This window comes from Stenotrophomonas sp. YJH_SMC_33, assembly GCF_059372295.1.
Map to the genome: position 1 here is coordinate 1 of NZ_JCAFVJ010000003.1, position 55,861 is coordinate 55,861.

Here is a 55,861-nt window from a genome sequence, read left to right on the forward strand (position 1 = left end):
ACATCCACGGCTTCTACAATCCAGCCCGGCTACACTCGGCGCTGGGCTACCACTCGCCTAACAACTACGCCCGGCAGCTCCGGGCTGCCGCCTGAAACGGCTTCATGGCGTCCGTTTTCAGGGGGCCAGATCAGACACCCCGCACTCCGACACCGCCCCACCTCTGACAGATTTCCGCGGCTGTTGGTAGGTGTCGACCTTGGTCGACACATCTGTCAGATATCGAATGAGTCATCCACGGATGGCGTGGATCCACCGTGTCGACCAAGGTCGACACCCACCAGAGCAATGCGTCGTTCCGACAGCTCGCGGAAAACTGTCGAAGGCGGGGTGGGTCCGGTTGAGGGGGCGTGAGCCGCATGGATGCGGCGACCGAGCTTACATGGACGTACTTGCAGCGTCCCCCTCAACCGGACCCACCCCGCCTACCCACGGATAGCCAGCTTCTGCCGTTGACGTTGACGTTGATTCGGCAGGTGCAGGGCTGCAAGCCCTGCCGAACACCGCGCCTCAGCCGTCGCCCTGGATGCCGCCAGGCGCCTGTGCCGGGTCGCGCCAGCGGCGCACGGTGCGCTGGAAGAACAGGTTGTTCGGCAACTGCAGCACCGTGCCCTCGTGGCCGTCGCCGGTTTCCTGCAGCGTGGTGTAGATCAGGTTCACATCGATCACCCGGCCCTTCAGGCCCGGCTTCTCGCCGTTCTCCAGCACCTCGATGTAGTCATGCAGGCGGAACGGGCGCGTGGTGAAGATCAGCAGCGTGCAGAAGATGTTGGAGAGCACGCTCCACGCCGCGAAAAAGGCCACCGCACCCACGGCGGCAAAGCCGGTGAACGCCGTCCACAGTACCGAAGGCGACGCGCCCAGCAGGCTGAGGATGTACAGCAGGGCGCTGAAATAGACCACGAAACTGGTGATCCGCCGGGCGCCCATCGCCATCTCCGGTGGCAGTGTGTAGTGCTCGGCGAAACGCCGGATGAGGCGCCGTGCCAGCACCCGCAGCAGCCACGCGGCCAGCAGGGTCAGCAGGATCTTCACGGCGATACCCACGTCATGCAGCCAGGGGTGGGTCCAGGCGGGGAGATGATCCTTCAGCGACAACATCATGGCGCGACAACAGGTGGCAATAACGGCCCTTGATGTTACCCGGCGCCTGCCGTGGATTCGACTGCCGGTGCCCAGGCCAGGCACACCAGTTCCTGGCGATGCTGCTGCAGGCAGGCGCGGCCACTGTCCGTGCGCAGCTGCAGGGACAGGCCCAATGCCTGCAGCACGACGCAGGCGGCGATCACCAGCACGGCGGCGCAGGCGGGGCTGGACATGACTGGACTCCCGGAGGTGTTTTCTCGAAGACCTTTCATGGATGCAGCCATCGTCGAAAAGGTTGCATGTCCCTGATCGCCGATCACCTCTAAACCTTTTTCCGGGCCGCCGCATCCAAGCGATATGCTCGACACCACCATGCCAGCGCTGCCTGCCGCCAACGACCCCGTCGACGAACCCGCCCTGGTGCGGGCGGCCGCTGCGGGAGACACTGCTGCCTACGAACTGCTGTACCGGCGTCACGCGCCGCGTGTATTCGCTGTGCTGTGGCGGTTGTGTGGCGGCCAGCAGGCACGTGCCGAGGATGCGCTGCAGGAGGCCTTCCTGCAGGCCTGGAAAGCGCTGCCGGGGTTCCGCTTCGAGAGCAGCCTGTCGACCTGGCTGCATCGGCTGGGCGTCAACGCCGCGCTCATGGAGCTGCGTGGCCGGGCGGGCGGGCAGGATCACGACAGTCTGGACGACGTCGACGGGGGCCTGCAGGAACTGGCGGTGCGTGACCGCTGCGCCGGCACCGAGCGCGACCTGGAGCGCGCGCTGTCGACACTGCCACCACGGGCGCGTGCGGTACTGGTGCTGCACGACATCGAAGGCTGGAAACACCAGGAAATCGCCGAGCAGCTGCAGATGGCCGTCGGCAGTTCCAAGGCACAGCTGCATCGTGCGCGCGGCCTGTTGCGCGCACGGCTGGGAGACATGACATGAGTACGCACGAACACGATTTCGATCACGACCTGCTGGCCCGGCTGCGTGCGCTGCCGAATGAGCGCGAAGTGCCCACTGATGGTTGGGCACGCCTGTCTGCCCGGCTGCCGCCGCGTGAACCACAGGCAGCACCTGCGCCAACGGGCAGCGTGGTGGCCCTGGCAACGCGTTCGCGGCGCCGCTGGTGGTTGCCGGCCGGCGCTGCCCTGGCTGCCAGCCTGGCGATCTACGCGGTGGCCCCTTGGTGGCATGCGCAGCCGGATACACCGGTGCCGTCCACGCTGCAGTTGCAGGCGGCTGCGATGACCGAGCAGTACCAGCAGGCCGTGGCCTCGCTGCCCGATGGGCGCGCGCCGGAATGGCAGCCGGCCCTGCACGAACTGGATGAAAGCGCGGCGCAGATCCGTGCCGCACTGGCGCAGGACCCGCGCGCGCCGCACCTGCTTGGCCAGCTCAAGCGCACCTATGCGCTGCGGCTGGAACTGACCCGGCAGGCGGCCTATGCCGCCGAGTCCGGCCTGACGACCTGAGGAGACCCCCATGACCCGAACCCTGATTTCCTGCTGTGTCGCACTGCTGCTGTCCCCTGCCGTGGCGCTGGCCGACACCCGCATCGACGAGCGCCACACCTTGGCTGCGGGCGGTCGCATCGAACTGAGCAACGTGGCCGGCAAGGTGACCGTGCGTGGCTGGGGCCGCAATGATGTGCAACTCACCGGCACGCTCAGCGATGGCCTGCAGCTGCGCCAGGAAAAGAGCGCCAACCGGGTGCGCTGGGAGATTGAATACCCGCGCCGCAGCAACAATGGTGGCGCGACGCTGGTGCTGAACGTGCCGCGCTCGGTGGAACTGCTGTTGAGCACGGTCAGCGCCAGCCAGGACATCAGTGGCATCGACGTGCGACGGCTGCAGGCCGACACCGTCAGCGGCAGCCTCAGCGCGGCTGGCCGCAGCGGCGACAGCAAACTCAACACGGTCAGTGGCAGTGTCAGCGCACGCCTGCAGACGCCGAAGCTGGACGTAAATACGGTCAGTGGCCGGATCGAGGCCGGCGGCGGCGTGTCCGGTGATATCGGTGCGCAGACGGTATCCGGCCGGGTTGCGGTGGAGGCCGGACGCGTGCAGCGGTTGGCGGTGGAGACCGTCTCGGGCAGCATCGATCTGGCAGCAGCCGGGTTGGCGCCCGGTGGCCGCATCAATGTCGAATCGGTCAGTGCCCCGGTCACGCTGAGCCTGCCGCGCACGGTGTCGGCACAGCTGTCGGTGAACAGCTTCAGCGGCTCGATCAACAGCGATGCCGGGCAGGTGGAGCGGCCGCGCTATGGGCCGGGCAGCCATCTCGACACGCGTCTGGGCGGCGGTGATGGAGACATCCGCATCCAGTCGCACTCGGGCAGTGTGAGGGTACGCCTGGATCGCTGAGCGCGGTCCGGCAGGCCGCGGCGGCAGCGCCGCCGCGGTCGGTGCTGGGTCAGCTGGCTTTCTTCAGCGCCCAGGTGGTGCCGAGGACTTCGATCTTGCCACCGGCCTTGCGGAACGCTGCCAGGTCCGAAGCGATCGAATCGCTGCTGACCACGGTGCTGGCGGCCGCGCCCTTGCGTTCGCTGCGGATGCTGTTGCTGGCCTTCGCGGGGGTCTTTGCCTTGCGGGGCATGGTTGCTCCTGTCAGGTGGAAGGGGAGGAAAGCGACCAGGCATCAGCCTGGCGCAGGTAGTCCTGCCGCTCGCGGCGGCAGTCATCGCCGCCCATCGAAAACTGGCGGCAGATCGCCGGGCGCTGCGAATAGATCGTGCAGCGCAGGTGATAGGGATCGATCGCCGCGCACCAGCCTTCCTCGTTGCGCGCCATCACGGCACGGCCGTGGGAGTCGCGTGACAGGAACTGGCCAGGCACGTGGTCGCCGGGCTGCAGCAGCACGGGCAGCCGACAACAGACCGCGTCACAACGGCGGCAGTCGATGGGTGCAGGTGCTGCGTCAGGTTGTAAGGCCACAGGGGCCTGGCGGGTGCCCAAAGCGGGTCTCGATGGCGGCTCAGGTGCTGCGCGGACCATGAACGAGCCAGGAAGGCATGGCCGCTAGGCCCGCAGGCGGGCCAGGCTGCACCGTGGACACACACCGGCGTGGCCAGTGGAAGGTGCAGCGGGGTTCTAGCCGACCAAGAGTAACTTAGACCGCGTAACGTTTTGTTAATCCGGGCTGGCTGCCGCCAGTGCCAGGCCCTGGACCACGCCCAGCGAGGGCTCGCCGTGGACCATGCGGGCGCCCGGGAAGGCCTCGGCCACGGCCTGGCGCAGGTAGCCGGCGCGGGACATGCCGCCGGTCAGGAACACCGCATCCGGGTCGCCGCCAATGTCGCTGCGGACCTGGGCCAGCAGTTCCCGGATCTGTTCAAGGTAGCCGTGAGCGGCAGCGGCCAGGCCGGCGGCGCTGCTGTCGGCATGCAGGTCGCGGGCAATGTAGTCCAGCGTGCTGCGGTGCTCGCTGGCGGCACTGAGGGCGATCTTCGCGCGTTCCACATCGCGGTACAGGCGGGCGGTATTGCCGGTGTCCTGCAGGGCCTGCAGGCGCGCGCGCCACGGATCGTCGACGTGATCGTATTTGTGCTGGCGGAAGTCACGCTGGCGGGTCATGTCCTGCACCGTGGCCGCTTCCACGTAGTGGTGGGCGGGCACGCGGGTGATGCCGCGGCCGAACAGCGGCATGTAGCTGGACAGGCTCAGCGCCAGGTCGATGTCGGTACCGCCGCGGGCAATACCCCACGCGCGGTGGATGCGTGGCGCAGCATCGCCGCCGACTTCGGCATGCGCGATGTCGGTGGTACCGCCACCGATGTCGACGATCACCGCCTGGTGCCGCTCGCGGCTTTCGGCGTGGTAATGCATGGCCGCCGCGGCCGGTTCCTCGAGGAAATCGATCTGGTCGAAGCCGGCCTGGGTGGCGGCCTCGCGCAGGATGTCCAGCGCCTGGTCGTTGCCGGCCGCGCCGATCGAGCTGCGGAACTGCACCGGGCGGCCGAGCAGGGCGGCACGCAGCGGCTGGCCGAGCTGGGCGCTGGCAGTCAGGCGGATGTGCTCGAGGATGTGCGCGGCGATGCCGGTGATGGTCTGCTTGGCGCGCGGGTGCAGGTTGTAGCCGAGCATCGACTTCGGGCTCTGCACCAGGTTGCCTTCGTGTTCCTCGAAATAGGCTTCCAGCGCGTCATCGCCATAGACCGCGTTCTGCAGCAGGTCGCTGGCGCTGCGTTCCTTGCCGGCGCGCGCTTCCATCCACTCCCGTCGCAGTGCGCGCAGGGCTTCGCGGCGCAGTGCCTGTGGCGTGCGTTCCTGGCCGGCGGCGCGGGCCGCGCGCGCAGCGCTGTCGATCATCTGCTGCAGCTGGTGTTCCTGCCCATCATCGAGCTGGAAGTCATCCGGGTCGGGCACCACGCCGGGGAAGTACACGCTGGTGCGGAACTGTTCGGCGTCGCCGAAGCGGATCGGCAGCAGCTTTCCCTCATGCACGATGGCGGCGGCGGAGTTGCTGGTACCGAAGTCGATGCCGAGGCGCATGGGAAGTTCCGGGGTCGATCAGGGGCCGCGCACTCTGCTGTAGTTCGCCGCCGACTGCAAGTTCCGGGGGCGTGCCGTTGTGTGTCGGGCCAGGTGCGCAGCCCGGGGCCTGCCTGGAAAAGGGGCAGGGAAGCCAGGCGGTTACAATGGCGGCTGTTGATTCACTTTGAGGTACTTGCTGATGTCTTCTGCCCCCGCCTGCCCGCAGTGCACCCTGGAAAACACCTACGCCGATGGTGCGCTCTGGATCTGCGCCGACTGCGGCTTCGAATGGACCCCCGAAGAAAGCGCGGGCTCCACCCTGGTCGTGCGTGACAGCAACGGCAATACCCTGCAGGCCGGCGACACCGTCACCGTAATCAAGGACCTGAAAGTGAAGGGCTCCTCGATCCCGCTCAAGCAGGGCACCGTGATCCGCAACATCCGCCTGGTCGAAGATGATGCCGAGCACATCGAAGGCAACTCGGACAAGATCAAGGGCCTGGTCCTGAAGACCTGCTTCCTCAAGAAGGCCTGATCGCCTTCAGCGCCTGGCCTGCTGCTGCGCGCGCCAGCGGGCCAGGCTGTCCAGCTTGGCCTGGTAGCGCGCCTGCTCCGGCGCGCCCCCCAGTTCCCGTGCACGCAGCAGTTCACGATCGGCGCGCTTGAGCTGGCCAGCCAGGAAATAGGCGCGTGCCAGCCCGAAGTGGAACTGATGCGCGGTGTCGTACAGGCGCACGGCCTGCCGGTAATGGCGGATCGCCTCGTCCAGTTGGCCGGCGCGTTCGGCCTTGGCGCCGAACATGTACTGCGCGAACGGGTCTTCGCGCTGCACCGACTTCAGCCGGCGCTCAAGTGACTGCGCCTGTGCGGTCAAGCCCAGGCTGCGGAACAGCGCAGAGGCATTGGTCAGTGCGGCATCCTGGCGGCCGTCCAGCTGCAGCGATCGGTCCAGCGCCTGCCGCGCCGCCTCGGTGTTGCCTTCGCGGTGGGCGAGTACGCCGAGGTTGTTCCACACCGGAGCGAACCCGCTGTCCTGGCCCAGGGAAGCGTCGAAGAACGCACGCGCGCCGCCGAAGTCACCGTCGGCGAGGCGCTCCGCACCCCGGTTGTTGTAGAAATGCGCCAATGCCCGCGCACGGCTGACCGGAACCGGCCCACGGCGGTCATAGAGCACGTTGCGATCCAGATCGACGGTACCGAAACGCCCGCCGACGTCGACACCGGCGTTGACGTGGCCGACGCTGTAGACCACGCCCGCGTCCTGGTCCTGGTACCAGGACACTACCTGCCCCACTTCCTGCACGCGCGCCTGGATGCCCGCCTCCCGCGCAAGCGTCACGAACAGCAGGGTGAAGGCCAGGCAGTTGGCGCGGCGGTGCTGCCAGATATCGCTGACGGTGTAGGTCGCATTGGCGTCGTACTGCAGGTCCAGCCCGTGCTGGCCGAAGATCATCTCCACGAGCGCCTGCAACCGCTGGTCGCGGGAGTAGCTGCGCTGGATCACCTGCTTCTGGAGCATCGCACGCAGGTCTGCGGGAATGGCGAACACTTCTTCCGGGGTCGGCACGCGTACCGCTGACACGGTGATGGTCGGGGTCGTCACCACATCGGCGGGCGGTGCCTGGCCTGCGCCGAAGGCAGGAGCACAGAAGGCCAGCAGCGAAAGGGTGAGGCAATGGGCGGCAGAACGGTACATGACGGTTCCCGGCAGCGGCGGGCGCTCCCGCCTGTGGCGAGTGTATTCCCATGGATGTCAGGCTGCAGCGACCGTTGGTCGGCGCCGCGGTCATCCACAACCGATGTGGACCAGCGCTCGACAAAGCTGTGGACAACTGGCTCCGGGCCCCGCCCGGCAAGCGTTGTGAGTGCGTGGTGAAAAAACCGCCAGCTTGCCCGGCGCCGGCACAGGCGGGATGATCCGGGCATGGACTTCTCACCGCTGACGCTTGCCCCGGCGCAGTGGCAGGCGCTGCAGGACAGCTATGCAACGCCGCCACGGGCCTACCACCACTTCGGCCATGTACGCGCCGTGCTGCAGCACTGCCAGGAGGTGGCCGACGGCCCTGGCTGGACCCAGCCGGCCGAGATCTATCTGGCCGTGCTCTACCACGATGCGATCTACCACGCGGGGCGCAAGGACAACGAGGCCCGTTCGGCGCAGCTGGCCCTGCAGGCGATCGCACAGGCACCGGAGCTGGCCGCAGTGGATGCCGCACGCGTCGGGCAGTTGATCCTGCTGACCGCCCGCCATGGTGAGCTGGGTCCGCAGGATGTGGATGCCGAGGCGGCGCTGTTCCTGGACTGCGACATGGCGATCCTGGCCGCGCCGGAGCCGGTGTTTGCCGCCTATGACCGTGGCGTGGCCGACGAATACAAGGGCGTGGTGCCGGGCTTCCTGTACCGCGCCGGCCGCCGTCGGTTCCTGCAGGGCCTGCTGCGGGCGCCGCGGATTTTCCTCAGTGACTTCTTCCACCAACGGCTGGATGCGGCCGCTCGGGAGAACCTGCGCCGACAGCTGGCCCGCTGAGCCAGCCCGGTACACTGGGGCCTGCTTCCACTGATCGTCGCTTCCGACCGTGTCCGTCCCTGATCCCGATCCACGCCCGCTACCACCGGAAGAACCCGGTCCCAACGAATGCTGCGGCAGCGGCTGCCCGCTGTGCGTGCTGGACCTGTACTCCGAGGAGCTGCAGCGTTACCGCAAGGCGTTGGCCGAATGGAAGACGCGGCATCCTGAGGACGCAGCATGAGCCGTGCGCGTCCGGTGGCGGTGCTGGCACTGGTGGCGCTGCTGCTGTTCGTGGCAACCGCGCTGTGGACCCAGGTTGCGCGCAGTGATCTGGACTGGGTGCGGGCGACGTTGAGCCTGTATCTGCACGGGCCGTGGGGGCTGGCGTTGCGCGCTGCCTACTGCGTGCTGGCGCTGGCCATTGCGGCACTCGGCGTTGCGCTGTATCGCGGCAGCATCGGCCCACGGCGCAGTGCGGCCGCACCGCTGTTGTTCACGGTTTCCGCCCTGGGCCTGGCGACGGTGGCGATCGGCGACAGTTGGCTGCCTGAAGCGACCCCGTTGCTGGCGCCGTTCATCCACGGGCTGGCAGCCAACACGGCGTTCCTGTGTGCCTGCGTCGGCATGCTGCTGCAGGCGTGGTACCTGCGCCGGGAACCGGGTTGGCAGCCCGCCGCTGACCTGCTCTGGGGCTGGGCATGGCTGGCCTTCGTGCTGCTGTGGCTGCACGTGCTGTGGCGCGCTGGGCCACCGCGCGGGCTCGGACAGAAAGTGGTGATCGCAGTGATCGTCGGCTGGCTTCTGTACCTGGCGACGGCCCTGTACCGTCGCAGCCGCCAGGCCGCGGCCGACTGAATCCCCAACGGCCTGCGCCGGTACGTGCCGTGCACGCGGCGGCGGCGTATCGTGTGCGCATTCCATCGGGGATGCGACATGAAGCGTGCAGGGCTGGGCAGGGCAATGGGTGTGGTATTGGCGCTGGCCACGCTGCCGGCAACGGCGGCGGTGACCCCGCAGCAGTTCAGCCATGGGCGGTTCGAGCAGATTCCGGTGCACATGCCGGCCGGCACGCCGAAACGGGTGGTGATCTGGTTCCACGAACCCACTGCCGGCGGTGACACCAGCCGCCTGCCGATCGAGGCCCTGCGTGCCGACGGCGCGCTGGTGGCGGCAGTGGACATTGCGCATCTGCGCGGTGTGCTCAAGCGCGAGGGTGACCCGACCTGTTCGTTCGGTTCCGGTGACGTCGAGAATTTCTCGCGCTGGCTGCAGGCCTCGCTGCATCTGCCCGGCTACCACCTGCCGCTGGTCGGCGGTGATGGTGAAGGTGCCGAAATGGCCTACGCGCTGGCAGCGCAGGCCGACACCCAGGTTTTCGCCGGTGTGCTGACCACCGGCTTCTGCCCGGACCACAGCCACCAGCGCATGGTCTGCGGCGATGGCGTGAAGCGCGACAGGCTGCAGCCGGCCGAACTGAATTTTCCGTGGTTGAGTGCGGCAGGTGACAACGGCTGCAGGGCGGGCCAGGCCAGCCGGTTCGTACAGCAGGTGGCCATGGCGCGTGAGTTCAAGCGCACTGCGCGCGGTGATGCATCACCGGGCCTGGTGGCGGCGGCGCGGGTGATTGGCGCGCAGGCCGGCGTCAGCCTGGCACCGCCGCCTGCTGCACTGAAGGGCCTGCCGGTGGTGGAAATGCCAGCGGCCACCAGCGGCGATACGCTGGCGGTGTTCGTCTCCGGTGACGGTGGCTGGGCGGGCCTGGACAAGAACGTGGCGTCGTCACTCAACGCGCATGGCGTGGCGGTGGTGGGCATCGACTCGCTGCGCTACTTCTGGAGCCAGCGCACACCGAAGGGCTTTGCCGGCGACCTGCAGAAGATCATCGACCACTACCGCCAGCAGTGGCACCGAGACAAGGTGATGCTGATTGGTTTCTCGCAGGGTGCCGATGTGTTGCCTGCCACCATCAACCAGCTCGATGCCGGTACCCGTGAGGGGCTGGAGCGCATCGTGCTGCTATCGGTGGGCAGGAAGGCCGACTTCGAATTCCATGTCAGCAACTGGCTGGGCGGTGGCGGCGATGGCTTGCCGATCGCCCCGGAAGTGGCCAGGCTGCCGGCAGAAAAAACGCTGTGCGTGTTCGGCGACAAGGATGAGGACGCATTGTGCCCGGACCTGCCGGCCAATGACGGGGTGAGGAAGGTGAAGCTGCCGGGTGATCACCATTTCGGGGGGGACTACGATCGCTTGGCCGAAGTGATCCTCAAGGGCGGTATGTAGCGCTTGGCAGGCGCCGACCTTGGTCGGCGCTGGGGTTGCATGTCGACCAAGGTCGACACCTACCGAGCAGCGGGTAGCGTCGAGCCATGCCCGACGCATCGCGGCTTCAGTTCCGCCGCGGATCCAGCGAGATCAGGCGCGTGGCATCCAGCAGCGCGGCCGGCAGATGCATGCCGCCGGGCGCCGCGAGATAGCGTGGCCGCCACTGCGGATCGAACTTCGACTTGAAGCGGCGCAGGCCACTGAAGCCATAGAAGCGTTCGCCATGCCGCGCCAGCAGGCCGGCCAGGCGGTTCCAGCGACCGGCCAGCCGATGCTGGGCCAGCCCGGACAACGGCGCCATGCCCAGCGAGAACCGCGCATAGCCCTGCGCGCGGCCCCACAGGAACAATTCGATGAAGAGAAAGTCCATCGTCCCCTTCGGCGCTTCGTTGACGTGGCGCATCAGGTCCACCGACAGCTCGGCACCGGCCGGTGCCTGCCACAGGTTGGCGAATGCCACGATCTGGCCCTCGGCTTCGACCAGTGCTACCGGGAAGCGCACCAGGTAATCCGGGTCGTAGCTGCCCAGCGAAAAGCCCTTCTCATCGCCGGCCTTGTCCTCCAGCCATGCGTTGGAGATCGCATGCAGACGTGGCAGCAGGCCGGGAACCTCCTCCTCCGGTGCCACGCGGAACGACAGGCCGCCGCGCCTGCCGCGGTTCCAGGCTTGGCGCAGATCGGCGCGTTCGCGGCCTTCCAGCCCGAAATCGTGCAGCGGCACGATCGCTTCCTCGCCCAGCTTGACCAGGCCCAGGCCGAGGTCGAGATAGGTCTGCCAGTAGGTCTCGCCCACCTGGTAGAACACCGGGCGCAGGCCGAGCCGGTCGGCTTCTTCGCGGAAGCGCCAGATGAGTGCACGGGCCACGTCCGGCGGGCCGACCGGATCACCCATCGCGATCAGCGAACCGCCATAGCGCTGCATCATCACGAAGCCCTGTTTCGCATCATCGCGCAGCACCGCCTTGTCGGCGGTCAGTACCAGGCAGGCCTGGGTATCGGTGGCCCCGGCCAGCACCGGTGCCAGCGACTGCAACGTGGCCTCGTCAGCGGCCGGCAGCGGGCTGCGCGTACTGTGCAGCAGGCGGGCCAGGCCGAACATCACCAGCGCGATCGCCACCACCAGCAACGCACGCAGCGCGCGCGGTGCGTTGCCGGACAACGCGAACTGCCACCACAGCTCGTTCTGGTATTCGACATGGCTGTAGGTGAAGAACAGCAGCCAGGTGACGGCGACCAGCACCAGACCCAGATTGCGCAGCCACGGCCACGACCAGGCTTCATCCAGCAGCGCGCCCTGGCGGTAGAACTCGCGGCGTGCAGCCCACAAGGCCATCGCCACCAGCACCGCCGAGACGGCGATCAATGGTTGCCCGCCGCGCAGCCACAGCGGCAACGGGGTGACAACGCACACCGCCATCGCCAGCATCCACGCGGCGTGGCTGCGCCGGGCCAGGCCCTGGCCGATCAGCAGCAGCGCGACGCCACTGAGGCTGCCGATCAGGTGTGAGGTTTCCAAAATCGGCAGCGAGGCGTTCACCAGGTGACGGCGTGGCGTCGGCAGCGTGCCGTCGATGACCAGCGCGGCGCCGATGCTGAACACCGCCAGCGCGATGATCTGCGGCAGCCACGGGCGCAGCGCGTTCCAGCCGGCACGGGTTGCCCCTGCGCTGGCCTGCAGCGGCTGACGCAGGGCCGGCGCAAGGGCGAGCAGGGTGGCCAGCACCAGCGGCAGCACGTAGTAGGTGACGCGGTAGATCAGTGCTGCCGCCAGCACCGCTGCCGGTGCCACCTGCGGCAACAGCTTCAGCAGGCTCCACTCGAACACACCCAGGCCTGCGGGCACGGTGGAGACCAGGCCGGCCAGCACTGCCACCAGGTAGAGGCCGACGAAGCCCGGCAGGCCGGTTGGCGTGGAGTCCGGCAGCAGCACGTAGAACGCGGCACTGGCCAGCACCAGCTCGACGACGCTGAGTACGGTGACACCGATCATGGTGCGGCGATCGGGCAGCCACAAGGCGTGACCGAGCACACTGAACTGCCGTCCGTCGCGGCCGACCAGCAGCACGGTGCCGAGATAGGCGAGCAGGGCAACGATGCCGACGATGCGCACGGCATCGGGATTCAATGGCAATGCCAACGCTGCCGCGGCGGGTTCCATGCATAGGGCCACGCTGATCAACAGCCATGCACCGAATACGAAACCGAGCGTGCTCATCAGCACCACCTGGCCGATCTGCGCCAGATCCAGGCCGGCGCCGCGGTAGCCGCGCAGGCGCACCGCGCCACCGGTCAACGCGGCAAAGCCCACGGTCTGGCCCAACGTGTGCGCAAGGAACGCGGTGATGCCGACGCGCGCGGGGTGCACGCGGATGCCGCTGCGACGCAGGCCGATGGCATCGAAGCCGATCAGGCAGGCGTAACTGGCCAGGCCGAGTACCACGGTGAGCGCGATCTGCGTGCCGCTGAGCTGCCGGAACGCCTGGCGGATCGCACGATAGCCGTGCTCGTCGAACTCATTGGCCAGGCCGTGCAGGGCCAGGGCGAGGATCAGCAGCGGGATGACGATGGTGGCAACCCGCTTCCAGGTTGGCGTGGAAGGGGCAGTGGTGGAATCGACGGGGGCGGTCATCGGCGCAAGGGTGCGGCAGGAGGGGCGAGGGCGGTGTCAACGCGGGCGTGGCGCATCGTGCGCCTGTCATCGTCATTTGACCAGTGGGACCGTCGGAGCCCGGTAATGACGTATCGCGGAGGGCACCCGTGCACCCACCGTCGACCGGTTTGGAGGACAATGCAGGCCTGATCAACCGCAGGAGCCACGCCCATGATGGAGCGTTACGACGTCGGACCGCGCATGTCCGAAATGACCGTATACAACAAGGTCGCCTACCTCTCCGGCCAGATTCCGGAGGACACCAGCCAGGACATCACCGGCCAGACCCGGCAGGTGCTGGCGGAGATCGACAAGCTGCTGGCGCTGGTCGCCAGTGACCGCCAGCACGTGCTGCGTGCGGAGATCTTCCTGGCCGACATGGCCGACTTCGACGGCATGAACAAGGCATGGGACGAATGGGTGGTTGAAGGCGCGACCCCGGCACGTGCCACGGTCGAGGCCAAGCTGGCCCACGCCGACTGGAAGGTCGAGATCGTGGTGACGGCGGCAGTACCGTAACGGCAGGCAAGGTCACCTCCCACCAGGGAGGGGGTAGAGTCGACTGTTGGCCGACTATCGCACGCAGCGCGCGGTTTTGCGCCGCCGGAACGAAGAGCAGTCGACTAGCAGTCGACTCTACCCCGCCGCTCCACTGCCGGTTGGTCCGGTGGCTACGCTGGCACCAGCTCGATGCAGTCCACCGGGCATGGCGGGATGCACAGCTCGCAGCCGGTGCACAGGTCGGCGATGACCGTGTGCATGTACTTGGCGCCACCGACGATGGCATCCACCGGGCAGGCCTGGATGCATTTGGTACAGCCGATGCAGTCGGCTTCGACGATCACTGCCACCTGCGGTGCCTTGTGCTCGCCGCGCGAACGATCGAACGGAATCGCCGGTACGCCCAGCACCTGCGCCAGCGCACGCGCACCGGCATCTCCGCCCGGCGGGCAGCGGTCCACGCCCGCGTCGCCGCGCGCCATGGCCTGAGCATACGGGCGGCAGCCGTCGTAGCCGCATTGCCCGCATTGGGTCTGCGGCAGCAGGCGGTCGAGGCGTTCGGTCAGGGGCGGAATCAGGCTCATGCGTGGCGAAGGCTGCGCGTCAAGTTCACTTCAAGGGTCTCCCACGGAACCAGCGCTCGTGGGCCAGCGCCAGCATCGGCCTGTCTTCGGCACTGTCACCGTAGGCATGGATGCGCACGTAGCGCGACAGATCGAACCGGCGTCGAATGTGCTCGGCCTTGCGCGGGCCGCAGTCGCCGCCGACGTAACGGCCGGTCAGGCGTCCGTCCCGGCTCTCCAACCGGTTGCAGATCAGCTGCAGGCCCAGCTGCTCGCACCATGGCTGCAGGTACAGGTCCAGCGAACCGGACACGATCACCACGGTGTGCTGCTGTTCCTTGTGCCAGCGGATCTGCTCCAGCATTTCCGGGCGTACCACGTCGGGCAGGAACTCACGCGAGAAGCCGGCCGCCAGCGTGGCGATGTCATCGCTGTGGCGGTCACTGAAGGTCAAACGGGTGACGCGTGCGCGGATGCGTTCGGCCGAGATCAGTTTCAGCCTGTACGCAGCCAGCCACGGGCCGACCTTCCACCACGCCTGCGCCAGCTGTTCGGCGGTGGCCACGCGGCGCAGGAAGCGGCCATAGGTATCGCAGGTGGTCACGGTGTGGTCGAAGTCGAACAGCGCCAGTTCCATTCCGTTGCCTCCCATCGCGTGCCCCGTGGCCGGTGCTGCCGGCGGGCGCGGCGGTGGCCGCGCCCGCTGCAGGCATCAGCGCACCGGCATGCCCGGCTGCGCGCCGCTGTCGGCGTCCAGCAGCGCCAGCGCGCCACCGTCGAAACCGGCCGACAGGATCATGCCTTCGCTCAGGCCGAAGCGCATCTTGCGCGGGGCCAGGTTGGCGATGAACACCACGTTGCGGCCCACCAGCTGCTCCGGCTCGCCGTAGCTGCCACGAATGCCGGAGAAGATCTGGCGCTTGCCCAGCTCGCCGGCGTCCAGTTCGAAGCGCAGCAGCTTGTCCGAGCCTTCCACGAACTCGCACACCAGCACCTTGCCGATACGCAGGTCGAGCTTGGCGAAATCGTCGATGCCGATGTAGGCCGGCGCGTCGGCGCTCTTTGCTTCGTCCTTGGCCGGGGCCGGGGCCGGGGCGGCCGGCTTGGCAGAGGGGGCAGCGGCAGCGGCCGGCTGCAGGGTGTCCTTGGAGGCGTCGATCATGGCGTCAATCTTCTTCGGGTCGATACGGGTGAACAGCGGGGTGTAGTCGGCGATGCGGTGATCCAGCAGCGGCTGCGCCAGCTCGGTCCAGTCGTTCACCGGCGCGGCCAGGAAGGCCTCGGCCTGCGCGGCGGTGGCCGGCAGCACCGGCTTCAGTGCGGTGACGAGCACGCGGAACAGGTTCAGGCCCTGGCTGCACACGGCCTGCAGCTGCGCGTCGGCGCCTTCCTGCTTGGCGATGACCCATGGCTTGACGTCGTCGATGTAGCGGTTGGCTTCGTCGGCCAGGGCCATGGTCAGGCGGATCGCCGCAGCCGGGTCGTTGCGCTCGTAGGCTTCACGGATCGGTGCCAGGCCGTCGACGAAGCGCTGGTACTGCGCGGCATCAGGCAGCTGCGCGGCCAGCTGGCCGTCGAAGCGCTTGCTGATGAAGCCGGCGCAGCGGCTGGCCAGGTTGACGAACTTGCCCACCAGGTCGGCGTTGACGCGGGCGATGAAGTCACCCAGGTTCAGGTCGAGATCGTCGACGCCACCGCTGGACTTGGCGGCGTAGTAGTAGCGCAGTGCCTCCGGTTCCAGGCCCGCGTCGAGGAAGGTACGGGCCATCACGAAGGTGCCGCGCGACTTGCTCATCTTGGCGCCGTCCACGGTCAGGTAGCCGTTCACGTGCAGGCGCGTCGGCGCACGATGGCCGGTGCCATGCAGCACGGCCGGCCAGAACAGGCCGTGGAAATTGACGATGTCCTTGCCGATGAAATGGTGCAGCTCGGTGGCGGTGCCGGCGCGCAGGTGCGCGTCGAAGTCCTCGCCGATCCTGCCGCACAGGGTCTGGAAGCTGGACAGGTAGCCGATCGGCGCGTCCAGCCAGACGTAGAAGTACTTGCCCGGCTGGCCGGGAATCTGGAAGCCGAAGTACGGCGCATCGCGCGAGATGTCCCACGCGCGCAGGCCACCCTCGGCATTGAGCCACTCGCCCAGCTTGGCCTTCACCCCCGGCAGGGCGACGTCGCCGGCCAGCCATTCGCGCAGGAACGCATCGAAGTGGCTTACCTCGAAGAAGAAGTGTTCCGAATCGCGCATTTCCGGCGTGGCACCGGAGATGACCGAACGCGGCTCCTTCAGGTCGGTCGGCGCATAGGTGGCGCCGCACACTTCGCAGTTGTCGCCGTACTGGTCGGGGCTGCCGCAGTTCGGGCAGATGCCCTTGACGTAGCGATCGGGCAGGAACATGCCCTTGGCCGGGTCGTAGAACTGCGCCACCGAACGGCGGCTGATGTGGCCGGCTGCCTCCAGCTTCAGGTAGAACTGCTCGGTCAGCGCCTTGTTGGCCGCCGAGTTGGTGGAGTCGTAGTGGTCGAAGGCCACGCCGAAGGCGGCGAAGTCACGTTCGTGACTGGCCTGGATGTTGGCAATGAAGGTTTCCGGGGTGACCCCGGCCTTTTCCGCGGCCAGCATGATCGGCGTGCCGTGGGTGTCGTCGGCGCACACGAACCAGGCCCTGCCGCCGCTCATTCGCCGCGCACGCACCCAGATGTCGGCCTGGATGTAGCCGACCAGGTGGCCCAGGTGCAGCGGGCCGTTGGCGTAGGGCAGGGCGGTGGTGACGAGCGCGGTACGGGTCATGGTCGCGGGGTGAAGCCGAGGGGAACCGCAGAGTATCGCATGCCCGCAACGAGGTGACCCGGCCGGGGCCGGGTCACGGGGTTCAAGCGGGGGCCAAGGCGCTTATTCGCGCTGCCAGGTCTGCGCGCGGCAGATGAAGGCGATGCAGCCGGACACGTCCAGCCGGGTGCCGCCGGGCTGCAGTTCCATCTTCGACTTGTAGGTCTTGCCATTGGCCGGATCGAGGATGGTGCCGCCGGACCACTTGTTGGCGCCGTCGGCCTTCAGGTTCCAGAGGATGGTCATGCCCTTCACCGGCTTGTTCCTGTTGGCGCCTTCACAGCCGTCACAGACCGGGTTCGGGCCCTTGTCCGAGTGCAGGATGTCGACCACCTTGCCGGTCAGCGTGCCGTTGGCGGCCTGGGTGATCTCGACGATCGACTTCACCTTGCCGGTCTTGTCGTCGATGGTCTTCCAGCGGCCTGCGGCGCCATCGGCGGCCTGCGCCGAGAGCGCGGCCAGGCACAGCGGCAGTGCCAGCAGCAGGGTCTTGAAGGTCTTGCGCATGGTCCCCTCCCAGGGTTCATTCCGGCACGGTGCCGGCATGGGTCGACTGTATACCCATTCGGCGGGGTATGGGGAAGGGGGGCTTTGCAGGGCTGCGCCCTGCACCCGCAGAGGCAACGGCAACAGCCGAAGCAAGCGCAACAGCGAGCTATCCGTGGGATGGCGGGGCGGTGTGGGTGGGCAGGACACGCCGTAAACCCATCCATGGGGGCTCGATGGCGCCATCCATGGCGCCAACGGTCCTGCCCATCCACACCGCCCCACCTCTGACAGATTCCTGCGATCTGCCGGAATGGAACGGCCTGCTCTTGGTGGGTGTCGACCTTGGTCGACACGTAGATCCATGCCATGCATGGATGAATCACGATTGAAAACGCTCAATCGACTTCGTACAGCTCCAGCGGCAGGCCATCCGGATCGGCGAAGAAGGTGAAGCGGCGGCCGGTGTACTCGTCCACGCGGACCGGTTCGCAGGCGACGCCATGCGCGGCCAGGCGCTGGATGAAGGGTTCCAGTACAGCCACCCGGAACGCGAGGTGGCGCAGGCCCTGGGCTTCGGGGCGGCTGGGGCGCGGTGGTGGTGAGGGGAAGGAGAACAGCTCCAGCTGGCCGCCGTCGGGCAGGGCCAGGTCCAGTTTCCAGGAATCGCGCGCAGCGCGGTGGTTCTCGGCCAGCACGCGCAGGCCGAGGATGCGCACGTAGAAGTCCTTCGAGCGTGCGTAGTCGCTGCAGATCAGTGCGGCGTGGTGGATGCCCAGCAGGGCGTCGGAACCGGTGTTCATTGCAGAGTGTCCAGCCAGCGCTGGGCGATCTTCTGCGCCAGCGGGTACGGTTCGGGATCGTTGCGGTTGGTCAGCACGATCACGGTCAGGTGCTTTTCCGGGTGGCGCACGATCACGTTGCGGAAGCCGATGCTCTCGCCGCTGTGCCATTGCACCGGGCCGTTCAGGCGCCAGCCAAAACCGTAATGCGGCACGTCCGGTTCCGATGTGGCCGTGGCCGGGCTGAACATCGCGCGGCGCGAAGCCTTCGACAGCAGCCGGTCGTCATACAGCGCGGCGTCCCAGCGGGCGAGATCGTCCAGCGAGGAATAGATGCCGCCATCGCCGAGCACGGCGCTGGTGGTGCTCTGGTCGGTGCGCTGCCAGCGGCCGTCGATCCGGCTGTAGCCATAGGCGCGCGCGGCGACCGTGTCCACGCCGTCCTGGTGGGCCACGGTATGCGCCATGCCAAGCGGGCGGAAGATGCGTTGCTGCAGGAAGGTGGCGAAATCCTGGCCGGACGCGCGGCCGACGATCAGGGCCAGCAGCGCGTAGCCGCTGTTGCTGTAGCGGTACTGCGTGCCGGGTGCGAAATTCAGGCGGTCCTCGCGCGACAGCAGGGTCAGCACGTCGGCGTCATGCACCTGCCGCGTGTCAGCCGGGTCCATCAGGTCTTCGTAATCGAGCAGGCCGCTGGTGTGCGAGAGCAGTTGGCGGATCGTGATGGCCGCTGCAGCCGGCGGCAGTTCGGGCAGCCACTGTCGTGCAGGCTGATTCAACCCCAGCCGTCCATCCTCCACCAGCAGCAGCACCGCCGCAGCGGTGAACTGCTTGCTGACCGAGGCCAGCCGGAAGTTGCTGGCGGCAGTGACCGCAGTACCGTCCTCCACCACTGCCAGGCCGTAGCCACGGCGGAACACCGGCTGCCCGTCATGCAGCACCAGCACGGCGGCGCCGGGCACCCGGCCATCGTAGGCCTGCATCAGGCCGTCGATGCCCGCATCCGGTGGGGTCAGCACCGGCGCGGCGGAGCCCGCCACTGGCAGCAGGCCCAGCACGACGGCGAACAGGGCGACGGCAGGGCGCATGGCGGCTCCGGAGGGGTCAGGGTGAAGGGGCTGGTGTGGCGCTGGCGGGCTGCGCCATCCAGCGTTCCATCTTGCGGCCCAGCACGTCCAGCGGCATGGAGCCGTCCTTCAGCAGTTCGGCGTGGAAACGGCGCAGGTCAAAGGCGGCGCCCTGGCGTTCCTTGGCCTTGTCGCGCAGAGCGACGATGGTGGTCAGGCCCGCCACGTTGGACAGCGCCTGGCCGGGCTGGGCCATGATCCGCTCGACTTCGGCGTTGGCGTCGTCGCTGCTCATGTCCACGGTCTTCTGCAGGTAGGTGACGGCCTGCTGCTTGCTCCAGCCCTGTGCGTTCACGCCGGTGTCGGCCACCACGCGGGCGGCGCGCAGCAGGCGCGAATACAGGTAGCCGATGCGGTCGTAGGGATCGGTGTAGATGCCCAGGTTCTCACCCAGCGTTTCGGCATACAGGCCCCAGCCTTCGACGAAGGCGAGATCGCCACCGAGGCGGCGGAAGCGTGGCAGCTTGGCCAGTTCCTGCTGCAGGCCCAGCTGCACGTGGTGGCCGGGAATCGCTTCATGCAGGTACTGCACCGGCACGTTCCAGCGCTTGCGGGTGGGCAGGTCGCGGGTGTTCACGTACAACACGGCCGGTTGTCCGGCCGCGGACGGCTGATAGGCCGCTGCCGCGGCGGTGAGCGCACGCTCCGGTTCCACCGCACGGACGTCCAGTGCGGACTTTGGCAGCGTATCGAGCACCTGCGGCAGGCGTGCGTTGACCTGCTGCTGCACCTGGCGGTAACGGTTGATCAATGCGTTGGCGTCACCGTACTGGAACTGGCGGTCGTTGCGCATGCTGCGCAGCAGCTTGGTCGGCGTGCCGCGCAGCTTGGCATCCTTCATCACGGTGGCAATCTGCGCCTGCAGCTCCTGCACGCGTTGCTCGCCCAGCGCGTGCAGTTGCGCGGCGTTCTGGTCGCTGGCGGTGGTCTGCACGATCAGGCTGGCGTACCAGGCCTGGCCATCGGGCAGCGCGCCCAGGCCGCTGCTGGTGCGCGTGGCCGGCAGGTATTCGGTGGCGATGAAGCCGCGCAGGGCGCGGTAGGCCGGCATGATGCGCAGCTCGATCATGCGCTTGTACTCGGCGCTGATGCGCGCCTTGTCCTCCGCCCCGATGGTGTTGGGCATGGTGCGGATCGGCGACCAGAAGATGCTCTCTTCGGCAGTCGGCTTGATCACCGCATCCAGCTGCGGCAGCACCTTCTCCATCAGGTCGCGGGGCTGCACCACGCCGGCCCTCATGCCCTGGCGCATGTTGTCGATGGCCTGGTCGAACAGCTCGGGAATGCCCAGCGAGCGGCGCGACCAGGTGTCGTAGTCCTGCACGGTGTTGAACGGCTGCGCGCCGGCACCTGAGCCGAGGATCGCCATGATGCTGCCGATGTTGTAGTACTGGCTGATCGGCATCATCCAGCTCGGGTAACGCTCGGCAGCCAGCGAGGCGCGCGCGTCGCGCACGAAGATCTCGTAGCTGAGCAGGTCCTGGCCCTGCAGGCCGTCGCTGCCGAGTTTTTCGACCTTGCCCAGCCACTGCGTGGTGAAGTCGTGCGACTGCTGGCGCCAGGCGGCGGACAGGATGTTGGGCAGCTGGTCGTTGTAGCGGGCCTCGCCCTGGAAGGTTGCCTGCAGCGGATTCAACCGCATCGAGGCATCCCAGTATTCGTCGTACAGGCGCTCCAGCTGCACCTGCTTGGGCACGGCCCGGGCCGCTGCGACCGGACGCGGCGCGGCGCGGCGCGCCGAACTGCCACGGGCCGGCGCGGTGGCGCGGGCGGGCCGGGCCTTGGGCTTGGCGGCCTGGCGGGTCTGCGCGGCGGCAGGGCGGCTGGCCTTCTTCTTCGCTGCTTCGGCCGACGGCACGGCGCTGAACAGGAACAACGCGGCGATGGCGACGGCCAGGGCGCGGGTGGGATGCGGCATCAGGAGCTTCCGTGGAACACAGACCGTGGAGCTTGCACGATCCGGCCGCGTACGGCCAGCGTGAAGGCGCAGTCAGCTTTTTGCCGCTGGGGCTTCAGTCAGCCGCAGCCGCGGCGCGCAGGGCGGCGGCCCTGTCGGCGCCCAGGTAGCGGGTGATCGCGCGCCGCATCAGGTACAGCAACGGGATCAATGCGATCGCAAAGCCCATCTTGTAGATGTAGTTGACGCTGCTGACGGCCAGGAACAGCGACGTCGGCCAGTGCTGCGGGCCGAGCACGAAGGCGATCCAGATCACCACGAAGCTGTCCACCACCTGGGAGATCGCGGTGGATCCGGTCGCACGCAGCCACACGTGGCGCTCGCCGGTGGCCTGGCGGATGCGATGGAACACGGCCACGTCGATCAGCTGGCCGAGCAGGAAGGCCACCAGCGAACCGGCGATGGTCCACATGCCCTGGCCGAACACCGCGGCGAATGCCGCCTGGTAGTCCGGCACGCCGTGGCCGTCCATCGAGGTGACCCACCAGCTGGCCGGAGCCAGCGAGATCGCTGCGAAGGCGAACAGGAAGCCATAGGCGATCAGCACCACGGCCAACCACGAGATGAAGCGCACGCCGCGCTTGCCGAAAAACTCGTTGATCGTGTCCGTCATGATGAACACCACCGGCCACAGCAGGGTACCCGCGGTGAAGCTGAGCGAGCCGGTCTGGCCAAACAGGTTCCAGTTCAGCGGATCGATGCCCAGAGTGTCTTCCAGCGCGAAGATCTTCACCCCGATCAGCTCGGCCAGCACCGCGTTGCCGCAGAAGAACGCGGCCAGCACGATGAACAGCAGGACCGCGCGGTCCTGCAGCGGGCGCTCGATCGGCGCCGGTGTCATTCGGTGCGTTCGCCAGTGCGTTCGCCGGCGCGGGTGAACGGCACGCTGGATGGTGCCACGGCACCGCCGGAGATGATGAAGCTCATGGCCTGATCGACGGTCCAGTCGGTCGGGGTCAGCAGTTCCACCGGCACGATTTCCAGATAGCCCGAGGTCGGGTTCGGCGTGGTCGGTACATACACCGCGGCCAGCTCACGGTCGGTGCCGTGTTCCTTGATCACGCGGGTTACCAGGCCGACCGATTTCATGTCGCGATGCGGGAAGTCGATCAGCACCACGCGCTGGGTGCTGCCCGGTTCGGTCTGCAGCATGTCCAGCAGCTTCTTGGCGCTGTCGTAGATGATGCTGGCCAACGGAATACGCTTGATGACCGCGCCGACCCAGCGCAGCAGGCGCTGGCCGAGCACGCGGCGGCTGGCCACGCCCACCGCCAGGATCACCAGCAGGGTGGCCAGCAGGGCGATGGTGTCCTGGATCCACTCGGCGCGGACCCAGCCCAGATAGTGCGGGAAGCTGGTTGCGATCTGTTCGGACAGCGGCACCACCAGCGGGCTGGAAATACCCGACAGCAGCACGAACACGAACTTGACCACGACCCAGGTCAGCCAGATCGGCAGCAGGGTCAGCAGGCCGGTCAGGAACAGGCGCTGCAGGGAGGGGCGGGGGACCAGGGCGGGGGCTTCGAGCGACATGCGCGCATTGTAGCGGTCACGGCCGGTCGATTACGCTGGGGAATCGACTGCGGCAACGGCACATGGAAGGGAAGCTGTGTTGAAGATTCTGCGCGGACTGGGCTGGACCCTGGCAGGCCTGCTGGTGCTGGCCATCGTGGTGTGGTGCGCCTCGCGCATGTGGCCGGTGCCCGAATCGCGCCTGCAGGCGCAGCAGCGACTGGAAGCACGCCTGCCGGTGAGCGGCCGCAATGGATATGCACTGTTGTGGACGCTGCCGTTCGACGATCTGGATGCCCAGCAGCGCGAGCAGGCGCTGGCCGAGGATGTACGGCGCTGGGAAGCCGATGCACATGGCGGAAGCAGCGGCCGGACACACCTGGTAGCCAACCATGCCGAGCTGCACTCGCGGCCCGGGGCCAGTTGCGGGCCGGCCGCCAGCGGCTGTCTCGCCCAGGTCCGCGCGGACCCGCAACGCTTCGTGGAGGCCCACGCCGGGCACCAGCAGTTGCATGCGCGGCTGGATCAGCTGGCCGACGCCGACTACTTCGCGTCGCCGTTCCCGCCGAAGGGCGAGGGCATTCTGGTCCCGTTGCCGGCCTATGGCGTAGTGATGGACGCCACCAGTGCACGCGCGCTGGCCTATGTGCAGGGTGACATTGACGGTGCCCTGCGTGGTGCCTGCCGTGGCCTGCAGCTGGGCCGGCGGCTGGTGCCCGGCAGCAGTTATCTGGTCGAGAGCATCATCGGTGCCAGCCTGGTGCAGGCCAATGCCCAGCTGCTGGCCGACATGCTGGTTGAACTGCCTGCCGACCACCCCCTGCCGGCCGAGTGCGAACAGGCCATGCAGCCGTTGCGGGCCGAGGAACAGAGCCTGTGCCGTGCTATGCAGGGCGAGTACGCGATGAGCCGGGCGGCGATCGAGTCCTCGGCCCGGGAATTTGGTGGCGTCCTGGTGCTTGACCGGCGCAGCACGTTGGCGCGCGTGGCCGGCAATCTTGGCTGGGCCTGTGGCGCAGCCGCCACGGCCGCGCTGGAGGCCGATCGGCCGCTGCCGTTACAAGCGCCGCCGCAGCGGGATTTCGGTTGCCTGTCCAATGTGATGGGGTGCGTGCTGACCGAGATTGCCGCGCCCGTCTATCCTGCGTATTCGTCACGGCCACAGGATGCCGCGGCGATGGTGCGGCTGCTGGGGGCGCAGCGTTGGCTGCGGCAGCAGACGGACGATCCGGTGCACGCCCTGCAGCGGCTGCCGGCGCAGTTCCGCTCGCCGGTGCGGTCGCCGCAGCTGTCCGCCGATGGCCACCATCTGCAGGTGCCGCGGCGCTCTCCAGCGCGCAGCGCTGATGAGAACCCGTGGCTGACGGTACCGCTGCAGGCGGAGCCAGCTTCGGCTGCGTTGGCGCGCGATTGAGGCGCGCTCAGCGTGCGTGTGGCTTCAACCGCAGGTAGACCTGCTTGCGCACCTGGGCGACCACTTCGCCGCTCTCATCGACCACGTCGTTGCTGAACCAGCGCAGCACCTTCTCACCACTGGCTGCTTCCGTGCGCAGTTCATCCAGCAGCGCGTCGTCGATGCGGAATGACGTGCGTACGGTGCCGCGGCCGGGCTTGAGGAAGTCGATGGCGCCTGCTCGGTCCCACACGTAGTAGTCGCGCCCGAGGATGTGCAGCAGGCCCAGCATCCAGAATGGATCGGTCATCGCGAACAGGCTGCCGCCAAAGTGCGTGCCGACGTAGTTGCGGTTCCATGGCCGCAGGCGCAGCTCGACATCTATCTGCCGGTAGTCCGGCGTGATGCGGGTGACATGGATGCCGGTGAACAGGAACGGTGGCCAGAGATTGATACCGAAGCGGAACAGGTGGGCGTTCATGCGGGTGCGGGGACGCAGGGCGAGGCGCCCAGTCTAGCCATTCGCATGCGTATGTTGCACCCCGGCGGCGGCGAGGGTCACGCCTTGTCGTCGATCACATACCCGTCGCGGCCGTTGGCCTTGGCCTGGTACAACGCGGCGTCGGCGCCTTCGACGAAATGATGCGGTTGCAGCGTGCCGTCAGGCACGCGGGTGAACACGCCGATGGTGAGGGTGACGGCACCGTCGCTGCCATCACCGGGGGCCGGCAGTGCACGCACGCAGGCGATCAGGTCCTCGATGACCTGGCGTGCGCCTTCGGCCGGGGTATCCGGCAGCACCAGTGCGAACTCATCGCCACCGTAGCGCGCGGCCATGTCGCGTGGGCGCCGAGCATGCGCACCGATCAGCCGTGCAACATCGCGCAGCACGCGGTCGCCGACCTGATGCCCGTGGCGGTCGTTGTGGCGCTTGAAATGGTCGACGTCGATCAGTGCCAGGCTCAAGGACCTGCCACTGCGGCGCGCGGCATCGCATTCCTGCTGCAGTGACTGCTCGAAACGCAGGCGATTGCCGAGGCCGGTCAGCGCATCACGGTTGGCCTGGCGGTGCCAGGCCGAGATCCGCCAGATCGCCCAGGACAGCAACACCAGCAGGATGCCCAGCATTGCGCTTGCCGGTGCCCACCACAGGTCACCGGCACGCAACAGCAACCAGCTCAGCAGCGGTGGAAGCGGCAGCGAGCACAGTGCGGCAAGCCATGGCAGGCGCAGGCCGAGCAGGAGCACGCACAACGCGGCCAGCACGCCGCTGATGGCGTGCTGCCAGAGGCGTGGCAGCAGATCGATCTGCTTGTGCTGCAGCAGCATCGACGCGATGTTGGCCTGGTATTCGCTGCCGCTCATCCAGTACTCGCGGGTGGTCGGGGTCAACAGCCGCGGTGCGATGCCGCTGGCCGTCATGCCCACCACGATGCGGCGGCCATGCAGCATCGCCGTGTCCACGTGACCATCAAGTACGTCGGCATAGGACACCTGCGGCAGGCGCTCGGGCGGCCCCGCATAGCGCACGCGCACGTAGTCGTCGCGTCGCCACTGATAGGGCGAACCGATCTGCGGATCGGGATCAGGCAGGCCGTGCACCGTGCCCGGCGGCAGGTCGGCCAGCGCCAGGCCCAACGCCGGCCAATGGGCCTTGCCGATGCCCGCATGCAGATACACACCGCGCGCGACGCCATCGCCGTCCACTTCCACATCGGTATGGCCGATTGCCGCAGCACTGCTCGCGATCTGCGGAATCGGCAGCATTTCCTCGGCCATGCGGTCGCCGGCGGCCGGCGCCGCCAGCACTGGCAGCACCACCCGGCCACTGCGGCGGATCGCTGTGGCCAGTTCATCGTCCTGCTGGCTGTCGCGTCGATCCGGCTCAGACAGCATCAGGTCCAGTGCGATGCGCTCGGCACCGGCGTCGGTCAGCCGGTCCAGCAGGCGCGCATGGACCGAACGGGGCCAGGGCCATTGGCCGATGCGCTGCAGGCTGCCCTCGTCGATGGCCACGATCAGCACGCTGGGGTCGGGGCGGTAGTCCCAATTCCCAACCATGGCGTCATAGGCGGCTTCGTCCTGGCGCCACAGCCACTGGCCGTGGCTGGCGATCACCGTCAGCACGCCGGCCAGCAGTGCCAGCAGAATCCGCTTCGACCACGGCAGCGGCGAGCGCCTCATAACAACAGCAACAGCAGCAGGGCGCCGCCACCAGCGCCGTAGCACAGACGGCAAGGCAGCTTGATCTGCTGGGCCGGCGAGTACTCGCCCGCATGCCCGTCGTCGTCGATGTACTGCACGCGCACATGCAGGGTGCCGCTCCACGGCTGCTTGAAGCTGACCTGCGGCTCGCTTACGGTCTGGTCGACCAGGGGTGCCCGGAAGTCGCCTCGACGGTCCACCTGCACCCGGTACCGCTGGCCTTCGCTGCCGGCCTGCCAGCGGAGGGTCAGTTCGCCACGCGTGGCCTCGGGCGGCTGCAGGGCCGGGTCGACCGGTTCATTGCTCAGTTGCAAGGGCAGGGCCTGGCCATAGCGGCCCTGGTGGCCGTTGCCATCGCGCGAGGCCACCCGCCAGAAGTACTGGCCGGGCGGCAGCGGCTGCGCCAGGCGCAGGTCGGTGACCGGGGTGCTTTGTTCCTGCAGCGGTTGCTCGAAGTTCGGCTCGGCGGCAATCTGCAGCACGCTGCTGCGCGCACCGGGCGCTTGGCTCCAACGGAAGCGCGGTCGGTCGCTGTTGATGGTCTGCCCGTGCAGCGGGGCCACCGTCAGTGGCGGCGGGGGCTGGTCGCCGAGTTCGAAATCGGCGCTGGCGTCGAGGCCTTCCACACCCTGCGCATCCACGGCGCGCAACAGGATGCGCAACTGGCCGGGGGGCAGGTCGCCGATCGCCAGCCGGGTATCGGTGGTGGTGGCGGCAAACAGCAGGATTTCCGGCGTTGCCGACAGCACCACTTCAACGCGGTAGCGGGCGGCGCCGTCGACGGGGTCCCAGGCGAGGAGGGCCGGCAAGGGCGCCAGGCGCATGCCGTCGCTGCGCAGCTGCGGTGCTGGAAGAAGCGCGGAGACAGCATCCGGCGCCGTATCGGCGCTGCTGCTGAGGCTGGCCTGTCCAGGCTGGACCAGGCGCTTGCCGTGGATGTTGCCGACCTGCACCTTGCCCTGCAGCACTTCGGTGGCAGCCACGTGGCCGGCGTCACCGGCGCTGACCCGGAATACGGTACCGCGTACGCTGCTGGTCGCCGTAGGTGCATCGATGATGTAGCGCGAGGCGGGGCCACGGGCAGGCGTCACCCGGTTGCTGGCGCGGCCCTGCTGGAGGCGCACGCGGGTATCGACCATGCCGGTGTGGCCGTAACGGCTGAGCTGGTCCAGGCGCAGCCGGGAATGCTCGCGCAGCTGCAGGCGGGAAGCGTCGGCGAATTCAAGCGTGACGCTGGAGTCGCCCTCGGTCTGCACCGTGTCACCGATGCGAAGCTGTTCCCCGGCCAGTAGCGCGCGCGTGGCGCTGCCATCGGCGCCGGACAGTTCGACCTTGCCCCTTACCGACAGCACGCGGGCGGGGGCTGGTTCGATGCGCAGCCAGCTGATCGGGAAGCGCAGCAGCTGCCCCGGCGGCAGCTGGTAGGGGTTGTCGATGCGGTTGTGCTGTTGCAGCTGCTGCCAGCGTACCGAGGGCTTGAGATACAGGCCACCCAGGTCCCACAGGGTATCGCCGGGACGGACCCGATAGTTCCAGTCCTGGGCCGCGGCAATGGCCGGCAGGAAGAGAAGAGCGCAGAGCAGCGCGCCCTGGAAGCGCATGGCGAACGACAGCGAGCGGACGAAGGTCACAGTTTGCAATCCCGGCAATGCGGGGGCGCAGCTGCAAGACCCCATGGCCCCGACCTCATCCCCCCGAACGGATCGTGGCGGCCGCACGGCCGCCATCCAGTGCATTATTGCCCGCGTTCAGTGCAGGGATTCTGAACGAGGACGGCTCCCGTTCAGAACAGCAGCGAGGCCATCCGGCGACGGTACTGGCCGACCAGGTCCTCGTCGGAGATCACATTGAAGGCGTCGATCAGGGCCTTGCGCGGCAGCCCTTCCTCGAACGTGCGGTCGATCCGCAGCATTTCCAGGAACTGGGCCAACGCAGCTTCGTCATGGCCCCCGAGCAACAGTTGCACGCCGCGCAGATGGCGGGCCTTGAGGTCCTTGCCATCGGCGGCGATGCGGGCGTCCAGCACTTCAGCGGCCGGGGCATCCTTCAGCGCGGCGGCGAAGGCCAGGCGGGCGCGGGCACGCACGGCGCGGTCGTCGGTGGCCAGATTGGCGGGCAGGCCGTCGATCAGGGTGCCGGCTTCGTCCACGCCACCGATCTGCAGCAGGGCCAGGGCCAGGTCGAGCTTCAGTTCGTCCTTGTCCGGCTCGGCGGCGATCTGGGCACGCAGCACATCGACCTGCGCCTGCGGGTCCAGCGGGGCGTCATCTTCGGGCGCGGCGTCGCCGACATCGGCCGGCACGATGCCGTGCTGGGCCAGGAACTCACGCAGCTGGCCTTCCGGAATCGCGCCCGGGAAGCCGTCCACCAGCTGGCCGCCCTTGACCAGGAACACGGTCGGCACCGAGCGGATCTGGAAGGCCGCTGCGATCTGCTGTTCCTTGTCGACATCGACCTTGGCCAGTTCGAAGGCGCCGTTGTACTCGGCGGCCAGTTTTTCCAGCATTGGGCCCAGGGTCTTGCACGGCCCGCACCAGGTGGCCCAGAAGTCGACCAGCACCGGCGTCTGCAGCGACTTCTGCAGGACTTCGGCCTCGAAGGTCGCAGTGGTGGCGTCGAATACGTAGGTCGTCTCGGTCATGGGGGAGGCATCGTTTGGCGTCTGGAGTCCGATTCTATGGTGACGATCGATGCCGGTCTCAACCCGGGTTGTGGTAAATGCCTGACAATGCAGTCTTCCTCTCGCCGTACTTTCCGGAGTCTGCATGTCGTCCCTGTCACCGTTGCTGCGCCTGCCTGGCCTGGTCGCCGCGCTGCTGTTTGTACTGGCGGTGATCGGTTTCGGCGCCGGCCTGGACGGCTACGCACAAGCCCGTCATCCGGTGGCACTGCTGGGCGCGCAGGGGGTGCCGCATGCGCTGGCCTTCAATCTGCTGGGCTTCGTGCTGCCGGGCCTGCTGGCGGCGATCGTGGCCGAGTGCCTGCGCCGCGGGCTGCCGGCAACCGCCGGCTGGGCGCCACGGGTGGGCAGCCAGATGCTGCTGCTGGCCGGGTTGGCCTTCGCCGCGATGGGGTTGCTGCCGCTGGATGTGGATGACCTGCACGGGCCGGCCAGCCAACTGCATGCCAGCGCCTGGATGATCTGGGTGCTGGGTTTTGTCGCCGGAACCCTGCTGCTGGCCGTATCCGGTCTGCGCCAGGTGCATGGCCGCGCGCTGGGCGTACTGGCGCTGGGCTGCGGCATGCTGGCCGCGCTGGCCGCGTTTGCCCTGCAGGGCGTACTGCCGGCGCCGCTGGCACAACGGCTGGCGTTTGCGTGCTGGGCAGTCTGGCTGGGGGCGGCCCTGCCGCTGTCGCGCCCACGCTGAGACGCCTCCCGGGGCGTCGCGGCGCCTGCCTCCGGCGGGCAGGATTGGAGACGTTTGCCGCACTGCGGTACGCTGTACCGCTTTGCCGCCGCATCCGCGTGTTCCATGACCAGCGCTGAAACCAACGCCTACGACCCGCAGCAGGTTGAATCCGCCGCCCAGCAATACTGGGACGCTACCCGTGCCTTCGAGGTCGACGAGACTTCGGACAAGCCGAAGTACTACTGCCTGTCGATGCTTCCGTACCCGTCCGGTGCGCTGCACATGGGCCACGTGCGCAATTACACGATTGGCGACGTGATCAGCCGCTACAAGCGCATGACCGGCCACAACGTGCTGCAGCCGATGGGCTGGGACGCGTTCGGCCTGCCGGCGGAAAACGCCGCGATCAAGAACAAGACCGCGCCGGCGGCGTGGACCTACAAGAACATCGACCACATGCGCAGCCAGCTGAAGTCGCTGGGCTACGCCATCGACTGGTCGCGCGAGTTCGCCACCTGCCGCCCGGACTATTACGTCCACGAGCAGCGCATGTTCACCCGCCTGATGCGCAAGGGCCTGGCCTATCGCCGCAATGCGGTGGTGAACTGGGACCCGGTCGACCAGACCGTGCTGGCCAACGAGCAGGTCATCGACGGCCGCGGCTGGCGCTCGGGTGCCCTGGTCGAGAAGCGCGAGATCCCGCAGTGGTTCCTGCGCATCACCGACTATGCCCAGGAGCTGCTGGATGGCCTGGACGAGCTGGACGGCTGGCCGGAATCGGTCAAGACCATGCAGCGTAACTGGATCGGCCGTTCCGAAGGCCTGGAGATCCAGTTCGACGTGCGCGATGTCGACGGCAGCGCGCTGGACCCGCTGCGTGTGTTCACCACCCGCCCGGACACGGTGATGGGCGTGACCTTCGTGTCGATTGCCGCCGAACACCCGCTGGCGCTGCACGCGGCGAAGAACAATCCGGAACTGGCCGCGCTGCTGGTCGACCTGAAGCAGGGGGGGGTGTCCGAAGCCGAGCTGGAAACCCAGGAAAAGCGCGGCATGGATACCGGCCTGCGCGCGCTGCACCCGGTGACCGGCGAGCCGGTCCCGGTGTGGGTCGCCAACTTCGTGCTGATGGGCTACGGCACCGGCGCGGTGATGGCGGTGCCGGGCCATGACCAGCGCGACAATGAAGTGGCCAACAAGTACGGGCTGCCGATCAAGCAGGTCATCGCGCTGAAGGATCCGCGCACCGACGAAGAGCGCACCTGGGACGGCAGCCGTTGGCAGGACTGGTACAGCGACAAGAGCCGTGCCTTCGAGCTGGTCAACTCGGCCGAATTCGACGGCCTGGACTTCCAGGGCGCGTTCGAAGCGCTGGCCGAACGCTTCGAGCGCAAGGCCCAGGGCCAGCGCCGCGTCAACTACCGCCTGCGCGACTGGGGCGTGAGCCGCCAGCGCTACTGGGGCTGCCCGATTCCGGTGATCTACTGCGCCAAGTGCGGCGCGGTGCCGGTGCCGGAAGAACAACTGCCGGTGGTGCTGCCGGAGGACGTGGCGTTCTCGGGTACCGGTTCGCCGATCAAGACCGACCCGGAATGGCGCAAGACCACCTGCCCGGACTGCGGCGGTGCGGCCGAGCGCGAGACCGATACCTTCGACACCTTCATGGAATCGAGCTGGTATTACGCCCGCTACACCTCGCCGGGTGCCCGTGACGCTGTCGACAAGCGCGGCAACTACTGGCTGCCGGTGGACCAGTACATCGGTGGCATCGAGCACGCGATCCTGCACCTGATGTATTTCCGCTTCTACCACAAGCTGCTGCGCGACGCGCGGATGGTGGACAGCAACGAACCGGCGCGCAACCTGCTGTGCCAGGGCATGGTGATCGCCGAAACCTATTACCGCCCGAACCCGGACGGCTCGAAGGACTGGATCAATCCGGCCGATGTGGAAGTGCAGCGCGACGAGCGCGGCCGCATCACCGGCGCCACCCTGATCGCCGACGGCCAGCCGGTGGTGGTCGGTGGCACCGAGAAGATGTCCAAGTCGAAGAACAACGGCGTGGACCCGCAGGCGATGGTCGGCAAGTACGGCGCCGACACCGTGCGCCTGTTCTCGATGTTCGCCGCGCCGCCGGAGCAGTCGCTGGAGTGGAACGAGGCCGGCGTGGACGGGATGGCCCGCTTCCTGCGCCGCCTCTGGGCCCAGGTGCAGAAGCATGCCGCCGACGGCGCCGCCCCGGCGCTGGATGTTGCAGCACTGGACGCCAACCAGAAGGCGCTGCGCCGCAAGACCCACGAAACCATCGGCAAGGTCGGTGACGACTACGGCCGCCGCCACAGCTTCAACACCGCGATCGCTGCGGTGATGGAGTTGATGAACGCACTGGCCAAGTTCGAGGACGGCAGTGAGCAGGGCCGTGCGGTGCGCCAGGAAGCGCTGCAGGCCATCGTGCTGCTGCTGAACCCGATCACCCCGCATGCCAGCCACGCCCTGTGGCAGGTGCTGGGTCACGCGGAGACGCTGCTGGAAGACCAGCCGTTCCCGCAGGCCGATGCCAGTGCGCTGGTGCGCGACGCGCTGACCCTGGCGGTGCAGGTCAACGGCAAGCTGCGTGGCACCATCGACGTGGCGGCCGACGCCGCGCGCGAGCAGGTGGAGGCACTGGCGCTGGCCGAGCCCAACGCGGCCAAGTTCCTGGAAGGCCTGACGGTGCGCAAGATCATCATCGTGCCCGGCAAGATCGTGAACATCGTCGCCGCCTGATGTACCCCGCACCGGCCACCCGTATGGTGGCCGGTGCCATTCCGGTGCAGGGCCAGGCGTTTGATGGCCCTGCATTCACGCGGCTTCGGGCACGCTGTGTGTTGCCGTGATCGCCCGGCTCCGCCAGACTGTCTCCATGACCCGAATCCTGCTTGCCCTCGTTCTTGTCCTCGGCCTTGCCGGCTGCGGCTTCCATCTGCGCAACAAGCTGATGCTGCCCACCGACACCGCCCCGGTGAAGGTGGTATCCACCGCCCCGTACAGTGAACTGGTCAAGCTGCTCAACCGCAGCCTGCTGGCTTCCGGTGCCAGGCTGGCTGATGAGGACAGCAACGAACCCAGTACCCAGCTGCAGGTGCTGTCCGAACGCTGGGGCGACCTGCCGATCGCCATCGACTCGCAGGGCCGTGCGCAGGAATACAGCCTGCGCTACGCGGTGATCTTCATTTTCCGTCGCGAAGACGGCAGCGAGCTGGTGCCGCAGCAGGTGATCGAGCTCTCGCGTGACTACGTGTCGCCACCGACCGACGCCACCGGTACCACCACCGAACGCGAGATCCTGGCCAACGAGCTGCGCCGGGAAATGTCCGCCTCGATCATCCGCCGCATCGACAGCGTGGTGCGTGCCGAGCTCGAGAAGGGCGGCAGCCTGTCGGCGCCGAAAGCCAAGCCGATTGAAGGCGCGGTACCGGCCGAGCCGGTCCCCGCAGCCAAGCACTGAGCCGCGGCCATGGAACTGCGTCCGGAGCAGCTGGCCAGCCAGGGCGCTGATACCGCGCTGGCGCCGGTCTACCTGATTGCCGGCCCGGAAACCCTGCGTGTGCTGGAGGCAGCTGACGCCATCCGCGCACGCGCACGCGCCGCCGGCATCGGCGAACGTGAAGTGTTCGACGCCGATGGCCGTGATTTCGACTGGAACCAGCTCGACGCCAGCTTCAACGCGCCCAGCCTGTTCAGTGCCCGCCGCCTGGTTGAGGTGCGCCTGCCCAGCGGCAAGCCTGGCAAGGACGGGGCCGAAGTGATCAGCCAGTTCTGTGCCAACCCGGCGCCGGACGTGGTGCTGATGATCACCGCAAGTGAATGGAGCAAGGCCCACCAGGGCAAGTGGGCCGAAGCGATCAACCGCATCGGCGTGCTGTCGGTGGCCTGGGCGGTCAAGCCGCATGAATTGCCGGACTGGATCGAGCGCCGCCTGCGTGGCAAGGGACTGCGTGCCGATCCTGCCGCCGTGCAGCGCCTGGCCGAGCGGGTGGAAGGCAATCTGCTGGCTGCTGCCCAGGAAATCGACAAGCTGGCGTTGCTGGCCGATGGCCAGCCGCTGGACGTGGAGCGCATGGAGTCGCTGGTGGCCGATGCCGCCCGCTATGACGTGTTCCGGCTGGTGGAAGCGGCCTTTTCCGGCCAACCGCCGGCGGTGCTGCGCATGCTGGCCGGACTGCGCGGCGAGGGCGAGGCGGTGGCTGCGCTGATGCCGATGGTGATCCGCGAGCTGCTGGCGGGCGCTGGCCTGGCCCGGGTGCAGGCCCGTGGCGGCAACCTGGCGGCTGAAATGAAATCGCGCGGTATCTGGGAATCGCGGCAGGCCCCGTACAAGCGCGCGCTGCAGCGGCATCCGGAAAGCAAGCGTTGGGAACGCTTCGTGGCCGAAGCCGGGCTGGTTGACCGCATCGCCAAGGGCCGCGCCGAGGGTGATGCCTGGCTGGCGCTGGAGCGCCTGCTGGTGGTGGTGGCCGAACCGCGTGCCGTGCGCCTGTTGGCGCGGGCCTGAGCAATGAGCCTGCGGATCTATTACGGGGGCACCTTCGATCCGGTGCACCTGGGGCACCTGGCGATCGCGCGTGCGGCCCGTGATGAACTGCAGGTCGCCGTGCGCCTGCTGCCGGCCGCCGATCCGCCGCACCGCGCGGTGCCCGGTGCCACCGCTGAGCAGCGCTGCACGATGTTGTCGCTGGCCATCGGCGACGAGCCGGGGCTGTTGTTGGACCGCCGCGAACTGGATCGTGCCGCCCGCTGCCCCGGTCGTCCGTCGTACACCGTCGACACCCTGCGCGAGCTGCGTGGCGAGCTGGGCCCGAGCCGGCCGCTGGCCTGGCTGGTGGGCGCCGACAGCCTGCTGGGCCTGTCCGGCTGGCACGAATGGGAGGCCCTGTTCGACCTGGCCCACTTCGTGGTGGCCGAACGGCCGGGCAGTCCGTTGCAGGCGTCGATCGATGGCGAGCTGGGGCGTGCCCTGCAAGGGCGCTGGGCCGACAATGAGCAGGCCCTGTTCGCCAGCCCGGCCGGGCGCGTCCTGCGCCTGCACCACCCGCTGCGCGAGGAATCAGCCAGCGCCGTGCGCTCGCAGATTGCCGCTGGCGGCCCCTGGCGCGCACTGCTGCCACCGGCCGTGGCCGACTATGTCGCTGCACACGGGCTGTACCGCCCGGCCACGGCGTGAATGGCGCGGCCGCGCCATCCCCGTATAATCGCCCCCACGTTTATCGAGTCGATCCACTTTGAGCAACCAGACCCAGCCCCAGACCATCAAGGTCGATCTTCCCAGCCCGCCGCCGTCCGTGCCGGAACTGCTGGCCAGCGTCCGCCAAGCCACCGAAGACCTGAAGGCCAAGGACCTGGTCGAGATCGACGTGCGCGGCCGGTCCAGCGTTGCCGATTACATGATCGTCGTTTCGGGCACCTCGACCCGCCACGTCAAGTCGATTGCCGATGAAGTCGTGCGCTTCGCCAAGAACCTGGACGTGATGCCACTGGGCGTGGAAGGCGAGCGCGAGGCCGAGTGGGTGCTGGTCGACCTGGGCGACGTGATCGTCCACGTGATGCTGCCGCGCGTGCGTGAGTTCTACGCCCTCGAGCGCCTGTGGACCGTCGGCGACCAGCCGCCGTCCAGCGACGACGAAGTGGCCTGAGCCACACGATGATGCATCCCTTCGACGGCGCCGATGGCGCCGTCGACGTTTTGGAGGACCGCTGATGAAAGCCCGCCTGATCGCCACCGGTGAACGCGCCCCCAGCTGGGTCGCGCAGGGCTTCGCCGAGTACCAGAAGCGGCTGTCGCACTGGCTGCCGTTCGAGCTGGTCGAAATCGAGCCTGGCCTGCGCGGCAAGGGCCGCGATCCGCGCCGCGCCACGGAGGATGAAGGCAGGCGGGTAATCGCTGCGCTGCCGAAGAACGCTTATGTGGTGGCGCTGGATGTGCCGGGCCGCCAGCTCAGCTCCGAACAGCTGGCACAACGCCTGGAGCATTGGCGCGGGCAGGGCAGGGACCTGGCGTTCCTGATCGGTGGCCCGGAAGGGCATTCGCCGGAAGTATCCGCGTTGGCCGATGAGAAGTGGTCGATTGGACCATTGACGCTGCCGCACATGCTGGTGCGGCTGGTGGTGGCCGAGCAGCTGTATCGGGCTGCCGCAATGATCGCCAATCACCCCTACCATCGCGCGTGAAGAATGGTTATACTAGTCGTCTGCCCGAATAGCTCAGCCGGTTAGAGCACTTGACTGTTAATCAGGGGGTCGTTGGTTCGAGTCCAACTTCGGGCGCCACCTTGAGAAACCTGCATCGCAAGATGCAGGTTTTTTTTTCGTGTTGTAGAACCGAGGCCATGCTCGGCTGCATCCTCGAAGCCGGGCATGGGCTCGGCGCTACAGCGTAATCAGGCCCTTCCAGAACGCGACCAGCGTGGCGATCGCCACCGCCAGGATCGCGCCGAACAGCACCCATTCCCAACGCGTGAATACCAGCTCGCCGCGCTGGCGCCGGGCCAGTGCGAACAGCACCACGCCGGGCACGTACAGCAACACCGACAACAGCAGGTTGTCGAGGCCGCCGGCATACACCAGCCACAGCGCGTACGCACTGGCCAGCAGCGCAACCGCGAAATCACGCCAGCGCACACTGGGCTCATCGGCGTAGGCCTGCCCGCGCCAGGCCAGCTGCACGCCGAATGCCGTGGACAGGAAGTAGGGCACCAGGCTCATCGACGCAGCGAGCAGCACCAGCCCGGTGTAGCTGCCCGAACTGACCAGCACCAGCAGCAGGAACAACTGGATCAGGCCATTGCTCAACCACAGTGCATTGGCCGGCACACCACGCGCGTTCTCGCGGCCGAGGAAGGCGGGCATGGTGCCGTCGCCCGCAGCGGCATAGAGCACTTCGGCGCACAGCAGCACCCAGGCCAGCAATGCACCGAGGACGGAGATGATCGAACCGATGATGATTACCGTCGCGCCCCATTCGCCGACGATGGCGCGCAGCACATAGGCCATCGACGGATTGGGCAGCCCGGCCAGTTCGGCCTGCGACAGCACGCCCATCGACAGCAGGCTGACCAGCACCAGCAGCAGCCAGACCCCCAGGAAACCGATCACCGTGGCGCGGCCAACGTCGGCGCGGCGCGCCGCACGCCGTGAATAGATGCTGGCGCCCTCGATGCCGATGAATACCCACACGGTCACCAGCATCATGCCGCGCAGCTGCTGGCCGAGATCGCCGAGCGCGGGCGTGCCAAGGAAATCGGCACGGAACACCTCCATGCGGAACGCACCTGCTGCCAGGATCAGGAACAGCGTGATCGGCAGCAGCTTGGCCACCGTCACCAGGCCATTGACAATGGCCGCCGTACGCAGGCCACGCAGCACCAGCAGGTGCACGGTCCACAGCAGCACTGACGACGCCGCCACGGCGGCAGGCGTGTTGCCTTCGCCGAACACTGGCAGGAAATGGCCGAGGCCGCTGAAGATCAGCACGAAGAAGCTGGCATTGCCAAGCACCGAGGCGACCCAGTAGCCCCAGGCCGCAGAGAACCCGATGTAGTTGCCGAAGCCCTCACGCGCGTATGCGTAGATGCCGGTATCAAGATCCGGCCGGCGGTTGGCCAGGGCCTGGAACACGAAGGCCAGCATCAGCATGCCGGCGCCACTGACCGCCCAGCCGATCAGCGCGGCGGCCGGCCCGGCGCTGCGCGCCACGTTCTGCGGCAATGAGAAGATGCCGGCGCCTACCATCGAGCCAACTACCAGTGCAGTCAACGCGGGCAGGCCCAGGCGTTGCGATGTCGTGGCCATGGTGATCCCCTGCGGCGGTAGTGCCGCTTGCACACGGTAGCCACGTGCCCGTGAACGTGCATGCAAGGCGTGCAACGACGAAGGCCCGGGCTGCTGCCCGGGCCTCCGAAGTTGATGCGTTGAACGGTATTACTTGAAGGTGTACTTGGCGCCGACGGTGAAGTAGCGACCGATGGCGCCGCTGAAGTGCAGCGGGTTGTAGTTCACGCCACCGTAGGTGGTCGGATCGAGCGGAGCAATGCGATCGAACACGTTCTGCACCGAGGCGTTCAGTTCGAAGGCTTCGGTGATGTTCCAGCGGCCGGACAGATCGAAGGTGGTGAACGAGGAGATCTTGGTGACGTCGGTACCGTCGGCGTAGGAGAACTGGTACGAACCGTCCGGACCACGGAAATCCTTGTTGTCCATCTTGGAGATGTAGTTGGCGACGCCGCTCACGCTCCACGGCCCCTGACGCCAGGTGGTACCGAAGTTGATCCGATCCTTTGGCGTACCGATGCAGTTGGTCACGTCGCAGTTGCCGTGGGTGCCTGCATAGTCGAAGGTCTCGTCGGAGTCGGTGCGCTCGTACTTCAGCACATGGCTCCACTGCAGGTCCATTTCCAGCTGGCCCGGGCCGATATCGAAGGTCTGGCGGATATCGGTATCGATACCGCGCACGCGCGTGGATGCCGCATTGATGTACGCGGTGTTGACCGCCAGGATGCTGCCGGTGCCAGCGATGCCGTTGATCAGGTCGATGTCACGCAGCACGTTGCCGGCGGCGATGGCATCGGCCGTGGAGCCTTGGGCGATTTCGTTGGTGCGCTTGATCTGCCAGGCATCCACGGTCATCGAAGTGGTGGAGGTCGGCTGCAGCACGATGCCCACCGAGTAGCTCTTGGACTCTTCCGGCTTCAGGTCCTTGTTGGGGCGGGTGATGATCGCGACCGGGCGCGAGCTGCAGTTGGTGCCGACATCGGCCGGCGGGCTGACGGCGCAGCGCACCGGATCGCGGGCGTTGGAGAAGGCGGCCAGGCCACCATCGCCGTTCTCGGCCGGGTTGGGGGCGCGGAAGCCTTCGGCGTAGCTGGCACGCAGGGCGATCCAGTCGGCTGGGGTCCACTTGATGCCCAGCTTCGGCGTGGCCTTGCCTTCGCCGCTTTCGTACTTGTCGTAACGCAGCGCGCCGGAAAGTTCCAGTTGCTCCAGCACCGGTGCCGACAGTTCGACGTAGCCGGCGTAGACATTCTGCGTACCGTCATAGGCCGAATAGCCCAGGCCAATGATGTCACCCTGGTCGGTGTAAGTCTGCGGGGTCAGGCTGTTGCTGGTCTTGCGCCACTCGGTACCGATTGCCAGGCCCAGCGGACCACCTTTCAGGTCCATCAGGCTGCGCGACACGGTGAAGTCGAACATGTCCAGGCTGGACTTGGCGCGTGCGCTGATGGTCGGCGAGATGTAGTCGTACAGCGCCTGCGAGTTGAGGTTGGCATTGTCGCCAATACGCCACACGCCGCCGGCACAGTTCGGGTTGCCCAGCGCGCACTGTACAGCGCTGTAGCGCAGGAACCCGGTGCGCTTGTTCACCAGATCGGTACCGGAGTGCAGGTAGGCGGTGTCGTAGCTCCAGTCACCCCAGTTGCCCTTGACGCCGACCAGGAAGCGGTTGAACTCATTGGTGTTGTTGGTCACGCGCGGGCCGACATCCCAGGCCGAGTAGCGCAGGCGCGAGGCCTGGCCCTGGATCGGATTGTCGGGATGGGTCGGCGACAGCACCACGGCGCCCGGGCCGCTGCTGGCATTGCGCGGGCCAAGGGGATAGCCCCAGCTGCCGGAGACGCCGGACGGTGTGTTGCTGAAGATCGTTTCCTTCTTCGAGTAGCCGATCTCGGTGTAGACCTCGCCGCCTTCGCCGAAGGCGAAGCTGGCGCGGCCGAACACGTTGACGTACTTCTCTTCAGGCGTGAGATCACGGAACTGCTGCGCCGGATCCCACAGGCAGCCCTGGGCCGCCACCGACGCGTCGGTCTGGCCCGGGATGGTGGTCAGGCCTTGGCAGCCGGGCAGTGGCACGAGCCTTGCGGGATTGGTCGCTGTGACATTGCGGTCGTCATACACCGAGCCATTCGGACCGACGCCTCCGCTGGTGCGGCCATTGAGGTAGGCGCCGCCGAGGAACTGGGCATTGTTGCCATAGCCCCAAGGACGGATGTCGCCGGTGCCGATCCACTTGCGGTTCTTGCGATCGCTGATCTTGATCGCGTCGGTCTTGCCGACGTCCAGGCTGAAGAAGGCATTCCAGCCGTCAGTGGCCAGGTCGCCGGTGCCGGCGGTCAGGGTCGCCTTTTTCGCGTCGCCATCGCTGTCACCGGACAGGCCATAGGAGCCACGCAGGATGGCGCCCTGGAAGTCGCTGCGCAGGATGATGTTGACCACGCCGGCGATGGCATCGGAGCCATAGATTGCCGAGGCGCCGTCCTTGAGCACTTCCACGCGCTCGACGGCATCGAGCGGAATGGTGCTCAGGTCGGTGAAGACCTTCTGGCCGTCGTCGGCCAGGCCGTAGGTGGCCATGCGGCGGCCGTTCAACAGGACCAGGGTCGAGCCCGCGCCCAGGCCGCGCAGCGAAATGCCGGCGCCACCACCGGCAAAGCCGTTGCCGAAGGTCTTGGGGATGGAGCCGGAGCCATCAGCGGTCAGGGTCTGCAGGTATTCGGCAACCGTGGTCTTGCCGGTGCGGTCGATTTCCTGGCGGGTTACTACCTGCACCGGCGACGGCGTTTCAGTGTTGGTGCGCGGAATGTTCGAACCGGTGACCGTGATGCGGTCCAGGTTGGTGGCCTTATCCTGCGCGAAGGCGGAGGTGGAAGCCGCGGCGCCAACCAGCAACAGGGTGCTGCCGGTAAGGATATGGGTGATGGACGATGCCAGAGTGCTGCGGCGGCGGCTGGCGGGCCGTTGGATCAGGTGTTTCACAGCTTCTCTCCTAACTGGAAAACCGTAGCGTTGAGGGCTGTCTCCGGAAGATTCCGGGACGGATCAATCTAGGTTTCCGGTAGGTGACGAAGTCGTGAATTTTTGCTTAATCGGTAACGGTTGATCCGGTTCCGTCCGTTGGCACGTGCAGGGAAGCGCCGGCCCGGCAGGTGGCCGGGCCGGCGATCACTTCACTCCGGCAGCGAGAACTGCACCGGCACCATGCCGATGGCCGGTACCGCCACGCCATCACGCTGGGCCGGCTCGAAGCGCCAGTGCCGGAGCACCTGCAGGCGCGCGGCCTGGTCCAGGCTGCGCGAACCGCTGCTGCGCTCGATGCTGACCCCCGTCGGCTGCCCGCGGGTGTCCACCTCTACCCGCAACAGCACAGTGCCCTGTTCGCGGTTGCGCAATGCCGCCAGCGGATAGGCCGGCGGCGGGGCGCTGCGGTACTGCAGCTGGGCGCCGGCCAGTGGTGCGGAGGCATCGATGCTCGGTGCAAGCTGGGGCGGGGCCGGTTCGGCGGCCGGCAGCGCGATGCCCTGGGCTTCTTCCACGGTTGCGGTAGGAGCTGGAAGCGGCGGCGCGGCCGGCTGCGTCTGTGGCTTCGGTACGACCCGGGCGACCTCCCTGGGCGGTTCCAGCACCGGGGGCGGCGGCGTTGGCGGGATCTTCTCGATCAGCCTGACCGTGGTCTTTTCACGCGGGGCCTGCACGGCCTGGTAGGTCGCAGGGATGAGCAGCAACAGGAAGGCCAGCAGGTGCAGGGCGATCGCCGCGCTCCAGGCGGCAACGCGGGCGGGGTCGAAGTGCAGGGATGCAACGGGATACGTACGAACCATGGTCCACCTCCATGCCAGTGACGAAGTCCTCAACGCACCAGGGCCCGTGGCGGGGTTGCCGCACGCGGCTGGCAGTGCATCAGTAGCGCGCCCGGGCGACCACTGCATAGAGGCAGGGGCACCCGTGTTGGGCTGGCCTTCAGCCACTGCCGTCGGAATGCACGAAAAAAGGGCGGGTCCCCTGGGGAACCCGCCTCTGTCGGCAATGACCAACGGCTCAGCGACCCAGTTCGAACACCACGTCCAGGTTGACCGATACGGTGGATTCACCCGGCGCGACCGGGGTGGCCTTGTCCATCGCCGCACCGGCCGCCATGGTGCGCATCATCGGCATCGGGCGGAAACCGCCATTGCTGTTCTCGGAGATGCTGACGATGCGGCGCACCTGCAGGCCCAGTGACTTGGCATAGGTCTGGGCGCGGGCCTGGGCCTTCTTCAGCGCAGCCAGGCGGGCTTCGTCATACACTGGTTCCGGCTGGTCGATCTCGAAGCTCGGGCCGTTGATCTGGTTGGCGCCCTGCGCGGCCAGCGCGTCCAGCACCTTGCCGAGCTTGGCGATGTCGCGCACCTTGAGGCTGACCGTGTTGCTGGCCTGGTAACCGGTGATCTTCGGCGCTTCGTTGTCGGCGTAGCGGTACTGCGGGTTGAGGCTGACGCCGCTGGTCTGCACGTCGCGCTCGGCGATGCCGGCGGCCTTGATCGCGGCCAGCACCTTGTCCATCTGCTGGGCGTTCTGGCGCATGGCGCTGTTGCCATCGGCAGCCTGGCTCACCACGCCGGCCGACAGCGTGGCCACGTCAGGCACGCGGGTGGCCTCGGCATTGGCCGAGATGTTCAGCAGCGTGCCCTCGGCCGGTGCGGCGATCGATGGCGAGGACGGAGCGGCATGGGCGGTCATCGAGGTTCCAAGGGCGAGGGACAGGGCGAGCAGCAGCGGGGTGGCAGTCAGGCGCATGGGATCTCCTTGTTGTGCCGTTGAGGGTGGTGTCGTAGCGATGAACGCGTTGTGAGTCCGTTCGGGGTTGAACGCGTTCCGGGACGGGTTGCCGACGATTCAGGTGGCGGCCTCAGGTTATGCTGTGCCGATGCTCTACCTAGCTTCCCGCTCCCCCCGACGCAACCAGCTGCTGGCCCGACTCGGACGCCCCTTCCAGGCATTGGATCTGGAGGTCGTCGAGCAGCGTGCGCCCGCTGAAAGCGCCGAACAGTACGTCTGCCGGGTCGCCGCCGACAAGGCGCGCGCCGGCCTGGCCCGGGTGCTGGCCAATGACCCGCAGGCGCGGGTGCTTGGTTCGGACACCGAGGTGGTGCTGCATGGCGAGGTGTTTGGAAAGCCCGCCGACGCTGCCGATGCCCGGGGGATGCTGGCGCGTCTTGCCGGGCGTACCCACCAGGTGATGACGGCCGTAGTGGTGGTCGGCGCGGACGGGCTGGACAGCGAACTGGTCATTTCCGAAGTGACCTTCGCCCCGATCGACGCTGCCGACATCGCCGCCTATGTCGCCACCGGCGAACCGCTGGACAAAGCCGGTGCCTACGCCATCCAGGGCGGGGCCGAGCGCTGGATCGAGCACCTGTCCGGCAGCTACTCCGGCGTCATGGGGCTGCCGTTGCTGCACACCGATCGTTTGCTGGCGCGCTGCGGCGTGCCGGCCCCCACCGCCGATGCCGCCAGGGAGGCTGCAGATGTCTGAGGAAATCCTGGTCAACGTGACCCCGCGCGAGACCCGGGTCGCGGTGATCGAAAATGGCATGCTGCAGGAACTGCACATCGAGCGTGGCTGGCGCCGGGGTGTGGTCGGCAACATCTACAAGGGCAAGGTGCAGCGGGTCATGCCCGGCATGCAGGCCGCCTTCGTCGAAGTCGGGCTGGAGCGCGCCGCGTTCCTGCACGCCAATGACGTGGTGCGGCCGGCGCCGGTGGCCAGTGCCGATACCGAGAACACCACCCTGCCGCCGCCGGCCAGCGTGCCGATTGTCGAGCTGCTGCGTGACGGCCAGGACATCGTCGTGCAGGTGGTGAAGGACCCGATCGGCACCAAGGGCGCACGCCTGACCACGCAGATCAGCATTCCCTCGCGCTACATGGTGCTGCTGCCGCAGTCCAAGGTGGTGGGCGTGTCGGCGCGCATCGAGGACGAAGCCGAGCGCGCCCGACTGAAGGCGCTGGTGACCGAGCTGTCGGCGCAGCACGGCGGCTACGGCTACATCGTGCGCACCAACGCCGAAGGCCAGCCGGCCGAGGCCATCGCCGAGGACATCGCTTACCTGTCGCGCGTGTGGAACGTGGTCGAGCGTCGTGGCCGCGAAGCGCCCTCGTGCAGCATCATCTATGAAGACCTGAGCCTGCCGCTGCGTTCGGTGCGCGACCTGATCCGCAAGGATGTGGACAAGGTGAAGGTGGACTCGAAGGAGACCTTCGGCCAGCTGCAGGCCTTCGTCGCCAAGTACATGCCGGTGCTGGCCGAGAAGCTGGAGCTGTATTCCGGCGATCGCCCGATCTTCGACATGTTCGGGGTGGAGGACGAGATCGGCCGCGCGCTGGACAAGCAGGTGCCGTTGAAATCCGGTGGCTACCTGGTCATCGACCAGACCGAGGCGATGACCACCATCGACGTCAATACCGGTTCGTTCCTCGGCCAGCGCAACCTGGAAGAAACGGTGTTCCGCACCAACCTGGAGGCTGCGCAGGCGGTGGCGCGGCAGCTGCGGCTGCGCAACCTGGGCGGCATCATCATCATCGACTTCATCGACATGGATGATGCCGAGCACCGCCGCCAGGTGCTGCGCACGCTGGAAAAGGCGCTTGCGCGCGACCATGCCAAGACAACAGTCTATGACTTCTCGCCGCTGGGCCTGGTGGAGATGACCCGCAAGCGCACGGTGGAAAGCCTGGAGCGCCAGCTGTCGGAAACCTGCCCGCAGTGCAGCGGCCGCGGCAGCATCAAGACCACCGAGACGGTGACCTACGAGATCTTCCGCGAGATCACCCGCGCGGTGCGCCAGTTCGACGCCGCGCGCCTGCTGGTGATCGCCTCGACCAAGGTGGTCGCGCGCATCACCGACGAGGAATCGGCGGCGGTGGCCGAGCTGGAGGAATTCCTCGGCAAGAGCATCCGCTTCCAGGCGGACGAGCAATACCTGCAGGAGCAGTTCGATGTCGTTCTGCTCTGATCCTCGCCGGCTGCAGGCCGGCGGTGGCCGATGAGCGCGCCGCCGCGCCTGCGACTGCGAAGGATCCGCCGTCATCTCATTGCCGCCTGCGCGGTGGGCCTGGTCGGGCTGGCACTGCTGGTGGGCACCCTCAGCCAGCTGCTGCCGCTGGCCGAGCGCCACCCCGACAGGATTGCGGCCTGGCTGAGCGAACGTGCCGGCCAGCCGGTGCGTTTCGACCAGCTGCAGACGGCCTGGACCCGTCGTGGCCCGTTGCTGCAGCTCAAAGGCCTGCATATCGGCGCGGGCCGCGGCCTGGCCATTGGCGAGGCCGAGGTGCTGGTATCGATGTACAGCGGCCTGTTGCCTGGCCGTTCGCTGACCGAGTTGCGCCTGCGTGGGCTGGCGCTGGATCTGCAGCAGGATGCAAGCGGTCGCTGGTCGGTGCGTGGGCTGCCACAGTCCGCCGACGGTGGAGATCCGCTGGATGCGCTGCGCCGGCTGGGCGAGCTGCAGGTGATCGGGGGGCGCCTGGGCGTGCGCTCGCCGACGTTGGGCATCGACACCACGCTGCCGCGCATCGACCTGCGCCTGCGGGTCAATGGCGATCGCCTGCGCGTGGGCGTGCGCGCCTGGGCCCAGGCCGAAGCGCTGCCATTGACTGCGGTGCTGGATGTGGACCGCACGCGTGGCAACGGCGAGGCCTGGCTGGGCGCCGATCCGGTCGATTTCCATGCCTGGTCTCCGCTGTTGGCGGCCGGCGGTGTGCGCCTGCGCGAGGGCAAGGGCGAACTCAACCTGTGGTTGACCCTGCGCGATTTCGTGCCGGTGGCGGTGACCACGGATTCGGACCTGCGCGACGTGCGCATCGATGGCGCACCGATACCCGGCATGGCGGCGCCGCAGCTGCAGCTGCAGCGACTGCAGGCCCGCCTGCGCTGGCAGCGCCAGGCCGAGGGCTGGGCGCTGCAGGTACCGCGGCTGCGGCTGAAGAATGAAGACGGCGAGCAGCGCCTCGATGGCCTGCAGCTGCAGGTCGGCAAACAGCTGCGGGTGCGTTCCGGTGAAGTGCAGGCCGGCATCGCGCTGCGTGCGCTGGCCCTGAGCGATCGCCTTGAGCCGGGCCTGCGTCGCTGGCTGTTCCTGTCCAGGCCACAGCTGGACGTGCGCGCGTTGCAGCTGGCCGGCGAACGCGATGGCCCATTGTGGGCGCAGGGTGAACTGCAGTCGCTGGGCTTTGCAAGCGTCGGCAATTCACCGGGGCTGCGCGGCCTTGGCGGGCGTTTCGAAGGCGATGCCAACGGCTTCAGCCTGCAGCTGCAGCCGCAACGGCAGCTGCAGTTCGATTGGCCCACCGGCTTCGGCGTGCGCCACGACCTGCAGCTGGCCGGGCAGATCGTGGGCTGGCGCGACGAGGGCGGTGGTTGGCGGATCGGGACGCCGGCGATGCGTGTGGAAGGTACCGACTATGCGGCCGACGTGCGCGGCGGTGTGTGGTTCCAGGGCGACGGTACGCGGCCGTGGCTGCAGCTGGCCGCCAAGCTGGACGACGTGCCGATGACGGCGGCCAAGCGCTTCTGGATCCACTCCAAGATGAGCAAGGGCGCCACCGACTGGCTGGACATGGCACTGGCCGGCGGCCAGGTACGTGGCGGCGTCGGCCTGGTCACCGGTGACCTGGACGACTGGCCGTTCGACAACAACGATGGCCGCTTCGAGGCCACCGGCCACATCACCAATGGCGACATCCGCTTCCAGCATGATTGGCCGCTGATGAGCCAGGTCGATGCCGATATCGCCTTCATCGGCCCCGGCTTCGACATGCATGGGCGCGGCGACCTGGCCGGCGTGGCGGTGCAGAAGTTCGAGGCGGGCATCCAGGATTTCGGGCAGCAGCCACTGTACGTGCGCGCCGATGCACAGAGCGAGGCCGGCAGACTGCTGGCCATGCTGCGGCAGAGCCCGCTGCACAAGGACTATGGCGATACCCTGGACAACCTCACCGCAGCGGGCCCGGCGCATGTGACCTTCGATCTGCTGCAACCGCTGCACCACGATGAAGGCGGTGGCCATCTGCAGGGGACGGTTGACCTGGCCGGCGTGAAGCTGGTCGACAAGCGTTTCCAGCTCGCCTTCGACAACATGCACGGGCAGGCGCGCTACAGCAATGGCGGTTTCGATGCCGAGGAACTGTCGGTGCGCCACCTCGGCCAGGACGGCCGCCTGAGCCTGCGTGCTGGTGGCTACGTGCACGACAGCAGACTGGCCTTCGAATCGAAGCTGTCGGCCACGCTTGACGCCGGCGTGCTGATCGACCGCGCACCGGAGATGGCCTGGCTCAAGCCCTACATCACCGGGACCTCGCCGTGGACCATCGCGGTCAACCTGCCCAAGGTGGCGCCAGGTGCTCCTGCGCCGCCCAGCGAGCTGCGCTTGAGCTCCGATCTGGTCGGCACCCGGCTGGATCTGCCGGCGCCGCTGGACAAACCGGCTGCCGAGCCGCTGGCGACCACCGTGGCCGCACAGCTGCCGATGGCTGCCGGCCGCATCGATGTGGCGTACGGCCAGCGCCTGGCGCTGGCCGCGCGCAGCCACAACAACCAGACCGGCGTGCAGGTGACGCTGGGCAGCGACCATGTCGATCGCGAGCCGCCGCCCAGCGGATTGACCGTCAACGGCCGCAGCCCGACCTTGGACGCATTGGAGTGGATCGGCCTGGCGCGGGGCGGCAGCGATGACAACACGATGCCGCTGCGTGCGGTGGACGTGCAGGTCGGTCAATTGAAGCTGATCGGTGGCGTTTTCGAGCAGACCCGGTTGCAGCTGCATCCGGGCGCGCAGGCGCTGGACGTGCGCCTGGCGGGCCCGTCGCTGGCCGGGCGCCTGACTGTCCCCAATGCTGACGGCGGCACCATCAGCGGCCAGCTCGACCGTGTGCACTGGCAATCGCTGCCGGCAGCTCCGGATGCACCGGCCGCACCGGCCCGGGTCCAGGCCGGCGCCAACGATATGGACCCGGCCAAGCTGCCGCCGTTCGCGCTGGACATCGCCGACCTCAAGTTCGGCAAGGTGGTGCTGGGCCAGGCGGTGCTGCGCACACGACCGTTGGCCAATGGCCTGAACGTGGACGAGCTGCGCTTCCGCGCGCCGGACCAGGAGATCGACATCAGCGGTCGCTGGCTGGGCCGTGCCGGCGGAGCCCGCACCGAGCTGACCGCCCAGGTGCGCAGCGAGGATCTGGGCGGACTGATGCAGAACCTGGACTACGGCGGCCAGCTGCGTGGTGGCTCCGGCCAGGCCCAGCTGCAGGCCACCTGGAGCGGGGGGCCGTCGGACTTCCAGCTGGGCAACCTGCAGGGCCGCCTGGACCTGCACGCACGCAACGGCCAGCTGCTGGAGCTGGAGCCGGGTGCTGGCCGCGTGCTGGGCCTGCTCAGCGTGACCCAGCTGCCGCGGCGCCTGATGTTCGACTTCCGCGACTTCTTCTCCAAGGGCTTCGCGTTCAACCAGATCGACGGCAGCATGCAGTTCGGCCAGGGCATGGCGCGCACCGACAAGGTGCTGATCGAAGGCCCGGCAGCCAACATCACCATCCGCGGCCAGGCCGACCTGCGCAACCAGCAGTTCGACCAGACCATCGACGTCAACCCGCGTGCCGGCAATCTGCTGACCGTGGTGGGGGCAGTGGCCGGTGGCCCGGTGGGAGCGGCGTTGGGCGCGGCCACCAATGCGGTATTGTCCAAGCCGTTGGGCGAGATTGGCGCCCGTACCTACAAGGTGACCGGTCCATGGAAGGAGCCCAAGGTGGAAGTGATCGAACGCAGCCGCGACAAGGCTCCACCACCCGCGCCGGCACCGGCGCCGGCCATTCCACCGACCGTCACCGGCCTGCCGCGCCCGCGGTGAGCGCGGCCTTCCTGTTCACGGGGCTTGCCTGAGCGCCCCCGCATCCCCAGATCGAGAACCATGACTGACATCGCCCTGACGCTTGCCCAAGACCGCCTGCTGCGCCCCGGCGGCCTGGATACCGCTGGCCTGGAGCGCACCTTCGGCCAGTTGCTTGGCCCCGGTGTGGACTTCGGTGATCTTTACTTCCAGCATGCCCGCCGCGAGAGCTGGAGCGTGGAAGACGGCATCGTCAAGGATGGCGCCCATTCCATCGAACAGGGCGTGGGCGTGCGGGCAATTTCCGGCGAAAAGACCGGCTTCGCCTATTCCGATGACATCCACGCCGACGCGCTGCTGGCGGCGGCGCAGTCGGCACGTGCGATCTCACGCGAAGGCGGTGCCCAATCCGGGCGATCGCTACTGCGTGGCAACGCGCGCGCGCTGTACCCGGCGCTGGACCCGATCGATGGTATCGGCAACGAGGCCAAGGTCGAGGTGCTCAAGCGCCTGGATGGCTACCTGCGTGCCGCCGATCCGCGCGTGAAGCAGGTGATGGTGAGCCTGTCCGGCGGCGTCGACACGGTGCTGATCGCACGCAGCGACGGTGTGCTGGGTGCTGATGTGCGGCCGCTGGTGCGCCTGAACGTACAGGTGATCGTCGAGCACCACGGTCGCCGCGAGTCCGGCTATGCAGGCGGCGGTGGCCGCTACGGGTATGAAGAACTGTTTGCGGACGGGCGCCCCGAGGCCTTCGCCCGCGAGGCGCTGCGCCAGGCGCTAGTGAACCTGGACGCCGTTCCGGCTCCGGCCGGGGTGATGCCGGTGGTGCTCGGTCCGGGCTGGCCGGGCGTGCTGCTGCATGAAGCGGTTGGCCACGGGTTGGAAGGCGACTTCAACCGCAAGGGCACCAGCGTCTACGCGGGCCGCATCGGTGAGCGCGTTGCCGCCCCGGGCGTGACCATCGTCGATGACGGCACGCTGGACGGACGCCGCGGTTCGTTGAACATCGACGACGAGGGCCATCCCAGCCAGTGCACCACGCTGATCGAGGACGGCATCCTGGTCGGCTACATGCAGGACAGCCTCAATGCGCGCCTGATGGGCGTGGCGCCTACCGGCAATGGCCGCCGCGAATCATTCGCGCACATGACCATGCCGCGCATGACCAACACCTACATGCGTGCCGGCCAGCACGACCCGCAGGAGATGATCCGTTCGGTGAAGAAGGGTCTGTACGCGGTCAACTTCGGCGGCGGCCAGGTCGACATCACCAGCGGCAAGTACGTGTTCTCGGCGACCGAGGCCTACCTGATCGAGGATGGCCGCGTCACCACGCCGGTGAAGGGCGCGACCCTGATCGGGAACGGTCCGGAAACCATGCAGAAGGTGCGCATGGTCGGCAATGACCTGGCCTTGGACGAGGGCGTGGGCGTCTGCGGCAAGGACGGGCAGAGCGTGCCCGTGGGTGTCGGCCAGCCCTCGCTGCTGATCGAGGGCATCACCGTCGGCGGTACCCAGGCCTGAGCCGGGCGATGGCCAGCGCCACCGCCCCGACCGGCGCGGACTCAGTCCTCGTCGGCTTCGTCGGTCTCGACGTGGCCGGCGTCTTCGTCGCCCGCCGTCTTCAGGCCCAGCGCGGCCGGCAGCATCAGGCCGCGCAGCACCTGGAAAATCTCACGGTAGGCGCGCGGCGGCTTGTTCCTGGCCTTTTCGGCCTGCGCGTTGCGCACCAGCGTGCGCAGCTGCTGGCGATCGGCCTGCGGATAATCGTCGAGAAGGGCCGCCAGTGCCTTGTCACCCTCGGCCAGCAGGCGGTCGCGCCAGCCCTCAACGCGATGCATCATTGCCACTTCGCGGCGGCCGGTCTCGCTGTTGGCGTCCAGCGCGTCGCGGATCGCATCCAGCGTGGCCTCTTCTTCGCGCCGCATGTGCTTGGCCAGGAACGCCAGCTGGCGCTTGTGGGCGATGTGGGCGGTGATGCGCTTGCACTCGGCGATATGCGGCAGCAGGTCTTCCGGGATCGGCAGGCGCGCCAGCTGGGCCGGGGTCAACGACACCAGCTTCTCGCCCAGGGCCAGGACGTCGAGCGCGTCGCGCCGGTTCTGGCTGCGGCTCTTGTCGTGGAATTCACCGGTTTCTTCGTCGCGTCCGCGCATCGTCCATACCTGATTTCAAAAAAGTCGCCCGGCGTGATGCCGGGCCCAACCCGTACAGGATAAAGCATTGAACGTGATCGCCCCTGAAGTGGCCGTCGGCGACGACAGCGCGGCCCGGCTGGAACGGCTGGCCGACCTCTCCCAGCAGCTGCTCGACCGTGCCCGCGCGCTGGGCGCCAGCCAGGCCGAGGTCAGCTGCAGCGAGGATCGTGGCCTGGAGGTCAATGTCCGCCTTGGCGAGGTTGAGACCGTGCAGTCCACCCGTGACCGCGGTATCGCCGTCACCGTCTATTTCGGGCAACGCAAGGGCAGTGCCAGCACTGGCGACCTGAACGAGGCCAGCCTTGCCGCCACGGTCGAACAGGCCTGTGCGATCGCCCGGCATACCGAAGATGACCCGGCTGCCGGCTTGGCCGAGGCCGCGTTGATGGCCACCGACTTCCCGGATCTGGATGCCTGGCACCCGTGGGCGCTGCAGGCCGACGAGGCGGTGGACCTGGCCCTGGCCTGTGAGAACGCAGGCCGCGAGGCCGATGCGCAGATCCGCAATTCCGACGGCGCTTCGGTGTCAAGCATGCAGAGCCTGTCGGTCTATGCCAATTCGCATGGTTTCATCGGCCGTGAGCGCGGCACCCATCATTCGGTGGGCTGTGCGCTGATTGCCGGCCAGGGCGATGGCATGCAGCGCGATGGCTGGTACACCAGTGCGCTGGCCCGCGAGGATCTGGAGGAGGTGGGCCTGGTCGGTCGTCGTGCTGCCGAGCGCACCGTCGCCCGCCTGCAGCCTCGCTCGATGGCCACCGGCAGCATGCCGGTGTTGTTCGCCCCGGAAGTGGCGCGCAGCCTGGTCGGCCACCTGTTGTCGGCGGTGTCCGGCGGTGCCCTGTACCGCCAGGCCAGCTTCCTGCTGGACAGCGTCGGCCTGCAGTTGTTCCCCGGCTGGATGCAGATCGAGGAACTGCCTCACCTGCGCCGTGGCCTGCGTTCGGCCGCCTTCGATGGCGATGGCGTGGCCACCCGAGCTTCGGCGCTGGTCCGTGACGGCGTCCTGCAGCGCTACGTGCTGGGCAGCTACTCGGCACGCAAGCTGGGCCTGCAGACCACCGCCAATGCCGGTGGCGTGCACAACCTGCAGTTGGCCGCCAATGCTGGCGCGCTGCAGGACATCGCCCGGCAGATGGGCAATGGCCTGCTGGTGACCGAGCTGATGGGGCAGGGCGTCAACGGGGTGACCGGCGACTATTCGCGGGGCGCCGGTGGCTTCCGGGTCGAGAATGGCGAGATCCAGTATCCGGTGGATGGCATCACCATCGCCGGCAACCTGCGCGAGATGTTCAGCAGCATCGAAGCGGTGGGCAGTGATGTTGACCCGCGCTCGCACATCCGCACCGGCTCGATCCTGGTGGGGCGGATGACCATTGCCGGTAATGATTGATGGCGTCGATGGCGTAAGCTATGCCCGCCTGACGCAGCCAGCTTGGTGCTGGTGGGTCAAGACCACCCAATGAAAAGGAGTTTTGTCGTGAGCGAATTCGATAACGTCCCGCCGCCGCCGGCGACCACCGAGGCCCCGGCCGACCAGCGCACGATGGCGCTGGCTGCGCACCTGCTGGGCATCTTCACCGGCTTCATCGGCGCGCTGATCATCTGGCTGATCAACAAGGATGATGCGGGCAAGGCCTTTGTGACCGACCAGGCCAAGGAAGCGCTGAACTTCCAGATCACCGTGGCCATCGCCATGGTCATCTGCATGATCCTGACCATCGTCGTCATCGGCGCGATCCTGATGCCGATCGTTGGTCTGGTCAGCCTGGTGTTCTGCATCATTGCCGCCGTCAAGGCCAACAACGGCGAGGCGTATCGCTACCCGTTCGCGCTGCGCCTGATCAAGTAAGTTCGTCCGCACGCGGATACATGCAACGCCCGGCATTGCCGGGCGTTGTTGTTTGGCGCTCGTGCCGGGCCAAGCGCGGTGAGCGCAGTGCGGCAGCGTCGCCGCCAGCAATCAGTGATTGCGCTCCACCGCCAGCGTTGCCAGCGCGCGCAGCGGATCGGCTTCCTCGCCATGGCCGGCCAGGGTTGCCTGCATGCGCGCTGCCAGTTCGCGCAGCTGTGCTTTGGCGCCGTCCATGCCCAGCAGCGCCGGGAAGGTGCTCTTTTCCTGTGCCTGGTCCTTGCCGGCGGTCTTGCCCAGTTGTTCAGAACTGGCTTCCACATCCAGGATGTCATCGCGGACCTGGAAGGCCAGGCCGAGTGCATCGGCGAAACTGTCGAGCTGGGCCAGCTGCGGTTCGTGGGCCTGGCCGCACAGCGCACCCATGCGCACCGCCGCGCGGATCAGTGCGCCGGTCTTCAGTGCATGCATGCGGGTCAGTGCCGCCAGGGTCTGTTGCTGGCCGGTGGCATCGATGTCCAGCGCCTGGCCGCCGCACATGCCGGAGGCACCGGACGCGTGGGCCAGGGTCTGCAGGCAGGCCACGCGCAGCGTGGCCGTCAGCGGCGCATCGGCCAGCAGGCCAAAGGCACGGGTCTGCAGGGCGTCACCGGCGAGGATGGCGGTAGCTTCGTCGAAGGCGATGTGGGTGGTCGGCTTGCCGCGGCGCAGGGCATCGTCGTCCATCGCCGGCAGGTCGTCATGCACCAGCGAATAGGCGTGGATGAGCTCGACGGACATCGCGGCCGCGTCCAGGTGCTCCAGTTGCGCGCCGAACAGGTGGCCACTGGCGTACACCAGCAGCGGCCGCATGCGCTTGCCGCCACCCAGCACCGAGTAGCGCATCGCCTGGTGCAGGCGTTGCGGGGCCTCGGCGGGCGAGGGCAGGGCGGCGTCGAGCTGGCTCTCGATGCGGTCGCGCCAGCGCGCGAACAGGGCTTCAGCCGTCATGGCTGGGCGGATCGAACGGCTCGGATGCTTCCGGCTGCGCCGGATCGCTGAGCAGGCGCACGCGCAGTTCGGCCTGTTCCAGCGCCTGCTGGCACTGGCGATACAGACCGACGCCACGTTCGTAAGCACTGAGCGAGGCTTCCAGGCTCAGCTCGCCGGTTTCCATCTGCTCCACCAGCTGTTCCAGCGATTCAAGCGACTGCTCGAACTGGGCGACCGGGGAGGCGTTTTCGGGGGACTTCTTGGCCATGCGGCAAGTGTGGACGGGCCGCGCGCGGGGGTCAATTCACCAGCCGCCGGGATGCCAACGCAGCTGTGCCCCGTTCGCCTGCAACCAGGCCTGCAGGGGCGCGGCGATGACCACGTCGGCGGCGGCCAGCAACTGCGGGCCATCGAAGATCAACGGCAGCTGCGCGCGGCGCCACGGGGCAAGACGCTCACGTTGCAGGCAGTCCTTCAGCGCGTGCGAATGCGGGCGACCGGGTAGCAGGATGCGCTCACCGCCCGCGCGCGCACGTACCTGCAATGGGCGTTCGAAGGCCGGGGCGCCCTGCAGGCGCAGTTGTCCGCCATCGGGCAGCGCCAATGGCGCGCGTCCGTCCCATTCGGCCTGCCACGCGGGGGGGAGCGCAGGTAGCCGGGCTGGCAGCAGGTAGGCATGGTCGCGCCATTGCTGGATCGCGTGATCGTGCCAGCGCACACGTGCCTGGCGATCGTTGCCGGCCGGCAGCAGTTCGTCCAGCGCCTGTTTCAGCACCGTGGCCGGCAACGGTGCTGCAGCATGGCCCAGCACCCAGGCGCGCAGCACGCGTGCGGCGCGGCCCGGCGACACTTGGCGCAGAAGTTCCAATGACAGCACGCGCGGTGCCACTTCCAGATGCGCGATCAGCTCGGCGTCTTCCTCGTCCAGCAGTTCGCGGGTCTGCCGGCAATGCGTCGCGCTGCCGGCCAATGCCGACGCCGCGTGCGGCCAGCGCTGGCGCAGCAACGGCAACACCTGCAGGCGCAGGAAGTTGCGATCGGCGTGGTCTTCCGCGTTGCTGGGGTCTTCGATCCATTGAAGCGCGTGCTGCCGGGCGTAGTGGAGCAGTGCGTCGCGCGACGTCGACAGCAGTGGTCGCCACAGGGGATGTTCGCCAAGATGGCTGTGTGCAGACATCGCTGCAAGGCCGTCGACGCCTGAACCGCGCAGCGCGCGCAGCAGGAAGGTCTCGGCCTGGTCGTCCTGGTGCTGCGCAAGTGCCAGCGTTTCGCCGTCGCGCAGCTCGGCCGCGAACGCCGCACGCCGGGCATGCCGCGCTGCGCCCTCAAGGCCGAGGCCTGCGCGGTTGTCGATCTGCACGCGATGCACGGCCAGTTCGATGCCCAGTGCTGCGCATTGCTGCTGGCAATGCAGCACCCAGTCATCGGCGGCCGGTTGCAGGCCATGGTGCACGTGCACCGCACGCAGTGCCGTGCCGGAAAGCTGAGCGCAGCGCCACAGCCAGTGCAGCAGCACGGTCGAGTCGACACCGCCGCTGTAGCCCACCAGCAGCGGCACATCCAGCGGAACGAGGGCAGGGAAGGCGGTCACGGCGGCAAGTATAGGGTTGCTCGGCAGGGCTGCGCCCTGCACCCGCTACGATCCAGAGCAACAGCAACAGCAACAGCAGAAGCTGGCCTCCTGAGGGGAGGCGGGGCAGGTCCGGTTGCGGGGGCCGCTGCAAGTACGTCCATGTAAGCTCGGTCGCCGCTTGCACGTGTGCGCAGTCCTGCGCACACGGCAAGACCGGGGTTGGGCGTCCTGCCCAACCCGCCCGAGGCATGCCTCGGGCCCATGCGGCTCACGCCCCCGCAACCGGACCCACCCCGCCTTCGACAGATTGCCGCGATCTGTCGGAACGGCGTCTTGCACCGCGTTGGTAGGTGTCGACCTTGGTAGACACAGTAGATCCACGCCATGCGTGGATGACTCATTCGATATCTGACAGATGTGTCGACCAAGGTCGACACCTACCAACAGCCGCCGGAAAACTGTCGAAGGCTGGGCACTGTGGGTTTGCGGGGTGTGAGCCGCATGGATGCGGCGACCAAGGCTACATGGACGTACTCGCGCCGTCCCCGCACACCCACAGTGCCCCGCCATCCCACGGAATGCACGCTGTTGCTGTTGCTTCCGGCCGTTGCCGTTGCCGTTGCGTCTGCAGGTGCAGGGCGCAGCCCTGCCGAAAACCTACTTCACCCGACGGCCCGAACGGTCGATGCGGAACCACTCTCCGCCTTCCATCGGCGTGTGGCCATCGGCATCCGGCGTACCACGACGGCAACCATTGCAGACCTCGGCGACGCCGTCCTGGAACGGCCATGCGAAATCGAACGTGCCGGGTACCACCTGGCGGAACGTCAGGTCGAAGTAACCCACGCGGTTGCCTACGCGGCC

The 55,861-nt window shown here is 67.8% G+C and carries 52 protein-coding genes and 1 tRNA gene (1 of these 53 cut by a window edge); 24 read left to right on the forward strand and 29 right to left on the reverse strand.

The features are described 5' to 3' along the window. Positions 1 to 510 precede the first annotated feature (510 nt). Positions 511 to 1,104, reverse strand: a complete 594-nt coding sequence (locus tag AC5P9W_RS06675; RefSeq protein WP_019662140.1) for a mechanosensitive ion channel domain-containing protein — start codon at positions 1,102 to 1,104, stop codon at positions 511 to 513. A gap of 35 nt (positions 1,105 to 1,139) precedes the next feature. Continuing rightward, on the reverse strand, positions 1,140 to 1,319 hold the full coding sequence (locus AC5P9W_RS06680) for a hypothetical protein (RefSeq protein WP_019662139.1): 180 nt from the start codon (positions 1,317 to 1,319) through the stop codon (positions 1,140 to 1,142). Between the two features lie 124 nt (positions 1,320 to 1,443). Here AC5P9W_RS06680 and AC5P9W_RS06685 point away from each other — a divergent pair, with 124 nt between their 5' ends. Genes AC5P9W_RS06685 through AC5P9W_RS06695 form a run of 3 tightly spaced genes read left to right on the forward strand, consistent with a single transcriptional unit; the run spans position 1,444 to position 3,444 of the window. Continuing rightward, positions 1,444 to 2,022: an RNA polymerase sigma factor gene (locus tag AC5P9W_RS06685; protein ID WP_019662138.1), complete on the forward strand. Its 579-nt coding sequence runs from the start codon at positions 1,444 to 1,446 to the stop codon at positions 2,020 to 2,022. Beyond that, complete coding sequence (locus tag AC5P9W_RS06690) at positions 2,019 to 2,552, forward strand: hypothetical protein (RefSeq protein WP_111098031.1); 534 nt, start codon at positions 2,019 to 2,021, stop codon at positions 2,550 to 2,552. Before AC5P9W_RS06685 ends, AC5P9W_RS06690 begins: the two co-directional genes overlap by 4 nt. A gap of 10 nt (positions 2,553 to 2,562) precedes the next feature. Then, positions 2,563 to 3,444: a DUF4097 family beta strand repeat-containing protein gene (locus AC5P9W_RS06695; protein WP_197575678.1), complete on the forward strand. Its 882-nt coding sequence runs from the start codon at positions 2,563 to 2,565 to the stop codon at positions 3,442 to 3,444. A 49-nt stretch (positions 3,445 to 3,493) separates the two neighbouring features. Here the strand turns inward: AC5P9W_RS06695 and AC5P9W_RS06700 are convergent, their stop codons facing one another. The 3 genes from AC5P9W_RS06700 to AC5P9W_RS06710 all read right to left on the reverse strand — a co-directional run bounded on the left by AC5P9W_RS06700 (position 3,494) and on the right by AC5P9W_RS06710 (position 5,571). After that, positions 3,494 to 3,676 carry a hypothetical protein gene (locus AC5P9W_RS06700; protein ID WP_005410566.1) on the reverse strand — a complete coding sequence of 61 codons (183 nt, stop codon included), beginning with the start codon at positions 3,674 to 3,676 and terminating at the stop codon, positions 3,494 to 3,496. 11 nt (positions 3,677 to 3,687) lie between these two features. Next, positions 3,688 to 3,981 carry a YkgJ family cysteine cluster protein gene (locus tag AC5P9W_RS06705; RefSeq protein WP_080112561.1) on the reverse strand — a complete coding sequence of 98 codons (294 nt, stop codon included), beginning with the start codon at positions 3,979 to 3,981 and terminating at the stop codon, positions 3,688 to 3,690. Between the two features lie 228 nt (positions 3,982 to 4,209). Continuing rightward, entirely contained in the window at positions 4,210 to 5,571 is a 1,362-nt protein-coding gene (locus AC5P9W_RS06710) for an Hsp70 family protein (RefSeq protein WP_019662134.1), read from the reverse strand. 181 nt (positions 5,572 to 5,752) lie between these two features. On the opposite strand from AC5P9W_RS06710, the gene AC5P9W_RS06715 reads away from it, so the two are divergent. After that, entirely contained in the window at positions 5,753 to 6,088 is a 336-nt protein-coding gene (locus AC5P9W_RS06715; RefSeq protein WP_021204683.1) for a zinc ribbon domain-containing protein YjdM, read from the forward strand. A gap of 6 nt (positions 6,089 to 6,094) precedes the next feature. Here the strand turns inward: AC5P9W_RS06715 and AC5P9W_RS06720 are convergent, their stop codons facing one another. Further along, complete coding sequence (locus AC5P9W_RS06720; RefSeq protein WP_111104622.1) at positions 6,095 to 7,249, reverse strand: transglutaminase-like domain-containing protein; 1,155 nt, start codon at positions 7,247 to 7,249, stop codon at positions 6,095 to 6,097. 228 nt (positions 7,250 to 7,477) lie between these two features. On the opposite strand from AC5P9W_RS06720, the gene AC5P9W_RS06725 reads away from it, so the two are divergent. From AC5P9W_RS06725 to AC5P9W_RS06740, 4 genes are all read left to right on the forward strand, one after another. After that, entirely contained in the window at positions 7,478 to 8,080 is a 603-nt protein-coding gene (locus tag AC5P9W_RS06725; RefSeq protein WP_021204685.1) for an HD domain-containing protein, read from the forward strand. A 49-nt stretch (positions 8,081 to 8,129) separates the two neighbouring features. Beyond that, the gene (locus AC5P9W_RS06730; protein WP_080241960.1) at positions 8,130 to 8,303 is read left to right on the forward strand and encodes an oxidoreductase-like domain-containing protein; all 174 of its coding nucleotides are present in this window, start codon (positions 8,130 to 8,132) and stop codon (positions 8,301 to 8,303) included. Then, positions 8,300 to 8,917, forward strand: a complete 618-nt coding sequence (locus AC5P9W_RS06735) for a DUF998 domain-containing protein (protein WP_111098028.1) — start codon at positions 8,300 to 8,302, stop codon at positions 8,915 to 8,917. The genes AC5P9W_RS06730 and AC5P9W_RS06735 overlap by 4 nt, the downstream gene beginning before the upstream one ends. Before the next feature lie 78 nt (positions 8,918 to 8,995). Further along, positions 8,996 to 10,342: a virulence factor family protein gene (locus AC5P9W_RS06740; protein ID WP_275942782.1), complete on the forward strand. Its 1,347-nt coding sequence runs from the start codon at positions 8,996 to 8,998 to the stop codon at positions 10,340 to 10,342. Positions 10,343 to 10,448: 106 nt separating this feature from the next. On the opposite strand, the gene mprF is transcribed toward AC5P9W_RS06740, so the two are convergent. Beyond that, complete coding sequence (gene mprF / locus AC5P9W_RS06745) at positions 10,449 to 13,013, reverse strand: bifunctional lysylphosphatidylglycerol flippase/synthetase MprF (protein ID WP_021204688.1); 2,565 nt, start codon at positions 13,011 to 13,013, stop codon at positions 10,449 to 10,451. Between the two features lie 192 nt (positions 13,014 to 13,205). Here mprF and AC5P9W_RS06750 point away from each other — a divergent pair, with 192 nt between their 5' ends. Then, the gene (locus tag AC5P9W_RS06750) at positions 13,206 to 13,553 is read left to right on the forward strand and encodes a RidA family protein (protein WP_019662128.1); all 348 of its coding nucleotides are present in this window, start codon (positions 13,206 to 13,208) and stop codon (positions 13,551 to 13,553) included. Positions 13,554 to 13,705: 152 nt separating this feature from the next. Here AC5P9W_RS06750 and rnfB read toward each other — a convergent pair whose 3' ends face one another. The 9 genes from rnfB to AC5P9W_RS06795 all read right to left on the reverse strand — a co-directional run bounded on the left by rnfB (position 13,706) and on the right by AC5P9W_RS06795 (position 22,807). Further along, complete coding sequence (gene rnfB, locus AC5P9W_RS06755; RefSeq protein ID WP_111098026.1) at positions 13,706 to 14,119, reverse strand: Rnf electron transport complex subunit RnfB; 414 nt, start codon at positions 14,117 to 14,119, stop codon at positions 13,706 to 13,708. Between the two features lie 25 nt (positions 14,120 to 14,144). After that, a complete protein-coding gene (locus tag AC5P9W_RS06760; protein ID WP_346483946.1) occupies positions 14,145 to 14,735 on the reverse strand; it encodes an HAD family hydrolase in 591 nt (196 codons plus the stop codon). 75 nt (positions 14,736 to 14,810) lie between these two features. After that, positions 14,811 to 16,883 (reverse strand): methionine--tRNA ligase, encoded by a 2,073-nt coding sequence (gene metG / locus AC5P9W_RS06765; RefSeq protein ID WP_495218991.1) that lies wholly within the window; start codon positions 16,881 to 16,883, stop codon positions 14,811 to 14,813. 102 nt (positions 16,884 to 16,985) lie between these two features. Next, on the reverse strand, positions 16,986 to 17,429 hold the full coding sequence (locus AC5P9W_RS06770) for a DUF2147 domain-containing protein (protein WP_005410552.1): 444 nt from the start codon (positions 17,427 to 17,429) through the stop codon (positions 16,986 to 16,988). A 377-nt stretch (positions 17,430 to 17,806) separates the two neighbouring features. After that, a complete protein-coding gene (gloA2, locus tag AC5P9W_RS06775) occupies positions 17,807 to 18,211 on the reverse strand; it encodes an SMU1112c/YaeR family gloxylase I-like metalloprotein (RefSeq protein WP_227852895.1) in 405 nt (134 codons plus the stop codon). Next, positions 18,208 to 19,278 carry a serine hydrolase domain-containing protein gene (locus AC5P9W_RS06780; protein ID WP_021204316.1) on the reverse strand — a complete coding sequence of 357 codons (1,071 nt, stop codon included), beginning with the start codon at positions 19,276 to 19,278 and terminating at the stop codon, positions 18,208 to 18,210. Before AC5P9W_RS06780 ends, gloA2 begins: the two co-directional genes overlap by 4 nt. 16 nt (positions 19,279 to 19,294) lie before the next feature. After that, on the reverse strand, positions 19,295 to 21,235 hold the full coding sequence (locus tag AC5P9W_RS06785) for a DUF885 domain-containing protein (protein ID WP_346483945.1): 1,941 nt from the start codon (positions 21,233 to 21,235) through the stop codon (positions 19,295 to 19,297). Positions 21,236 to 21,329: 94 nt separating this feature from the next. Then, complete coding sequence (locus AC5P9W_RS06790) at positions 21,330 to 22,115, reverse strand: queuosine precursor transporter (RefSeq protein ID WP_021204314.1); 786 nt, start codon at positions 22,113 to 22,115, stop codon at positions 21,330 to 21,332. Further along, positions 22,112 to 22,807 carry a DUF502 domain-containing protein gene (locus AC5P9W_RS06795; RefSeq protein ID WP_005414135.1) on the reverse strand — a complete coding sequence of 232 codons (696 nt, stop codon included), beginning with the start codon at positions 22,805 to 22,807 and terminating at the stop codon, positions 22,112 to 22,114. Before AC5P9W_RS06795 ends, AC5P9W_RS06790 begins: the two co-directional genes overlap by 4 nt. Positions 22,808 to 22,883: 76 nt before the next feature. Here AC5P9W_RS06795 and AC5P9W_RS06800 point away from each other — a divergent pair, with 76 nt between their 5' ends. Next, positions 22,884 to 24,200 (forward strand): hypothetical protein, encoded by a 1,317-nt coding sequence (locus tag AC5P9W_RS06800; protein ID WP_111099027.1) that lies wholly within the window; start codon positions 22,884 to 22,886, stop codon positions 24,198 to 24,200. A gap of 7 nt (positions 24,201 to 24,207) precedes the next feature. Here AC5P9W_RS06800 and AC5P9W_RS06805 read toward each other — a convergent pair whose 3' ends face one another. The 4 genes from AC5P9W_RS06805 to trxA form a co-directional block, all read right to left on the reverse strand. Then, positions 24,208 to 24,660 carry a DUF4442 domain-containing protein gene (locus tag AC5P9W_RS06805; RefSeq protein WP_019662120.1) on the reverse strand — a complete coding sequence of 151 codons (453 nt, stop codon included), beginning with the start codon at positions 24,658 to 24,660 and terminating at the stop codon, positions 24,208 to 24,210. Positions 24,661 to 24,737: 77 nt separating this feature from the next. Continuing rightward, positions 24,738 to 26,363, reverse strand: coding sequence for a CHASE2 domain-containing protein (locus tag AC5P9W_RS06810; protein WP_207049885.1), 1,626 nt, complete (start codon positions 26,361 to 26,363; stop codon positions 24,738 to 24,740). Then, positions 26,360 to 28,060 carry a FecR family protein gene (locus tag AC5P9W_RS06815; RefSeq protein ID WP_111099028.1) on the reverse strand — a complete coding sequence of 567 codons (1,701 nt, stop codon included), beginning with the start codon at positions 28,058 to 28,060 and terminating at the stop codon, positions 26,360 to 26,362. Before AC5P9W_RS06815 ends, AC5P9W_RS06810 begins: the two co-directional genes overlap by 4 nt. A 107-nt stretch (positions 28,061 to 28,167) precedes the next feature. Further along, positions 28,168 to 29,025 carry a thioredoxin gene (gene trxA, locus AC5P9W_RS06820; protein ID WP_019662117.1) on the reverse strand — a complete coding sequence of 286 codons (858 nt, stop codon included), beginning with the start codon at positions 29,023 to 29,025 and terminating at the stop codon, positions 28,168 to 28,170. A 124-nt stretch (positions 29,026 to 29,149) separates the two neighbouring features. On the opposite strand from trxA, the gene AC5P9W_RS06825 reads away from it, so the two are divergent. From AC5P9W_RS06825 to AC5P9W_RS06860, 8 genes are all read left to right on the forward strand, one after another. Next, on the forward strand, positions 29,150 to 29,752 hold the full coding sequence (locus tag AC5P9W_RS06825) for a DUF998 domain-containing protein (RefSeq protein WP_019662116.1): 603 nt from the start codon (positions 29,150 to 29,152) through the stop codon (positions 29,750 to 29,752). Between the two features lie 105 nt (positions 29,753 to 29,857). Then, positions 29,858 to 32,500: a leucine--tRNA ligase gene (gene leuS, locus AC5P9W_RS06830; protein ID WP_026347280.1), complete on the forward strand. Its 2,643-nt coding sequence runs from the start codon at positions 29,858 to 29,860 to the stop codon at positions 32,498 to 32,500. A 136-nt stretch (positions 32,501 to 32,636) separates the two neighbouring features. Continuing rightward, a complete protein-coding gene (locus AC5P9W_RS06835; protein WP_019662114.1) occupies positions 32,637 to 33,221 on the forward strand; it encodes an LPS-assembly lipoprotein LptE in 585 nt (194 codons plus the stop codon). 9 nt (positions 33,222 to 33,230) lie between these two features. Continuing rightward, on the forward strand, positions 33,231 to 34,268 hold the full coding sequence (gene holA / locus AC5P9W_RS06840) for a DNA polymerase III subunit delta (protein WP_019662113.1): 1,038 nt from the start codon (positions 33,231 to 33,233) through the stop codon (positions 34,266 to 34,268). 3 nt (positions 34,269 to 34,271) lie between these two features. After that, positions 34,272 to 34,937, forward strand: coding sequence for a nicotinate-nucleotide adenylyltransferase (gene nadD, locus AC5P9W_RS06845; RefSeq protein ID WP_019662112.1), 666 nt, complete (start codon positions 34,272 to 34,274; stop codon positions 34,935 to 34,937). A 58-nt stretch (positions 34,938 to 34,995) separates the two neighbouring features. Beyond that, the gene (gene rsfS / locus AC5P9W_RS06850; RefSeq protein WP_005410536.1) at positions 34,996 to 35,406 is read left to right on the forward strand and encodes a ribosome silencing factor; all 411 of its coding nucleotides are present in this window, start codon (positions 34,996 to 34,998) and stop codon (positions 35,404 to 35,406) included. Between the two features lie 64 nt (positions 35,407 to 35,470). Next, positions 35,471 to 35,941 (forward strand): 23S rRNA (pseudouridine(1915)-N(3))-methyltransferase RlmH, encoded by a 471-nt coding sequence (gene rlmH, locus AC5P9W_RS06855; protein WP_019662111.1) that lies wholly within the window; start codon positions 35,471 to 35,473, stop codon positions 35,939 to 35,941. Positions 35,942 to 35,963: 22 nt separating this feature from the next. After that, positions 35,964 to 36,040 (forward strand) — tRNA-Asn (locus tag AC5P9W_RS06860). Positions 36,041 to 36,139: 99 nt separating this feature from the next. Here the strand turns inward: AC5P9W_RS06860 and AC5P9W_RS06865 are convergent. From AC5P9W_RS06865 to AC5P9W_RS06880, 4 genes are all read right to left on the reverse strand, one after another. Beyond that, positions 36,140 to 37,561: a basic amino acid/polyamine antiporter gene (locus AC5P9W_RS06865; protein ID WP_058982163.1), complete on the reverse strand. Its 1,422-nt coding sequence runs from the start codon at positions 37,559 to 37,561 to the stop codon at positions 36,140 to 36,142. Between the two features lie 129 nt (positions 37,562 to 37,690). Continuing rightward, positions 37,691 to 40,519, reverse strand: coding sequence for a TonB-dependent receptor (locus AC5P9W_RS06870; RefSeq protein WP_111099029.1), 2,829 nt, complete (start codon positions 40,517 to 40,519; stop codon positions 37,691 to 37,693). Between the two features lie 191 nt (positions 40,520 to 40,710). Beyond that, entirely contained in the window at positions 40,711 to 41,361 is a 651-nt protein-coding gene (locus AC5P9W_RS06875) for an energy transducer TonB (protein WP_111099030.1), read from the reverse strand. 217 nt (positions 41,362 to 41,578) lie between these two features. Further along, entirely contained in the window at positions 41,579 to 42,316 is a 738-nt protein-coding gene (locus tag AC5P9W_RS06880; protein WP_021204307.1) for an SIMPL domain-containing protein, read from the reverse strand. Positions 42,317 to 42,446: 130 nt separating this feature from the next. Between AC5P9W_RS06880 and AC5P9W_RS06885 the strand changes: the two genes are divergently transcribed. Genes AC5P9W_RS06885 through tldD form a run of 4 tightly spaced genes read left to right on the forward strand, consistent with a single transcriptional unit; the run spans position 42,447 to position 49,926 of the window. Continuing rightward, a complete protein-coding gene (locus AC5P9W_RS06885; RefSeq protein ID WP_021204306.1) occupies positions 42,447 to 43,055 on the forward strand; it encodes a Maf family nucleotide pyrophosphatase in 609 nt (202 codons plus the stop codon). Next, positions 43,048 to 44,535: a ribonuclease G gene (gene rng, locus AC5P9W_RS06890; RefSeq protein WP_019662105.1), complete on the forward strand. Its 1,488-nt coding sequence runs from the start codon at positions 43,048 to 43,050 to the stop codon at positions 44,533 to 44,535. Before AC5P9W_RS06885 ends, rng begins: the two co-directional genes overlap by 8 nt. 30 nt (positions 44,536 to 44,565) lie before the next feature. Next, on the forward strand, positions 44,566 to 48,420 hold the full coding sequence (locus AC5P9W_RS06895) for a YhdP family protein (protein ID WP_495218992.1): 3,855 nt from the start codon (positions 44,566 to 44,568) through the stop codon (positions 48,418 to 48,420). A 60-nt stretch (positions 48,421 to 48,480) separates the two neighbouring features. After that, on the forward strand, positions 48,481 to 49,926 hold the full coding sequence (gene tldD, locus AC5P9W_RS06900) for a metalloprotease TldD (protein ID WP_019662103.1): 1,446 nt from the start codon (positions 48,481 to 48,483) through the stop codon (positions 49,924 to 49,926). Positions 49,927 to 49,967: 41 nt separating this feature from the next. Here tldD and yjgA read toward each other — a convergent pair whose 3' ends face one another. Next, on the reverse strand, positions 49,968 to 50,558 hold the full coding sequence (gene yjgA, locus AC5P9W_RS06905) for a ribosome biogenesis factor YjgA (protein ID WP_021204304.1): 591 nt from the start codon (positions 50,556 to 50,558) through the stop codon (positions 49,968 to 49,970). A gap of 67 nt (positions 50,559 to 50,625) precedes the next feature. Between yjgA and pmbA the strand changes: the two genes are divergently transcribed. Further along, positions 50,626 to 51,993, forward strand: coding sequence for a metalloprotease PmbA (pmbA, locus tag AC5P9W_RS06910; RefSeq protein ID WP_019662101.1), 1,368 nt, complete (start codon positions 50,626 to 50,628; stop codon positions 51,991 to 51,993). 87 nt (positions 51,994 to 52,080) lie between these two features. Next, entirely contained in the window at positions 52,081 to 52,452 is a 372-nt protein-coding gene (locus tag AC5P9W_RS06915) for a DUF4870 domain-containing protein (RefSeq protein WP_019662100.1), read from the forward strand. A 111-nt stretch (positions 52,453 to 52,563) separates the two neighbouring features. Here the strand turns inward: AC5P9W_RS06915 and AC5P9W_RS06920 are convergent, their stop codons facing one another. From AC5P9W_RS06920 to AC5P9W_RS06935, 4 genes are all read right to left on the reverse strand, one after another. After that, entirely contained in the window at positions 52,564 to 53,442 is an 879-nt protein-coding gene (locus AC5P9W_RS06920; RefSeq protein WP_058982172.1) for a polyprenyl synthetase family protein, read from the reverse strand. Beyond that, positions 53,432 to 53,692 (reverse strand): exodeoxyribonuclease VII small subunit, encoded by a 261-nt coding sequence (locus AC5P9W_RS06925; protein ID WP_005410522.1) that lies wholly within the window; start codon positions 53,690 to 53,692, stop codon positions 53,432 to 53,434. The genes AC5P9W_RS06920 and AC5P9W_RS06925 overlap by 11 nt, the downstream gene beginning before the upstream one ends. A 36-nt stretch (positions 53,693 to 53,728) precedes the next feature. Further along, positions 53,729 to 55,015, reverse strand: coding sequence for a tRNA lysidine(34) synthetase TilS (gene tilS, locus AC5P9W_RS06930; protein WP_495218993.1), 1,287 nt, complete (start codon positions 55,013 to 55,015; stop codon positions 53,729 to 53,731). A 639-nt stretch (positions 55,016 to 55,654) separates the two neighbouring features. Then, positions 55,655 to 55,861: the end of a WG repeat-containing protein gene (locus AC5P9W_RS06935; protein ID WP_021203387.1), read on the reverse strand. It continues 339 nt past the right edge of the window; only the last 207 of its 546 coding nucleotides appear in the window; its start codon lies off the right edge, out of view; it ends in the stop codon at positions 55,655 to 55,657.

Coding starts and splice junctions, on each gene's coding strand:
- AC5P9W_RS06675 (WP_019662140.1), bottom strand. CDS start 1,104: ATGATGTTGTCGCTGAAGGATCATCTCCCCGCCTGGACCCACCCCTGG.
- AC5P9W_RS06680 (WP_019662139.1), bottom strand. CDS start 1,319: ATGTCCAGCCCCGCCTGCGCCGCCGTGCTGGTGATCGCCGCCTGCGTC.
- AC5P9W_RS06685 (WP_019662138.1), top strand. CDS start 1,444: ATGCTCGACACCACCATGCCAGCGCTGCCTGCCGCCAACGACCCCGTC.
- AC5P9W_RS06690 (WP_111098031.1), top strand. CDS start 2,019: ATGAGTACGCACGAACACGATTTCGATCACGACCTGCTGGCCCGGCTG.
- AC5P9W_RS06695 (WP_197575678.1), top strand. CDS start 2,563: ATGACCCGAACCCTGATTTCCTGCTGTGTCGCACTGCTGCTGTCCCCT.
- AC5P9W_RS06700 (WP_005410566.1), bottom strand. CDS start 3,676: ATGCCCCGCAAGGCAAAGACCCCCGCGAAGGCCAGCAACAGCATCCGC.
- AC5P9W_RS06710 (WP_019662134.1), bottom strand. CDS start 5,571: ATGCGCCTCGGCATCGACTTCGGTACCAGCAACTCCGCCGCCGCCATC.
- AC5P9W_RS06715 (WP_021204683.1), top strand. CDS start 5,753: ATGTCTTCTGCCCCCGCCTGCCCGCAGTGCACCCTGGAAAACACCTAC.
- AC5P9W_RS06720 (WP_111104622.1), bottom strand. CDS start 7,249: ATGTACCGTTCTGCCGCCCATTGCCTCACCCTTTCGCTGCTGGCCTTC.
- AC5P9W_RS06725 (WP_021204685.1), top strand. CDS start 7,478: ATGGACTTCTCACCGCTGACGCTTGCCCCGGCGCAGTGGCAGGCGCTG.
- AC5P9W_RS06735 (WP_111098028.1), top strand. CDS start 8,300: ATGAGCCGTGCGCGTCCGGTGGCGGTGCTGGCACTGGTGGCGCTGCTG.
- AC5P9W_RS06740 (WP_275942782.1), top strand. CDS start 8,996: ATGAAGCGTGCAGGGCTGGGCAGGGCAATGGGTGTGGTATTGGCGCTG.
- mprF (WP_021204688.1), bottom strand. CDS start 13,013: ATGACCGCCCCCGTCGATTCCACCACTGCCCCTTCCACGCCAACCTGG.
- AC5P9W_RS06750 (WP_019662128.1), top strand. CDS start 13,206: ATGATGGAGCGTTACGACGTCGGACCGCGCATGTCCGAAATGACCGTA.
- rnfB (WP_111098026.1), bottom strand. CDS start 14,119: ATGAGCCTGATTCCGCCCCTGACCGAACGCCTCGACCGCCTGCTGCCG.
- AC5P9W_RS06760 (WP_346483946.1), bottom strand. CDS start 14,735: ATGGAACTGGCGCTGTTCGACTTCGACCACACCGTGACCACCTGCGAT.
- metG (WP_495218991.1), bottom strand. CDS start 16,883: ATGACCCGTACCGCGCTCGTCACCACCGCCCTGCCCTACGCCAACGGC.
- AC5P9W_RS06770 (WP_005410552.1), bottom strand. CDS start 17,429: ATGCGCAAGACCTTCAAGACCCTGCTGCTGGCACTGCCGCTGTGCCTG.
- gloA2 (WP_227852895.1), bottom strand. CDS start 18,211: ATGAACACCGGTTCCGACGCCCTGCTGGGCATCCACCACGCCGCACTG.
- AC5P9W_RS06780 (WP_021204316.1), bottom strand. CDS start 19,278: ATGCGCCCTGCCGTCGCCCTGTTCGCCGTCGTGCTGGGCCTGCTGCCA.
- AC5P9W_RS06785 (WP_346483945.1), bottom strand. CDS start 21,235: ATGCCGCATCCCACCCGCGCCCTGGCCGTCGCCATCGCCGCGTTGTTC.
- AC5P9W_RS06790 (WP_021204314.1), bottom strand. CDS start 22,115: ATGACACCGGCGCCGATCGAGCGCCCGCTGCAGGACCGCGCGGTCCTG.
- AC5P9W_RS06795 (WP_005414135.1), bottom strand. CDS start 22,807: ATGTCGCTCGAAGCCCCCGCCCTGGTCCCCCGCCCCTCCCTGCAGCGC.
- AC5P9W_RS06805 (WP_019662120.1), bottom strand. CDS start 24,660: ATGAACGCCCACCTGTTCCGCTTCGGTATCAATCTCTGGCCACCGTTC.
- AC5P9W_RS06810 (WP_207049885.1), bottom strand. CDS start 26,363: ATGAGGCGCTCGCCGCTGCCGTGGTCGAAGCGGATTCTGCTGGCACTG.
- AC5P9W_RS06815 (WP_111099028.1), bottom strand. CDS start 28,060: ATGGGGTCTTGCAGCTGCGCCCCCGCATTGCCGGGATTGCAAACTGTG.
- trxA (WP_019662117.1), bottom strand. CDS start 29,025: ATGACCGAGACGACCTACGTATTCGACGCCACCACTGCGACCTTCGAG.
- AC5P9W_RS06825 (WP_019662116.1), top strand. CDS start 29,150: ATGTCGTCCCTGTCACCGTTGCTGCGCCTGCCTGGCCTGGTCGCCGCG.
- leuS (WP_026347280.1), top strand. CDS start 29,858: ATGACCAGCGCTGAAACCAACGCCTACGACCCGCAGCAGGTTGAATCC.
- AC5P9W_RS06835 (WP_019662114.1), top strand. CDS start 32,637: ATGACCCGAATCCTGCTTGCCCTCGTTCTTGTCCTCGGCCTTGCCGGC.
- holA (WP_019662113.1), top strand. CDS start 33,231: ATGGAACTGCGTCCGGAGCAGCTGGCCAGCCAGGGCGCTGATACCGCG.
- nadD (WP_019662112.1), top strand. CDS start 34,272: ATGAGCCTGCGGATCTATTACGGGGGCACCTTCGATCCGGTGCACCTG.
- rlmH (WP_019662111.1), top strand. CDS start 35,471: ATGAAAGCCCGCCTGATCGCCACCGGTGAACGCGCCCCCAGCTGGGTC.
- AC5P9W_RS06865 (WP_058982163.1), bottom strand. CDS start 37,561: ATGGCCACGACATCGCAACGCCTGGGCCTGCCCGCGTTGACTGCACTG.
- AC5P9W_RS06875 (WP_111099030.1), bottom strand. CDS start 41,361: ATGGTTCGTACGTATCCCGTTGCATCCCTGCACTTCGACCCCGCCCGC.
- AC5P9W_RS06880 (WP_021204307.1), bottom strand. CDS start 42,316: ATGCGCCTGACTGCCACCCCGCTGCTGCTCGCCCTGTCCCTCGCCCTT.
- AC5P9W_RS06885 (WP_021204306.1), top strand. CDS start 42,447: ATGCTCTACCTAGCTTCCCGCTCCCCCCGACGCAACCAGCTGCTGGCC.
- rng (WP_019662105.1), top strand. CDS start 43,048: ATGTCTGAGGAAATCCTGGTCAACGTGACCCCGCGCGAGACCCGGGTC.
- AC5P9W_RS06895 (WP_495218992.1), top strand. CDS start 44,566: ATGAGCGCGCCGCCGCGCCTGCGACTGCGAAGGATCCGCCGTCATCTC.
- tldD (WP_019662103.1), top strand. CDS start 48,481: ATGACTGACATCGCCCTGACGCTTGCCCAAGACCGCCTGCTGCGCCCC.
- yjgA (WP_021204304.1), bottom strand. CDS start 50,558: ATGCGCGGACGCGACGAAGAAACCGGTGAATTCCACGACAAGAGCCGC.
- AC5P9W_RS06920 (WP_058982172.1), bottom strand. CDS start 53,442: ATGACGGCTGAAGCCCTGTTCGCGCGCTGGCGCGACCGCATCGAGAGC.
- AC5P9W_RS06925 (WP_005410522.1), bottom strand. CDS start 53,692: ATGGCCAAGAAGTCCCCCGAAAACGCCTCCCCGGTCGCCCAGTTCGAG.